This is a genomic window from Palleronia pelagia, assembly GCF_900110115.1.
Lineage (GTDB): Bacteria > Pseudomonadota > Alphaproteobacteria > Rhodobacterales > Rhodobacteraceae > Palleronia > Palleronia pelagia.
Genome location: NZ_FOCM01000005.1, coordinates 166,029 through 223,699 on the forward strand (window position 1 = coordinate 166,029; position 57,671 = coordinate 223,699).

Annotated in this window: 50 protein-coding genes, 1 tRNA gene and 1 pseudogene (2 of these 52 cut by a window edge); 28 read left to right on the forward strand and 24 right to left on the reverse strand. The window is 62.2% G+C overall.

Translation table 11 applies throughout. The annotated features are described in order from the left end of the window. On the forward strand, positions 1-464 hold the 3' portion of the coding sequence (locus BMX96_RS12330; RefSeq protein ID WP_091845773.1) for an alpha-amylase family glycosyl hydrolase. The gene continues 1,102 nt to the left of window position 1, outside the view; 464 of the gene's 1,566 nt are visible here — the last part of the coding sequence; the start codon falls outside the window, past its left edge; it ends in the stop codon at positions 462-464. 97 nt (positions 465-561) lie between these two features. On the opposite strand, the gene BMX96_RS12335 is transcribed toward BMX96_RS12330, so the two are convergent. Continuing rightward, positions 562-1,719 (reverse strand): deoxyguanosinetriphosphate triphosphohydrolase, encoded by a 1,158-nt coding sequence (locus BMX96_RS12335; protein WP_091845774.1) that lies wholly within the window; start codon positions 1,717-1,719, stop codon positions 562-564. Between the two features lie 76 nt (positions 1,720-1,795). Between BMX96_RS12335 and BMX96_RS12340 the strand changes: the two genes are divergently transcribed. From BMX96_RS12340 to BMX96_RS12360, 6 genes are all read left to right on the forward strand, one after another. Then, positions 1,796-2,119 carry a HesB/IscA family protein gene (locus tag BMX96_RS12340; protein ID WP_091845879.1) on the forward strand — a complete coding sequence of 108 codons (324 nt, stop codon included), beginning with the start codon at positions 1,796-1,798 and terminating at the stop codon, positions 2,117-2,119. Positions 2,120-2,559: 440 nt separating this feature from the next. After that, positions 2,560-2,736, forward strand: coding sequence for a hypothetical protein (locus BMX96_RS19640; RefSeq protein ID WP_175481730.1), 177 nt, complete (start codon positions 2,560-2,562; stop codon positions 2,734-2,736). A gap of 26 nt (positions 2,737-2,762) precedes the next feature. Then, positions 2,763-2,990 (forward strand): hypothetical protein, encoded by a 228-nt coding sequence (locus tag BMX96_RS12345; RefSeq protein WP_091845775.1) that lies wholly within the window; start codon positions 2,763-2,765, stop codon positions 2,988-2,990. Between the two features lie 82 nt (positions 2,991-3,072). Beyond that, a complete protein-coding gene (xth, locus tag BMX96_RS12350; protein WP_091845776.1) occupies positions 3,073-3,852 on the forward strand; it encodes an exodeoxyribonuclease III in 780 nt (259 codons plus the stop codon). 36 nt (positions 3,853-3,888) lie between these two features. Further along, a complete protein-coding gene (locus BMX96_RS12355; protein ID WP_091845777.1) occupies positions 3,889-4,221 on the forward strand; it encodes a hypothetical protein in 333 nt (110 codons plus the stop codon). Positions 4,222-4,309: 88 nt separating this feature from the next. After that, positions 4,310-4,720 (forward strand): hypothetical protein, encoded by a 411-nt coding sequence (locus BMX96_RS12360; RefSeq protein ID WP_236737051.1) that lies wholly within the window; start codon positions 4,310-4,312, stop codon positions 4,718-4,720. Positions 4,721-4,738: 18 nt separating this feature from the next. On the opposite strand, the gene uvrA is transcribed toward BMX96_RS12360, so the two are convergent. The 5 genes from uvrA to BMX96_RS12385 all read right to left on the reverse strand — a co-directional run bounded on the left by uvrA (position 4,739) and on the right by BMX96_RS12385 (position 11,088). After that, positions 4,739-7,600 carry an excinuclease ABC subunit UvrA gene (gene uvrA / locus BMX96_RS12365; RefSeq protein ID WP_091845778.1) on the reverse strand — a complete coding sequence of 954 codons (2,862 nt, stop codon included), beginning with the start codon at positions 7,598-7,600 and terminating at the stop codon, positions 4,739-4,741. 78 nt (positions 7,601-7,678) lie between these two features. Continuing rightward, positions 7,679-8,848 (reverse strand): MFS transporter, encoded by a 1,170-nt coding sequence (locus BMX96_RS12370; RefSeq protein WP_091845779.1) that lies wholly within the window; start codon positions 8,846-8,848, stop codon positions 7,679-7,681. Further along, entirely contained in the window at positions 8,848-9,042 is a 195-nt protein-coding gene (locus tag BMX96_RS12375) for a hypothetical protein (RefSeq protein ID WP_073125222.1), read from the reverse strand. The genes BMX96_RS12370 and BMX96_RS12375 overlap by 1 nt, the downstream gene beginning before the upstream one ends. A 93-nt stretch (positions 9,043-9,135) precedes the next feature. After that, positions 9,136-9,711: a DUF924 family protein gene (locus BMX96_RS12380; RefSeq protein ID WP_091845780.1), complete on the reverse strand. Its 576-nt coding sequence runs from the start codon at positions 9,709-9,711 to the stop codon at positions 9,136-9,138. 75 nt (positions 9,712-9,786) lie between these two features. Beyond that, complete coding sequence (locus BMX96_RS12385; RefSeq protein WP_091845781.1) at positions 9,787-11,088, reverse strand: MFS transporter; 1,302 nt, start codon at positions 11,086-11,088, stop codon at positions 9,787-9,789. Between the two features lie 702 nt (positions 11,089-11,790). Here BMX96_RS12385 and BMX96_RS12390 point away from each other — a divergent pair. Then, a tRNA-Cys gene (locus tag BMX96_RS12390) sits at positions 11,791-11,864 on the forward strand. Positions 11,865-11,926: 62 nt separating this feature from the next. Here the strand turns inward: BMX96_RS12390 and BMX96_RS12395 are convergent. The 3 genes from BMX96_RS12395 to BMX96_RS12405 all read right to left on the reverse strand — a co-directional run bounded on the left by BMX96_RS12395 (position 11,927) and on the right by BMX96_RS12405 (position 14,963). Continuing rightward, a complete protein-coding gene (locus BMX96_RS12395) occupies positions 11,927-12,952 on the reverse strand; it encodes a tyrosine-type recombinase/integrase (RefSeq protein ID WP_236737052.1) in 1,026 nt (341 codons plus the stop codon). 198 nt (positions 12,953-13,150) lie between these two features. After that, positions 13,151-13,459 (reverse strand): hypothetical protein, encoded by a 309-nt coding sequence (locus tag BMX96_RS12400; protein ID WP_091845782.1) that lies wholly within the window; start codon positions 13,457-13,459, stop codon positions 13,151-13,153. A 625-nt stretch (positions 13,460-14,084) separates the two neighbouring features. After that, complete coding sequence (locus tag BMX96_RS12405; RefSeq protein WP_091845783.1) at positions 14,085-14,963, reverse strand: ArdC family protein; 879 nt, start codon at positions 14,961-14,963, stop codon at positions 14,085-14,087. A 570-nt stretch (positions 14,964-15,533) separates the two neighbouring features. On the opposite strand from BMX96_RS12405, the gene BMX96_RS12410 reads away from it, so the two are divergent. From BMX96_RS12410 to BMX96_RS12445, 8 genes are read left to right on the forward strand one after another with little or no spacing between them, the layout of a single operon-like run. Further along, complete coding sequence (locus BMX96_RS12410; protein ID WP_091845784.1) at positions 15,534-16,406, forward strand: BrxR family transcriptional regulator; 873 nt, start codon at positions 15,534-15,536, stop codon at positions 16,404-16,406. A 26-nt stretch (positions 16,407-16,432) separates the two neighbouring features. Next, positions 16,433-17,017 carry a DUF1819 family protein gene (locus BMX96_RS12415; protein ID WP_236737053.1) on the forward strand — a complete coding sequence of 195 codons (585 nt, stop codon included), beginning with the start codon at positions 16,433-16,435 and terminating at the stop codon, positions 17,015-17,017. Between the two features lies 1 nt (position 17,018). Beyond that, a complete protein-coding gene (locus tag BMX96_RS12420; RefSeq protein WP_091845785.1) occupies positions 17,019-17,621 on the forward strand; it encodes a DUF1788 domain-containing protein in 603 nt (200 codons plus the stop codon). A gap of 4 nt (positions 17,622-17,625) precedes the next feature. Continuing rightward, positions 17,626-21,144, forward strand: coding sequence for a BREX system P-loop protein BrxC (gene brxC, locus BMX96_RS12425; protein ID WP_091845786.1), 3,519 nt, complete (start codon positions 17,626-17,628; stop codon positions 21,142-21,144). Then, the gene (gene pglX / locus BMX96_RS12430; protein WP_091845787.1) at positions 21,144-24,638 is read left to right on the forward strand and encodes a BREX-1 system adenine-specific DNA-methyltransferase PglX; all 3,495 of its coding nucleotides are present in this window, start codon (positions 21,144-21,146) and stop codon (positions 24,636-24,638) included. The genes brxC and pglX overlap by 1 nt, the downstream gene beginning before the upstream one ends. Then, positions 24,635-27,130, forward strand: a complete 2,496-nt coding sequence (pglZ, locus tag BMX96_RS12435; protein ID WP_091845788.1) for a BREX-1 system phosphatase PglZ type A — start codon at positions 24,635-24,637, stop codon at positions 27,128-27,130. Before pglX ends, pglZ begins: the two co-directional genes overlap by 4 nt. Positions 27,131-27,139: 9 nt before the next feature. Continuing rightward, a complete protein-coding gene (gene brxL / locus BMX96_RS12440; protein WP_091845789.1) occupies positions 27,140-29,215 on the forward strand; it encodes a BREX system Lon protease-like protein BrxL in 2,076 nt (691 codons plus the stop codon). A 39-nt stretch (positions 29,216-29,254) separates the two neighbouring features. Continuing rightward, positions 29,255-30,391 carry a DUF4268 domain-containing protein gene (locus BMX96_RS12445; protein WP_091845790.1) on the forward strand — a complete coding sequence of 379 codons (1,137 nt, stop codon included), beginning with the start codon at positions 29,255-29,257 and terminating at the stop codon, positions 30,389-30,391. 186 nt (positions 30,392-30,577) lie between these two features. Here BMX96_RS12445 and BMX96_RS12450 read toward each other — a convergent pair whose 3' ends face one another. From BMX96_RS12450 to BMX96_RS12485, 10 genes and pseudogenes are all read right to left on the reverse strand, one after another. After that, positions 30,578-31,108 carry a uracil-DNA glycosylase family protein gene (locus BMX96_RS12450; RefSeq protein ID WP_091845791.1) on the reverse strand — a complete coding sequence of 177 codons (531 nt, stop codon included), beginning with the start codon at positions 31,106-31,108 and terminating at the stop codon, positions 30,578-30,580. A gap of 206 nt (positions 31,109-31,314) precedes the next feature. Continuing rightward, positions 31,315-31,512: a hypothetical protein gene (locus tag BMX96_RS12455; protein ID WP_091845792.1), complete on the reverse strand. Its 198-nt coding sequence runs from the start codon at positions 31,510-31,512 to the stop codon at positions 31,315-31,317. Positions 31,513-31,763: 251 nt separating this feature from the next. Beyond that, positions 31,764-32,837 carry a hypothetical protein gene (locus tag BMX96_RS19340; RefSeq protein ID WP_139210086.1) on the reverse strand — a complete coding sequence of 358 codons (1,074 nt, stop codon included), beginning with the start codon at positions 32,835-32,837 and terminating at the stop codon, positions 31,764-31,766. An 87-nt stretch (positions 32,838-32,924) separates the two neighbouring features. Next, positions 32,925-34,145, reverse strand: a complete 1,221-nt coding sequence (locus tag BMX96_RS12460) for a type II toxin-antitoxin system HipA family toxin (RefSeq protein ID WP_091845793.1) — start codon at positions 34,143-34,145, stop codon at positions 32,925-32,927. After that, entirely contained in the window at positions 34,138-34,440 is a 303-nt protein-coding gene (locus BMX96_RS12465; RefSeq protein WP_058260762.1) for a helix-turn-helix domain-containing protein, read from the reverse strand. The genes BMX96_RS12460 and BMX96_RS12465 overlap by 8 nt, the downstream gene beginning before the upstream one ends. A 235-nt stretch (positions 34,441-34,675) precedes the next feature. After that, positions 34,676-35,539 carry a hypothetical protein gene (locus BMX96_RS12470; RefSeq protein WP_091845794.1) on the reverse strand — a complete coding sequence of 288 codons (864 nt, stop codon included), beginning with the start codon at positions 35,537-35,539 and terminating at the stop codon, positions 34,676-34,678. A gap of 630 nt (positions 35,540-36,169) precedes the next feature. Further along, entirely contained in the window at positions 36,170-36,523 is a 354-nt protein-coding gene (locus BMX96_RS12475; protein ID WP_214606847.1) for a response regulator, read from the reverse strand. After that, a complete protein-coding gene (locus tag BMX96_RS12480) occupies positions 36,523-38,928 on the reverse strand; it encodes a PAS domain-containing protein (RefSeq protein ID WP_330220643.1) in 2,406 nt (801 codons plus the stop codon). Before BMX96_RS12480 ends, BMX96_RS12475 begins: the two co-directional genes overlap by 1 nt. 90 nt (positions 38,929-39,018) lie before the next feature. Beyond that, positions 39,019-39,474 (reverse strand): annotated as a pseudogene (locus BMX96_RS20135) (CheR family methyltransferase); the annotation flags it as partial. A gap of 15 nt (positions 39,475-39,489) precedes the next feature. Next, positions 39,490-40,398 (reverse strand): chemotaxis protein CheB, encoded by a 909-nt coding sequence (locus tag BMX96_RS12485; RefSeq protein WP_091845797.1) that lies wholly within the window; start codon positions 40,396-40,398, stop codon positions 39,490-39,492. A gap of 554 nt (positions 40,399-40,952) precedes the next feature. Here BMX96_RS12485 and BMX96_RS12490 point away from each other — a divergent pair. The 3 genes from BMX96_RS12490 (at position 40,953) to BMX96_RS19645 (ending at position 43,756) form a co-directional block, all read left to right on the forward strand. After that, entirely contained in the window at positions 40,953-41,255 is a 303-nt protein-coding gene (locus BMX96_RS12490) for a hypothetical protein (protein WP_091845798.1), read from the forward strand. A gap of 31 nt (positions 41,256-41,286) precedes the next feature. After that, complete coding sequence (locus BMX96_RS12495) at positions 41,287-43,167, forward strand: methyl-accepting chemotaxis protein (protein ID WP_091845799.1); 1,881 nt, start codon at positions 41,287-41,289, stop codon at positions 43,165-43,167. 433 nt (positions 43,168-43,600) lie between these two features. Continuing rightward, positions 43,601-43,756 (forward strand): hypothetical protein, encoded by a 156-nt coding sequence (locus BMX96_RS19645; RefSeq protein WP_175481732.1) that lies wholly within the window; start codon positions 43,601-43,603, stop codon positions 43,754-43,756. A gap of 18 nt (positions 43,757-43,774) precedes the next feature. On the opposite strand, the gene BMX96_RS12500 is transcribed toward BMX96_RS19645, so the two are convergent. Continuing rightward, on the reverse strand, positions 43,775-44,893 hold the full coding sequence (locus BMX96_RS12500) for an acetoin utilization protein AcuC (RefSeq protein WP_091845800.1): 1,119 nt from the start codon (positions 44,891-44,893) through the stop codon (positions 43,775-43,777). After that, complete coding sequence (locus BMX96_RS12505; protein ID WP_091845801.1) at positions 44,890-45,417, reverse strand: glutathione peroxidase; 528 nt, start codon at positions 45,415-45,417, stop codon at positions 44,890-44,892. The genes BMX96_RS12500 and BMX96_RS12505 overlap by 4 nt, the downstream gene beginning before the upstream one ends. Before the next feature lie 154 nt (positions 45,418-45,571). Between BMX96_RS12505 and BMX96_RS12510 the strand changes: the two genes are divergently transcribed. The 3 genes from BMX96_RS12510 (at position 45,572) to BMX96_RS12520 (ending at position 47,188) form a co-directional block, all read left to right on the forward strand. Continuing rightward, on the forward strand, positions 45,572-46,045 hold the full coding sequence (locus BMX96_RS12510; protein ID WP_091845802.1) for an NUDIX hydrolase: 474 nt from the start codon (positions 45,572-45,574) through the stop codon (positions 46,043-46,045). Positions 46,046-46,112: 67 nt separating this feature from the next. Next, the gene (locus tag BMX96_RS12515) at positions 46,113-46,538 is read left to right on the forward strand and encodes a DUF1178 family protein (RefSeq protein WP_091845882.1); all 426 of its coding nucleotides are present in this window, start codon (positions 46,113-46,115) and stop codon (positions 46,536-46,538) included. Between the two features lie 8 nt (positions 46,539-46,546). Beyond that, a complete protein-coding gene (locus tag BMX96_RS12520) occupies positions 46,547-47,188 on the forward strand; it encodes an SDR family oxidoreductase (RefSeq protein ID WP_091845803.1) in 642 nt (213 codons plus the stop codon). Positions 47,189-47,226: 38 nt separating this feature from the next. Here the strand turns inward: BMX96_RS12520 and BMX96_RS12525 are convergent, their stop codons facing one another. After that, on the reverse strand, positions 47,227-47,742 hold the full coding sequence (locus BMX96_RS12525) for a tetratricopeptide repeat protein (RefSeq protein WP_091845883.1): 516 nt from the start codon (positions 47,740-47,742) through the stop codon (positions 47,227-47,229). On the opposite strand from BMX96_RS12525, the gene BMX96_RS12530 reads away from it, so the two are divergent. The 6 genes from BMX96_RS12530 (at position 47,698) to selD (ending at position 55,940) form a co-directional block, all read left to right on the forward strand. After that, complete coding sequence (locus tag BMX96_RS12530) at positions 47,698-49,008, forward strand: cytochrome-c peroxidase (RefSeq protein ID WP_091845804.1); 1,311 nt, start codon at positions 47,698-47,700, stop codon at positions 49,006-49,008. The genes BMX96_RS12525 and BMX96_RS12530 overlap by 45 nt on opposite strands. Before the next feature lie 69 nt (positions 49,009-49,077). Continuing rightward, on the forward strand, positions 49,078-49,734 hold the full coding sequence (locus BMX96_RS12535; protein ID WP_091845805.1) for an ABC transporter ATP-binding protein: 657 nt from the start codon (positions 49,078-49,080) through the stop codon (positions 49,732-49,734). After that, complete coding sequence (locus BMX96_RS12540) at positions 49,731-52,142, forward strand: FtsX-like permease family protein (RefSeq protein WP_091845806.1); 2,412 nt, start codon at positions 49,731-49,733, stop codon at positions 52,140-52,142. The genes BMX96_RS12535 and BMX96_RS12540 overlap by 4 nt, the downstream gene beginning before the upstream one ends. Beyond that, a complete protein-coding gene (locus BMX96_RS12545; RefSeq protein ID WP_091845807.1) occupies positions 52,132-53,187 on the forward strand; it encodes a lipocalin-like domain-containing protein in 1,056 nt (351 codons plus the stop codon). Before BMX96_RS12540 ends, BMX96_RS12545 begins: the two co-directional genes overlap by 11 nt. Then, a complete protein-coding gene (locus BMX96_RS12550; protein ID WP_091845808.1) occupies positions 53,180-53,731 on the forward strand; it encodes a pyridoxamine 5'-phosphate oxidase family protein in 552 nt (183 codons plus the stop codon). The genes BMX96_RS12545 and BMX96_RS12550 overlap by 8 nt, the downstream gene beginning before the upstream one ends. A 43-nt stretch (positions 53,732-53,774) precedes the next feature. Next, positions 53,775-55,940, forward strand: coding sequence for a selenide, water dikinase SelD (gene selD / locus BMX96_RS12555; protein WP_091845809.1), 2,166 nt, complete (start codon positions 53,775-53,777; stop codon positions 55,938-55,940). Here selD and mnmH read toward each other — a convergent pair. Together mnmH and BMX96_RS19755 are read right to left on the reverse strand one after the other, a co-directional pair. Then, positions 55,923-56,990 (reverse strand): tRNA 2-selenouridine(34) synthase MnmH, encoded by a 1,068-nt coding sequence (gene mnmH / locus BMX96_RS12560; RefSeq protein ID WP_091845810.1) that lies wholly within the window; start codon positions 56,988-56,990, stop codon positions 55,923-55,925. The genes selD and mnmH overlap by 18 nt on opposite strands. Then, positions 56,987-57,671, reverse strand: the 3' portion of a protein-coding gene (locus BMX96_RS19755) for an NAD(P)/FAD-dependent oxidoreductase (RefSeq protein WP_091845811.1). The gene runs 188 nt beyond the window's last position; 685 of the gene's 873 nt are visible here — the last part of the coding sequence; its start codon lies off the right edge, out of view; the stop codon is at positions 56,987-56,989. The genes mnmH and BMX96_RS19755 overlap by 4 nt, the downstream gene beginning before the upstream one ends.

Consider the following 57,671-nt stretch of genomic DNA (forward strand, 5'->3'; position numbering starts at 1 on the left):
ACGAAGCGGTCCCCGATCACATGATCCAGGATCCCTGGGCCATCAACAACCCGGGCACCGGGCTGGGCCGCGACCCCGTACGCATCCCGATGCCATGGGACGATAGCGCCGGGCGCGGCTTCACCCGGGGCGAGCCCTGGCTGCCATTGTCAACCGTGCCGGCGGCCAGAGCTCAGGAAGACGACCCCCAGTCGATGCTGGTGCTCTACCGCCACCTGATCTGGCTGCGCCGCCAGCACGCCGCGCTGCGGCTGGGCGAGTATCGCCGGCTGCACGCGGATGCCGAGACGCTGGCCTATGCCCGCGGCCACGGGGACGAGGTGCTGCACGTGGCGATCAACTTCACCGACCGGAAGCAGCCCCTGCCCTTTGGCGGCACGCCTTTGTTCTCGACCGTGCCCGACCGCGACCTCGCGGAAATCTCAAAGCTTGCACCGCACGAGGGTCTGCTGCTGCGCGCCTAGGAAAGCACGCTCACAAGATGGCTAAGATCACGCTCCGGGCCTACCCGGGGCGCGACCACAGTCTGAACGCACGTAAAAATTCAGTGTCGATAGACCCTCAGATCGCCGCCGCCAGCCCCCCGCCGACCAGTCGTTCGTGCTCCTGAATGGCGAAACGGTCGGTCATGCCGGCAATGTAATCGAGAACAATCCGAGCGAGCGCCGTCTCATTTGTCGCATCCTCGACATCCTTGCGCCACTGCTTGGGCAGAAGTTCGGTTCGACGCAGGAATAAGGCGAAAAGATCGTCCACCACCTGCGACACCTTCTGGCGCATGACCACCACCTCTTCGGCGCGGTACATGCGGTGGAAGAGAAAATCGCGCAGGACCTGCAGCTCCTCCCAGATACGGGGGGAGAACCGGATGATGGGATGCCCCGCCATGCGCACATCCTGCGCGCTTTGCGGGTCGAGCTGCGCCAGGGCACCCCGCGCTTCCTCCAACACATCTTCGACCAGGACACCGAAGAAACGGCGCAGGGCCTCGTGGCGACGGCGGTAATAGTTGAGACCGGGATAAAGCGTGTCGACCCTGGCAAAGCAGTCGCGCAGGATCGGCAGCTCGGCCAACTCGTCCGTGGAGAACAACTCGGCCCTGAGCCCGTCATGCAGGTCGTGGTGATTGTAGGCGATGTCGTCGGACAGCGCCGCCACCTGAGCCTCGGCGCTGGCGTGTGTGTGCAGCTCGAGATCATGGCGCGCGTTGTAATCGGCCAGTGCATAGGGATACGGCGCCTCGACGGGGCCATTGTGCTTCGCGATGCCCTCGAGCGTCTCCCAGGTCAGGTTCAGACCGTCGAACTCGGCGTAGTGGCGTTCCAGCGACGTGACGATGCGGATGGCCTGGGCGTTGTGGTCGAAGCCGCCATAGGGCGTCATGAGCCGTTCCAGCGCGTCCTCGCCCGTATGTCCGAAGGGCGGATGGCCCAGGTCATGGGCCAAAGCGACCGCTTCGGTCAGTTCGGAGTTCAGCCCCAGAACTCCGGCGATGGTGCGGGCCACCTGCGCCACCTCGATCGAATGGGTCAGTCGGGTGCGGAAATAATCGCCCTCGTGCTCGACGAAGACCTGGGTCTTGTGCTTGAGCCGGCGGAACGCGCTGGCGTGAATGATCCGGTCGCGGTCGCGCTGGAAGCACGAGCGATGGGCCGATCCCTCCTCGGGGTACAGTCGCCCGCGGCTTTCGTCGGGCCGGGCGGCAAAGATCGCCTGCATTGCTTGTGCCATTCTTGTTGTCCTCGCTCGCGGGGCTTATATCGAGGGCAGCCAAGCAATGCAGGGCGAACGGACCATGAATCTTCCTCCCAAAGTCACCGACAGGGCCTTTGCCCGCCTTTCCGAGATCGGGGCGGCCGACCAGGGCCAGGCTCTCCGCGTCGCCGTCGAAGGCGGCGGATGCTCGGGGTTTCAGTACGAGATCAAGCTGGACGCGCCGGGCGACGACGACCTGGTGCTGGAGAAGGATGGCGAGCGGGTGCTGGTCGACAGCGTGTCCCTGCCCTTCCTCGCTGGCGCTGTCATCGACTTCTCGGAAGAGCTGATCGGCGCGCGGTTCGTCATCGACAACCCGAATGCCACCTCCAGTTGTGGCTGCGGAACTTCCTTTTCGATCTGAGTGCGTAAAGATCAGATCAAAGCGTCCCCGTGGGACGCTTTTTCTGTGTCCAATTGCATACAGCGGCCCGGAACAGTGATTCGCGCAGCGGTCTGATATGCAACCGGTTCTGCCGCATCGATGCCGGATTCGGCCCGAAATGCCGAATCAGCGACATTCTTAAGAGATGGTTAAAAACCTGTCTAAAAGGTCAGGTCGGGTTTTTGATTAATTTTTGTGCAAATCCGGTCGGCACAAAATCCGTGACGTGGCAGCATAAGGCGGAAAAAAGGCAGATCCTCCCCAAAAACCTAACCGAAAAGATCGGATTGTGTCTGCAATGTGTCGGATTGTTTCGATATCCGGGACGCGTCGTTGCGCAGCCCATGCTTCCCTTTCGTCGCGTCACACCCTCAACCTGAGAGTGTAAAGACAGCCACCCAGCAAAAAGGGAAACCAAAATGAACTACATCGCCATCGCCCGTGAGAACCGCCAGAAAGCCCTCTCGACCCTGGGCATGAACCAGCGCAACCTGTTCATCGCCCCCTGCCACCCCATCCGCGCCCGCCGCGACGGCCTGTTCCGCAGCGCTGCCTCGCGGATGAGCCCGAACGCCGCGGTGGTCGCGGCCACGTGATCTCGCATCTTAAAGGAACGACTGTGATGAGTATGCACGCCCGCGCAATCGACGAACGGCTCGCCCGCCGGGTCGACACGCCAGCCAGTGAACAACGGCTGCGCGGACATCGCCTGTTCGGAAGCGTTTCCGACATTGAATGCATGCTGTTCTCGCAGATCAGCAGCAGCAACGCGGCCAACACTGCAGAACGCCGGCCCCGTATGCACAAGACTGACAGCGCAGAAGGCGCAAAGGGCAAGAACCGGACCTGAGGTTCGACCGTCAGAGCCGGCGCGATGGACGCGCCCTGCCCCTTTGATATACCGGTCGCCAAGCCAACGGGACCGGATCACCATGAAAATAGCCAGCTTCAACATCAACGGCGTCAAGGCTCGTCTTGACGGTCTTTGCGAGTGGCTGAAGGACAGCGCGCCCGACGTGGCCGTGCTGCAAGAGATCAAGTCGGTGGACGAGGCTTTCCCGGCCGCCGCCATCGAGGACCTGGGCTACACCGTCGAAACCCACGGTCAGAAGGGCTTCAACGGGGTCGCGATCCTGTCGAAGCTGCCGCTCGAGGACGTGTCGCGCGGGCTGCCGGGCGACGAAAGCGACGAACAGGCGCGATATATCGAGGCGACCGTCATGGGCGACCGGCCCGTTCGGGTCTGCGGCCTGTACCTGCCCAACGGAAATCCGGCGCCTGGACCGAAATACGACTACAAGCTCGCCTGGATGGAACGGCTGCACGACCGCATGGCCGAAACCCTCGTGCTGGAAGAGCCCGCGGTATTCTGCGGCGATTACAATGTCATACCGCAGGACGAGGATGCTCAGAACCCCGAGGCCTGGCGTGACGACGCGCTGGCGATGCCCGACAGCCGCGCGTCCTTCCGGCGCCTTCTGGCCCTGGGCATGACCGAAGCGTTCCGCGTCTGCCACCAGGCCGGCGGGCATTACAGCTTCTGGGATTACCAGGCCAACGCGTGGGAGCGGAACCACGGCATCCGCATCGACCACCACCTGCTGACCCCGCAGGCAGCGGATCTGCTGAACGATTGCTGGATCGAGAAGGATCTGCGCGCCCGCGCAAAACCCAGCGATCACGTTCCCGTCTGGATCGACCTCGCCGCCTGACGGGAACCCGAGGGGCCGGCGCGGGGTTCGATCTCCATGCGCTGCACGCTCGCAACCCTTCTGCTCGCCTTGTCCGCCGGCCCGGCGCTGGCCTGCACGACCGCCGGAACCGGCGCGAAATGCGTGACCGTGGACGAAGGCCTGCGCGGCGGCGGCGCTGGGCACTGGCAGCGCGCGCCAATCATCACGACGCCCCCGCCCCTTGCGGTGGGCGTCCGGCTGGACGGCCGTGACTTCAATGCCTTGGTCGGCACGGCATACCTGGGCCTGCCGCCCGCCCGCGACGGTTGGGTCTACGTGCGGCTGGACGACCGCATCTATCGGGTCGATTTCCGCACCCGCGAGGTTCTGGCGCTGGTCCGCGATTGAGCGGCGCCTTGCCTATCGCGGTGCAGCGCCGGACCCCGACCCATAGTTACACGTTTTGCAGCGAACCGAATGAGTGAACGAGGTCACCATGAATCGCCTGATCGCAACCGCACTTGTCGCGGCCTGTGCCCTTGCAGGCCCGGCCTTGGCCGGCAGTCACAGCAACGGGAAAGGCAAGGGGAATGGCAAAGCCGTTGGGCAAGCCGCCGCCGGCTGCCCGCCCGGCCTTGCCAAGAAAAATCCGCCCTGCGTGCCGCCGGGACAGGCCAAGCAGGCCGCTCGGTCTGAATACGACGGCGTGCCCGATTACACGGTGGGCGACATCGTGGACGAGATCATCCTGCGTGATCGGCTGCGCCGCATATCGGATTACGATCGCTATAACCTGCGCGATGTGGACGGTGTGCGCTATTACCGCGACGACCGGCAGATCTATCGCGTAGATCCGACCACGCGCGCGATTCTCGACATCATCGCACTGGCCGAGGTGTTGAACTGAGGCCCGCGAGGCGGCGGATCACTCCGCCGCCACCTTCCGCGCCTGGAGCATGGGCTTGAGGTATCGGCCCGTGTGGCTTTCGGCGATCTCGGCCACGTCCTCGGGCGTGCCGGTCGCCACCACGGTGCCGCCGCCATCGCCACCTTCCGGGCCGATATCGATCAGCCAGTCGGCGGTCTTGATGACGTCAAGGTTGTGCTCGATCACCACGACCGAGTTGCCCTGGTCCACCAGCTCGTGCAGCACCTCGAGCAGCTTGCGCACATCTTCGAAGTGTAGACCGGTCGTCGGCTCGTCCAGGATATACAATGTGCGACCGGTCGACCGCTTGGCCAGTTCCTTCGACAGTTTCACCCGTTGCGCTTCGCCGCCCGACAGGGTCGTCGCCTGCTGGCCGACCTTGATGTAGCCGAGACCGACACGCACCAAGGCGTCCATCTTCTCGCGGATCGACGGGACGGCCTTGAAGAACTCCTGCGCATCTTCAACCGTCATATCAAGAACGTCGGCTATGCTTTTGCCCTTGAACTGAATTTCCAGAGTCTCGCGGTTGTAGCGCGCGCCCTTGCAGGTCTCGCATTCCACGTAGACATCCGGCAGGAAGTGCATTTCGATCTTGATCACGCCGTCGCCTTGGCAGGCCTCGCAGCGGCCGCCCTTGACGTTGAAGCTGAACCGCCCGGGCTTGTAACCGCGCGCCTTGGCCTCGGGCAGACCGGCGAACCAGTCGCGGATCGGCGTGAAGGCCCCGGTGTAAGTCGCTGGATTCGAACGAGGAGTTCGGCCGATGGGCCGCTGGTCGATATCGATCACCTTGTCCAGGTGCTCCAGCCCCTTGATCGTCTCGCAGGGCGCGGGCGTCTGTCGCGCGCCGTTCAGGCGCATGGAGGCTGACTTGAACAGCGTCTCGATCGTCAGGGTCGATTTGCCGCCGCCCGACACGCCGGTCACACAGACGAACTTGCCCAGCGGGTAATCCACGGTCACGTCCCGCAGGTTGTTGCCGCTGGCTTTCACGACGCGGATGGACTTGTTCTTCTTGCCCTTCCGGCGCTCGGCGGGCACCGCGATCTCGCGCCGCCCCGCCAGATAGTCGCCTGTCACGCTCTGCGGTTGCTCGACGATCTGCGCCGGCGTGCCATGGGCCACGACCTGTCCGCCGTGGACGCCAGCACCGGGGCCGATGTCGAAGACATAGTCGGCCTCGCGGATGGCTTCCTCGTCGTGCTCGACCACGATCACCGTGTTGCCCTGGTCGCGCAGGTTCTTCAGCGTCGTCAGCAAGCGGTCGTTGTCGCGCTGGTGCAGGCCGATCGAGGGTTCGTCCAGAACGTAGAGCACGCCCGTCAGGCCAGAGCCGATCTGGCTGGCCAAGCGGATGCGCTGCGACTCGCCGCCCGACAGGGTGCCCGCGTTGCGCGACAGGGTCAGGTATTCCAATCCCACGTTGTTCAGGAAGCCCAGACGCTCGCGGATTTCCTTGAGGATGGCACGCGCGATCTCGTTCTTCTGCTTGCTCAGCGACGCGGGCACGTTCTCGCACCACTCATACGCCTCGCGGATGGATTTCTGGACGACCTCGCCCACGTGCAGGCCCGCGATCTTCACCGCCAGCGCCTCGGGGCGCAGCCGGTGGCCGTGGCAGGTGCCGCAGGGACGGTTGTTCTGGTAGCGCTCGAACTCCTCGCGGATCCAGCTGCTGTCGGTCTCGCGATAGCGGCGCTCCATGTTGGGGATGACCCCCTCGAAGGGGCGCGTGACCTCGTAGACGCGGCCGCCCTCGTCGTAGCGGAACTTGATCTGCGTCTCGCCCGAGCCGAACAGGAAGACGTTCTTCACCTCGTCGGGCAGGTCAACCCACTTGTCCGATTGCTTGAACTTGTAGTGCTTGGCGATGGCCTCGATCGTCTGGAGGAAATACGGGGATTTCCCCTTGCGCCACGGGGCCAGCGCACCGTCCGAGATCTTCAGGTTCTGGTCCGGCACGACGAGCCGCTCGTCGAAGAACAGCTCAACCCCAAGGCCGTCGCAATCCGGGCAGGCCCCGAAGGGCGCGTTGAACGAGAAGAGGCGCGGCTCGATCTCGGGGATGGTGAAGCCCGAGACCGGACAGGCGAATTTCTCGCTGAAAGTGAAGCGTTCCGGCTCGCCCTCTTTCGGGGCGGTCTCGAGCACCGCGATGCCGTCCGCCAGGTCCAGCGCGGTGCGGAAACTGTCGGCCAGCCGCGTCTCCAGCCCCTCGCGCACCACGATGCGGTCCACCACCACGTCGATGTCGTGGCGAAACTTCTTGTCCAGCGTGGGCGGGTTGTCGAGATCGTGGAATTCGCCATCGACCTTCACGCGCTGGAAGCCCTGCTTGCGCAGCTCGAGAAACTCCTTGCGATACTCGCCCTTGCGGTCGCGGATGATGGGCGCCAGCAGGTAGCCGCGCGTGCCCTCTTCCATCTCCATCACGCGGTCGACCATGTCCTGCACCTGCTGTGCCTCGATGGGCAGGCCGGTGGCCGGCGAATAGGGCGTGCCGACCCGGGCGAACAGCAACCGCATGTAGTCGTAGATCTCGGTGACCGTGCCGACGGTCGAGCGCGGGTTCTTCGACGTGGTCTTCTGCTCGATGCTGATGGCAGGCGACAGGCCGCTTATGTGATCGACATCGGGCTTCTGCATCATGTCGAGGAACTGGCGCGCATAGGCCGACAGCGACTCGACATAGCGGCGCTGCCCCTCGGCATAGATCGTGTCGAAGGCAAGCGACGACTTGCCCGACCCCGACAGGCCGGTGATGACCACCAGCTGGTCCCGGGGAATGTCGACATCGATGGATTTGAGGTTGTGCTCGCGCGCGCCGCGCACCTCGATATTCTTCAGCTCGGCCATGAAAACCTCTTCCGTTGCTCTGCCAGATAGGCGCGGGCACCGTGAACGCAATCACCAAATTGGAACGTTAGGGGAACATTAAGACATTTGCGGCAGGGATGCACGGACAATCCGTCGCATCAGCAGCGTCACGCCCAATCCGGCGGCACAGGCGGCAAGCAGCGCGGCCATCATCCCGGGCAGCCCGGCCACGGCGTAGGCGGCGGCGAAGACCGGCGTGCCCAGCGTCGTGCCCACGTTGCCCATCTGCGCGATGCAACCCGTGGCGCGCGCCCGGTCTGGCAGCGTGTCGTTCAGATCGGGGATCATGGCGAAGCTCGCCGCCGGGACCAGCCCCATCACCAGAAACAAAGGCAGCGCCGCGCCGTCCCACCCGGCCAGTAGCAGGATCGCGGTCGCGGCCGTCAGGACGAAGCCAAGGGCCGCGACCACGTCCGGGGCCATGCGCCGCATGAGCGGCCCGGCCCCGAAAGTGCCCAGAAGCGCGATCAGCGGCAGGCTGACCGCCATCTGCGGCCGGCCAAGCGCAGCGGGCAGCAGCGTGACCAGCGCCACGAAGGCGAGCGTGTAGAACACGAAGCCGAGCCCCGGCGCCATGAGACGCGGGGACGTGTAGATCTCCACATGCGCCGCCAACGGATCCAGCCGAAGCGGCGCGCGCGTCGATCGCTCCAGCCGGGCCGCGAGAACCAGCGCGATGCCAGCCATGCCCATGGCGTGCGCCGCGGTCAGGGCCGCCATCCCGCCCGTGGCGAGGATCGGCGGCGCGGCGACGGCGAACAGCGCGAAGGACACGCCGAAGAACGATGCCCAGATCGCCATGGCCAGCGGACGGTCCCGGTCGGTCGCCGCGGCGGCCATGAGCGGGGGCGCCGCGACCACGATCCCCAGATGCGAGACCCCCTCGATCACCCGCAGGCCGACGTAGACGGGAAAAGGCAAAGGTATGGCCTGCGAGGCCGACAGCGCCGCACCCAGCCACAGGCAGGTCAGCAGCACCCGGCGCGCGCCGAAGGCGGCTACCACCCCGCCGGCCATGACGCCGCCGAAAATGCCGACGACCCCCAGCACCGAAACGAGGAACGCCACAGCGGTCAGCGGGCGGTCGAAGGTCTGCGCCAGCACGGGAAGCCCCATGGCCACCTTGGCGAATTGCCCGGCGGCCAGAAGGCCCGCAACGAATAGCGCGGCGGCCAGAGTCCAGTCTGTGGCGGTGCGCGCGCCCGGCGCGACACTGGCGTGCTGCATCAACGTCGCTTTCGGATCACCCGGATCAACATGAGAACACCCACGGCCAGAACGGCATAGCCCGACAGATGCAGCCAGTTCGGCACCACCGTCACTTCAAGATCATCGGTGCCGTCAGAACGAAACATGAGCGGCAGCACGATCAGCACGAAGCCGATCACGATCGCCGCCGCCGTGGCCCAACCAAATCGCATGACATATATCCTTCCCGCCCGGGCGCGATCATGCGCGCCGGGCGTATTTCTTCGATTTCACGTGCCAGCTAGCTCCGGCGCGGGGCCGATCAATCAGGCGGCGGCCTGCAGGCGACGGACCGTCGCACCGTATCCGCCCTCGTCCAGGAAGGACTTTTCCCTGGGTCCGGAATTGCGGCCGAGCGCGGCGTTTCGGTGCGGGAAACGGCCGAAGTCGCGGATCACCTCGCGGTGGGCCCGGGCGTGCAGCAGGTTCGCCGTGGCCTCGGGCATCCGCTCGGCGAACAGGCGCACGCAGCGGTCCTGGTCGCTCAGGTTCTCGGAGTGCATCAGCGGCAGGTAGAAGAACTGCCGCGCCGGCGGGTCGATCTTCAGATCCCATCCCCGCGCGATGGACACCTTGGCGGCGGCGCGCGCGAAGCGGTCCATGTCGTAGGCGCGGCTGTCCTCGCGGAACATGTTGCGCGGGAACTGGTCCGTGACGACCAGGTAGGCCAGCGTGCCCGACGGATAGGTCAGCCAAAGCGACAGCCCCCCCTCCGTCGCCTGCTCGTAGACGGGGGTGAACCGGCTGCGGATCGTGTCGTCCAGCCCGTCGTCGGACTTGTACCAGCCCTCGGGGCCGACTTCATCCAGCCAAAAGGCCAGGACCTCTTCGGGTGTCGTCATTCCACTGCCCTTATCCCGTCGTCGCACTCAAAACCTGCCGCAAGGGAAACGTCTTATCAAGGCGCGAGCGGGCGGCTAGCCCGCCGCGCGCGTGTCGGTGTCGTCGGTGCCATCCGCGGTCGCGGATTGCTGCTCTTCTTCCTCGGCCTGCTCCTGCAGCCACTCCTGCGCGGCATCCAGCGTGACCGCGTGGGTGGTCGGCGTGATCGGGATGTACTGACCGTACTCGTCCCGGTCGGGCGAGGCGCGGCGCGTCATCCGGTAACCGGCATAGGCCGCCAGCGCCAGCATCAGCACGCCAAGGAACACCCAGAACCCCATGGGCCCGAGCCACCCGATCAGCACACCGATGGCCAGCGGGCCGGCGATGGCCCCGAGCCCGAAGATGAAGATCAGCCCGCCCGAGGCGGCCGACATATCCTCGTAATCGAGGTAGTCGTTGGTATAGGCGATGAGCAGCGGGTAGAGCGGGTTCGCCATGCCCCCCAGCACGAAGGCCGCCACGCACAGCAGCGCCAGGCTGGGATCGGGCAACAGGCCGAGAATGCAGACCACGCCACCCAGCGCGGCAGCCCCGAGGATCATCAGCCGGCGGTCCAGCCGGTCCGACAGCCAGCCGATCGGAAACTGCAGGATCAGCCCGCCCAGGTAGATGGCGCCCACGAAGATGGCGACCTCCCGAACGGAGAAACCGATCTGCGAGGCGTAGACCGACGCCATGCCGAACTGCGCCGAGTAGACGCCGCCCACCAGGAAGATGCCGACGCATCCCAGGGGCGACGACTGGTAGAGCCGCAGCAGGCTCATGGGCTTGGTGGTCTCGAAAGCGGGCGTCGGCGTGGCCGACAGCAGGATCGGCGCGAAGGACATGGACACCAGGACCGACGGGATGATGAACAGTACGAAGCCGGACGGATCCCCGGTGACCAGCAGCGCCTGCGCCGCAAGCACGCCGGACATCTGGACGATCATGTAAAGCGACAGCGCCTGTCCCCGCCGCTCGTTCGTGACCGAGTTGTTCAGCCACGACTCGGCCGTCACGTACACGCCCGAGAAGCAGAACCCGATCAGCACCCGCAAGAGCACCCACGCCCAGGGCTGGGTGATCGCCGGGTAGAGAATCAGGATCGCCGAGATGAACGACGCCAGCGCCGCGAAGACCCGCACGTGGCCCACGCGCCGGATCATCTCGGGCGCCAGCTTCGATCCGCCCAGGAAGCCCGCGAAATAGGCCGACATGACGAAGGACATCTCGAGGGTCGAGAACCCTTCGATCTCGCCACGGACACCGAGAAGCGTGCCCTGCATGCCGTTGCCGACCATGAGCAGGGCCATCCCGAGGAAAAGGGCCCAGGCGGCGGCCAGAACATTGAACATATCGCGTCCCTCTGCTTTCGATCCGCGCGGGACCCCCTACGTGCGGCCCGGCGAACGGTGCTCTTCCGGCGTGCCGATCCTTCACAGTCCGGTCGGCCGCGTCGAATCTGCCCGTAGCAGCCGCTGCCGCCCCCCGATAGAGCAAAATCACTTCCAGCGTCGGGCACCCCATCCGGTCGCGGGAACATGACAGACCCCGCTGTCGCCCGCCCGGATACAGCATGCGGGGCAGTGTCCGGTCACCTGCTTTCGAATTCGCGTCTAAAGCGGAGGGCCTGGTGCGGCCCGGGCGCTCCCGCGTCGCATTCGTTGCCAATGCCAAGGAGAGTGCAGCCGCCATCCGACGCGAGCTTGCCAGCGGTTGGTGAACGTCCCGTTACCGGCGCAGCGCAATCGATTGCCCAATGACAACCTCGAGCCGTATGTCGATTCCTCTGCATCTCTGATGTCCCAGGTTCCGTCATCAGAAAGGCTGGCAGATGCCGAAGAGGCGTGCCGAGAACAGACCAGATGCCACGTCTGTGCCAGCGAGCTCCGCGCGCCGGCGCTTCTCCCGCCAAGGACGTTCGAGCGCACCCGAAGGGACCCCCTCCCTTTCCAGCTGCCATCGAGTCGGTTCCAAGCACCCGCTCCGGCCTCATCCCGCGTAACGCCGCTTGCGATGCCTGGCGCTTCGGAGTATGCCCGCGTCACACCACCGGCGGCGAGTTGGCGGAGTGGTGACGCAGCGGATTGCAAATCCGTGTACACCGGTTCGATTCCGGTACTCGCCTCCATTTAAAATCAATCACTTACATCACTCCTTGCCGTGTTTGAGGCCCCGCGTTTACAGGGGCGTTTACATTTTTGTGTCTTGAGACAGTGATTTTGCTCGATTGAGCTTGCGCAGAACCGCATCGCTTTCGTCCGGGCTTACCTGCGCATAATGCTCGATTACCTGCGCCGCGTAGCGAACCGACCAGCCCATCAGAACTGCGATTTGGCGCAAAGACAGATCGGCATTCAGCAATCTTGTCGCCGCTGTCCCGCGCGTATCGGACAAAGTCTTCTCGCGCCCATCGATCCACGGTGGGATCTCCGCTTCGCGCCGCCACTTGGTGATCTGGTTCGATGCCCAACGGGCCGTCAAAGGCCTGCCAAGCTCTGACACCAGCAGCACATCTTGGCCCTCCGGCGTCTCTGCGATCAGTTTCTCAAGGGCTGAAGTGGCCGGGATATATGCGATCTGGCCGCGCTTACTGGTCCTGAAACGAAGGCGCTTGCCGTGCGGCGTGTCTTCGAATTGGTCCATTTTGACCTGAACCAGATCAGCTGCCCGCAAACCGGTTTCGCATCCTGCGGTAAGGATCCTCTGCACCCATTTCGGCGCGTGCTTATTGAACTGCGCTATGTCGCCACTCGTCCAAATGATCTCAGTCCGGTTCGATTGGTAGAGCTTCTTAAGCTTGTGACAGTGATGCTCTTTCAGCTTCCCCTCTTCCACCGCCCAATTCAGAACGCGTGTCGCATGGGTACCCGCCATGTCGTGCTGCTTGGGGGAATGAAGCCACTTCTTGCGCCAATTGTTAACCTCGCCCCGCGAGGCGCGCTCTTCGAACATCGCGACAGGATCGGCTCCGAACTCCTCGCGAAACAGCTCCAGCCACTTGCGGATATCCGCCTTTGAACGCTCAGCTTTAGGCAGGGACGCGCTGGACAGAAAATCGTCGACTAAGTGAGTCGTCAGATATTCAGCCGGGCTCGCGGGCGTACCGCACTGTGAAAACGCATGGAAGAATTCGGGCTCTTTGGGGTTCGGGTCCGTCCCTTCCCAAAATTTGGGGCCACCCCGCCAAGCATAGAAATGGTAGCGAACACCGGACACGACCTTGCGCCGGACACGGTGGACGCCCTTGGGAAGGTTACTTCTGGGCACGGCGCGCTCTCCGCTGTGCAACGAGGCTCGGTTGGGAAGTGGCCTCGCGTTCTGCTGCGCTGATGCCCTGAACAGCATCCAATCGCGCGCGGATGACGGTATCTTCCAGACGCGCTGTCGCAAAATCATCACTGTGATAGTCAGGGATCATTGGATTTCTCCCGCCTTGTGCTTCCAACGCGGAGCGATGTCTTTGAACGGCACCGTGAAGGGCGGCAGCGCGTCAAAGCCGTTCGAGCTTTTGACCACCTTCACCTTGGCGCAATCATCCTCGACGCTGAGGATCTTGACGCAGAACACGCCGCCCAAACCCGACGGAACAACGATTTCCTTCAGCTCGTGCCGATGCTTCCCGCAATAGACGCAGGTGCTATAAAGCCCGTCGATGATGTGACCGCCGGTCTCGCGATCACAGTCGCAGGTCCAGAATTTAGGGGGCTGATATTTGTGAGCCATTTGTGGCCTCCTCTTGGGTGCTGCGGTTGGGGCTTGCGCCCCCTTCCGCCGATGGGCTGCACACCGGCCAATCTGATCTGACCGAATACGCATGTATTCGGCGGAACAGAGTGGGTGGGGGCACAGCCCGACCCACGGCCCAGGAGCGGCCAGTCAATGGGTCAAAGCCAGCAACTGGTGCGGCCCGCAGCGCGCCTTCGCGCGAGGACACGGGTTGCAGGCTTTGACGACGCGCCCGCGCGGCGCTTGCCCATTGACGGGACGTGACAGGGATGTTGGGCGGACCAATCAAATTGAAAGAAGCCTGAAGGAGGTGAGCGGGCTGAAAGCCAGTCGATCCTCCGCACAGTCCGTTTCTCAGAGCGGCCCGTGCGCAGCAGCACGGGCCACAATTTATCATCCCGATCAAAAATGCCTGCGCCCCGCCACGTGAAGCGGGCCGCAGGTGCTCAAAGCTCAACACCGGCTTTCAAGTTGCCGTCCGGATCCAGCCATGAACGGGCCTCGGCGCAATCTAGGCAAATGCACGAACAACTGCCTTTCACGATGACCGGCGCGAGAAAGATCACTGGGTTTGACGCGCCGCATTTGCGGCACGTCATTGGGGGTAAGATTGCGGGGCCGCTCATGCTGCGGCCGCTTTCGACTGACCTGCGGCTGCTAAGACAAAATCGGCTGCCTTCTGTGCCTCGGACGCCGCGCGAAAAATCGCCCGCTTGTCCTCTTTGAGAGCTTTCAACCACCCTTCAACATAAGCGGCGCTTTGGTCAAATTCCGGCGGGACACCAATCTGGGCACCAAGGAAACAAGCGCCGATTTCTGCGACCAGCTCTTCAAAGGCATAGGCTTCGCGGTTCGCAAATTTCTTGATCCGCTCAAGCCGCTTTTCGCTACCGGTCCAGTGGATTGTTTCATGGGCAAGGGTCGCAAAATACCCTTTTGTACTAAGAAAGGTCGCTACGGGCGGCATATGGATGTGATCCTTGGCCGGGCTGTAATAGGCTCGCGGCTCATCGGTGGTCACGATCTCCGCACCCGTGCGAGCAAAAAACGCCTCAAGCTCGGGATCGGCCTCAGTGCCAAGATCGCGCGGGGCCTCGGGCCGGATGTAGTAATCCTCCGGCAAACCTTCGATCTGATCCGCATTGAACACACGATAGGCGCGCGCATAGGGAAGCTCTTCCTCAATGCCCAATTCGTTCTCTTTGGTGAACGTCCCGTATTTGACCACGGTGGACGACGTTTCGCCTTTGCGGACTTGGCCGCCCAGCTCCTGCGCCTGTTTGTAGGTCATCCAGCGGCTGGACACATAGCCATGCTCGGCCGCCATGACCCAGAGCATCAGGATGTTGATCCCGCGATACTCCTCGCCGTTGTGCCGTGTCGGCAGGGCAATGCCGGACGCACTCCCGGTCCACGGCTTGCGCCATGGCGGCGTGCCCGCCTCGATCTCTGCAATAATTGTGTCGGTGACATGGGCATAAACATCAAACTTCGGTGCCATTTGTGGCCTCCTCGATCAAAGTGACGCGGGTGAGGCTTCGCGCCCCCTTCCGCAGATGGGCTGCGCCTCGGCCACCTGATCTGACCGAATACGCATGTATTCGGCGGAACAGAGTGGGAGAGGGCAAAGCCCGACCCACGGCCCTGAACGGGGCTGTCAATCGGCCACATTTGCGAAGAAAATGTCTGCGCCGAAATCAGACGCCAATTTGCCCCGCAAGGAATGGCTCGCCCGCGAGACAGGGGAAATTGGTGGCTGATTTTGGGGATGGACTAAGGTTGACCGCCACGGTCAGGGATGTTGGGCGGACCAAACAAAATTGATGATGTCTGGATCGGGGTGAGCGGGCCAACGGCCCGTTGAGCCTCGGTGCAGTCTACTGGGAGATGTTGCCCGCGCGCTTAAGCGCGGGTTCTTCTGAAACCATGCGATACTTCCCAGGCCGCGCGCGATACAAAGCCAAAGCAGTCCCACAACCCGCTGACAGAATTACAAGATATCGCAGACGGTCCGCTGAGTATATGGTTCTTAAATGTAGACCCATCCTCTAGGTTGAACTAGACTTAAGCTATGACAAGCGAATCGAATAGTCTTTCACGATGGCAGCAGGATCGCCGTGCATTCATTGAGCACAGGGTCTTTTGGCGTGGACGTGTCGGCCTTGCGGATCTGATGGACGTTATGGGCCTTAGTCGAGCTCAAGCTTCGAAAGACCTCAATAGCTACATCAATGATCATCCCGAACACATCATCTACGATAAAACGGCCAAGACCTACGTTCTGGGCCCGAAGTTCGAAGAACACTACACTGCGCTTGATCCGTCAGAGTATCTTGATGATCTCCTATCGATCTCACGGGGCGGTTCAGTCCCCACTGCAGACTGGATTGTCTATCAGCCGGACATTCTGGCAACCACTGTGCCTGGGCGCGGACTTAGCGCGCTAACGCTTCGCAACGTCTTATTAGCCTGTGAACAGGGCAAAGAGCTGCAAATAAGCTATCAGTCGATGTCGTCCCCCGATCCAGAAGCTCGCGTTATCATTCCTCATGCCCTCGCACATGACGGATTTCGTTGGCATGCGAGAGCGCTATGCTCAAAAGACCAGGTCTTCAAAGACTTTGTTCTCGGACGCATACTGAAAAGCGCATTGGGGGAACAATCAGATGTCGACGCCGGTACAGATGAAGACTGGCACCAAACAATAACGCTCAAAATCGCACCGCACCCTGGCCTGTCTGAAAACCAACGCAGGATTGTCGAGCTCGACTATGCAATGTATGACGGGGCGGCAGAACTTTCAGTGCGAAAGTGCCTGTTGTTCTACAATCTAAAGCGGCTTGGCCTTGACGTTGATCCTAGTATCCGCGCCCCACAGGATCAGCACATAGTTTTGATTAATGACGGAGAAGTCCGCGCTGCTCTCGAAAGGGGGCGGCGATGAGTGCTTTCGCGAGACAAGACTACAAGATGTCATTCAGCACCGGCGGGCTCTTCCTGAACGAAAGCCTGGAAGTCGCGCGCTTGCATGAAGACGGTGAAGCCTGGGAAGACACAATTCTCAGAGCCATGGAGGAAGGCACAACCAGCCTACCGAAATCAGCATCGAACCGTCGATCGTTGCGCGAAATTTCTAACCGCCTGCTTACTCTTACAGATGAGGAACGCGCTTACCTTGTGGAAGAGGCTGACCGTTCCGAACAGCAGGCGATGTTGTGGATCGCCACATGCCGCGCATATCGGTTCGTTCGTGAATTTGCGGTGGAAGTGGTGAGAGAGCGATACCTATCTTACCAACTCGATTTACCGCTCGAAAGCTTTGACATTCTTTTTGAGGCAAAAGCTGAATGGGATGAAGGACTGGCCGGATTAAGTCGGTCGACCCGCCTGAAACTTCGTCAAATCATGTTTCGCATGATGCGTGAAGCCGGGATCATTTCAGAAGATGATCGCATTCAAACCGCGATTATTTCCACACGTTTGAAACACATGATTGAAGACCACAACCCCGGCGAGCTGGCCATTTTTCCCAGCGTTCCGGTTGAGGGAGCTTAATTTGAAACGAGAACTGAACCGGAAAGAGCGGGCCGAGCACCTTTACCGCGTGATCACTAGTGAACGCTTCCTGACCAAACAAGGCCTAGGGAATGAAGTGCCATTTTTCATCTATCCCTTTCCCGCCGAGGAAGGGCTCACCATGGTTGAGGATCGTGAAGATCTTGTGACCCGAATTCAGCACTCCGGTACTCGAGTGTTGGACCTGAACCTCTACGATCTCGCGCTCGAGATACTTTCAGAGCGCGGGATCTTAGAGCAGGTTCTTGAAATTGAGGCCGACAGTAGCAAGGGTGAGATCAAGGAACTTCTACAGGGCGTCTTGGACCCACAGGCTCATCTGATCCCGCATATTGGCCAGGCGATCCGAGCGACCCCACATGACGTCATTTTCTTGTCAGGCGTTGGTGAGGTATACCCTTTCATCCGCTCTCACAACGTGCTGAACAACCTACAAAGCACTGCGAAAGAAGCACCAACCGTTCTCTTCTTCCCAGGAAGCTACACCCATGCTTTGGCGACTGGCGCGTCATTGGATCTCTTTGGTCAGCTTCATGACGACAAGTATTACCGCGCCTTCAACATTCTGAATTACGAGGTCTAAGACCATGGCCCAGCTGCTAAAAGACATTTTTGAGAAACCCGTTGATCGCGCCATTGACGGCGTCATTAAGGCCGATGACGAGGCAAGCCTTCGCGTCGAACTCGACGAGTACGTCATCACGGGGGAGATCGGCCAACGGCTGGAACAGTTCCTCGAGGCCTACAACAATTATGACACTTCAAATGGCGTCTGGATCTCTGGCTTCTTTGGCTCTGGTAAGTCGCACTTGCTGAAGATGCTGGCTCTACTGCTTGAAAATCGTGAAGTCGACGGCAAAACCGCTCACGAGATCTTCGCTGAGAAGCTCAAAGGCGAACCAATGCTGGCAGGCGCACTCAACAAGGCCGTTTCCATCCCGTCGAAATCGATCTTGTTCAATATCGACCAGAAGGCAGATGTGATCTCGAAAACGGATGTAGATGCGCTTCTATCTGTCTTCCAAAAGGTCTTTGACGAAGCCTGCGGGTTCTATGGCAAACAGCCTCATATCGCGCAATTCGAACGCGATTTGCAGGGGCGTGGGCAATTCGAGGCATTCAAAGAAGCTTTTCGAAGCGCTGCCGGGAAAGACTGGGAGCGCGGTCGGGAACAGGCGCTACTCGAAGCCAAGAACATTGCGACAGCGTTTGCAGAAGCAACCGGTGGTGATCCTTCAGATGCAAAAGACATCCTGAGCCAATACCGGAAGGACACACGCGTCTCGATTGAGGACTTCGCTGGAACAATCAAAGCTTGGATCGATGACCAGCCCAAGGGCTTCCGGCTAAACTTCTTTGTTGACGAAGTCGGCCAGTATATTGCGGACAATGTTAAGCTAATGACCAACCTGCAAACCATCGCAGAGAGCCTTAACACCAAATGCAAAGGGCAGGCTTGGATCATAGTAACTGCGCAGCAAGATATGGCGTCGGTTATCGGCGACATGACGCAACAGCAAGAGAATGACTTCTCCAAAATCCAGGCCCGCTTCAGCAACCGCATGCCGCTGAACTCGGCCGACGTCGCCGAAGTGATCCAGCGCCGCCTCCTCGCCAAAACGTCGGAAGGGCAAGTAACGCTTGGCAACCTTCATGACCGCGAAGAAAACAACCTCAAGACCCTGTTCGATTTTGCTGACGGCTCGATGAAGCTCAAAAACTACCGGGATCGCGAGCACTTCATCTCAAGCTATCCTTTCCCTCCCTATCAGTATGACCTCTTCCAAATGGCGATCACGTCTTTGTCGGAGCACAACGCATTTGAAGGCAAACACAGCTCGGTCGGTGAGCGTTCGATGTTGGGCGTTTTCCAAGAGGTCTCTAAGAAGCTGAAAGACAAAGAAGTCGGAGGGCTGGCCACTTTCGATCTCATGTTCGAAGGAATCCGCACCGCACTGAAATCTTCGGTTCAACAGAGTATTCAGATTGCCGAAAAAAACCTGGACGATCCTTTTGCCGTTCGGGTTTTGAAATCCTTGTTCCTCGTCAAATACGTCAAAGGCTTCAAACCGTCGGTTCGAAACATCGGAATTCTGCTGCTGTCAGAGTTTGAGGCGGACCAGACGGGCCAACGCCGCAAGATCGAGGAAGCATTGAGCCGTCTGGAAAGGGAAACCTATATCCAGCGGAACGGCGAGGTCTACGAGTTCCTGACGAACGAAGAAAAGGATGTCGAAGCTGAAATCAAAGCCCTCGAAATAGACCCTTCTGAGCTCTCAAAAGAACTCGAAACCCTCGCATTCGATACCATTCTGCGTCATCGCAAGATCAAGCATCTCGCAACTAACAGCGAATATTCCTTTACCCGGAAGCTTGATGATCACGCGGTTGGTCGCGAGTACGAACTGGCAATCAATCTCGTTTCGCCCCTCAGCGACGAGGTTGAAAGCCCCGATGGCATTCGAATGAAAACCATGTCTCGGGAAGAGCTCGCGGTTGCCATGAAGCCAGATGCCAACTTCGTCCGCGACCTGATCCTGTTTAAGCAAACGGACAAGTTCATCCGGCAGTCCCGCAGCGGTTCTCCGCAGCCGGGCCGCGACCGTATCGTCGCAGAAAAAGGCGAACAAAACGGCCGCCGCGCAAAAGACCTTGAAATGCGGCTTCGCAAATTGATGGGAAGCGCCCGACTCTTCGTCAGGGGTGACGAATTGGAGATCGGTGGAGAGGATGCTCAAGAGCGCATAAGCAAGGCATTCCAGTCCCTGGTCGACAAAGTCTACACCAATCTCCCGATGCTGCGCGGCGTCTGCTATACTGAGGCCGATATCAACAAAGCGGTACAATCGGAAAGCGGGCTCTTCGGTTCTGACGGTACGGGTATCAACGAAGCCGAACAGGACGTCCTCAGCTTCATCAACGCGCAGGCACGCAACGGGGTGAAGGTCTCCGTCAAATATCTGGCTGATCGGTTCACATCCAAACCCTACGGCTGGCCAGTTACCGCAGTCCTTTGCCTTGCGGGCAGCTTGGTTGCCAAAGGTAAGATCGAAGCGCGCGTCGACAGCGCCATCAAGGAAGGCTTGGACCTTGCCAAGGCGTTGAACAACAGTCACGCGCTTCCGAACATACTATTGACCCCTCAGACAGAATTCTCCGCTGCAGAAATTCGTCGAGCGAAGGAACTTTATCAGGAGCTCTTTGCGCAGCCCTCATCGGGAACAGACGCGCGTGGTTTGGGTGCGGAATGGGCTACAAGCATTGATACGCTCGAAGCCGAGGTAGACGGTCTTATTCGCCTGTCACACCGCTACCCTTTCCTGACCGCGCTCGAGCCGTTCCATGAACTGCTGCGGGGCATGAAGGGCAAGCCAGCGAACTGGTATATTTCCGACGCGCCCAAGCGCGAGGATGACCTTCTGAACGCGAAGGAGGATATCCTGGACAAGGTGAAGTCCTTCATGGGGCGCGCACAAAAGGGTATCTACGACGATGCCCGCGATATGCTCACCAGCCAATCTGCCAACATCGACTATGTCGATCCTGATGCTGGGGCGAAGCTGCGCGCTGCATTGGAGGATCCGGCCTGTTTTAAAGGGTCGTCGATCCAGAACCTCAAATCCGACCTGTTTGATCTGAAAAACAAGGTCGAACTCAAGGTGCTTGAGGAACGCAAAGCCGTCATGGCAGAGGTCGAAGACGTCTATGCTAAGATCGCACAAATGCCGGACTTCCAGGCGCTCGACCCGGACAAACAGGCCCGCATCACCACGCGGATCGAGAGCCATAAGGCAGGTCTCGACACGGTCACGCTAATCCCCGTGCTGCGCGACCGTGCCAATGGCGCGCGCACCAACTTGCTTTCGGACGTTGTCACCGAACTCGACCGCCTCGCGCGCCCGGCACCTGCACCCGAGTCGCAGCCCGGCATGTCGGACCGGCCAGCACCCGCACCGCAGCCCCCCACAACGGTCCTCGCCTCGCAGCTGAAGGTCACAGCCCCCAAAACGCTGCTGACCGATGAGGCCGACGTCGACCAGTACCTTGAAGAAATGAAAAAGACCCTGCTGGCCGAAATCCGCGCGGGTAAGAAAGTTATTGTGTAATGGATACCAACGCGCTCAAGAAATTTGCCCAGGCCGCCCGCAACCTGTTGATCGATCAAGTCACCTCAAAGCTCGACGTCGTGTTGGCCGAGGGCAGCGCCGCGCGGCGCGAGGCCCCAAAGGCGGTCAAAGACCTCGAAAACGCCATCAACAAAGCCGACAAACAGCAGGTCATCGAACAGGTCGCCTACACCTGGTTCAACCGCTTCACCGCCCTGCGCTTCATGGATGCGGGCGGCTACACGCAGGTCCGCACTGTCTCCCCCGCCGACGGAGCCACACGACCAGAGCTGTTGTCAGAAGCGATGGCGGGCAACCTGCCGGACGGTGCCCCCACGACGATCCAATCCCTCCTCGACGGGCGCACGCCGTCGCATGACCCGCAGGCCGAGGCATACCGCCTCCTGCTGGTCCATACCTGCAACCAGTGGCACGGCCCCATGCCGTTCCTGTTCGAACAGATCGACGACTACACCGAACTGCTGATGCCCGAGGATCTGCTGTCACAGACCTCCATCCTCGCCGAACTGCGCAAGGTCATGACCGAGGACGCCTGCCAGGATGTCGAGATCATCGGCTGGCTCTACCAGTTCTACATCTCGGAGAAGAAAGACCAGGTCTTCGCGGGTCTCAAGAAGAACCAGAAAATCACGGCCGAGAACATCCCCGCCGCGACGCAGCTGTTCACCCCGCACTGGATCGTCCGCTATCTGGTCGAGAACTCGCTGGGGCGGCTCTGGCTGCTGAACCATCCGCACAGCGGGTTGGCGGCCAAGATGGACTATTACATCGCGCCGGAAGAGCCCGAGACGGATTTCCTGAAAATCACCAAGCCAGAAGATATCCGCATCTGCGATCCTGCCGCAGGCTCGGGGCACATGCTGACCTATGCCTTTGACCTGCTCTACGCCATTTACGAGGAAGAGGGATATGACGCGACCGAGATCCCCGCGCTGATCCTGACGCACAACCTGACCGGGGTAGAGATTGACGACCGCGCGGGCGCACTGGCTGCCTTTGCGCTGGCGATGAAGGCGGCGGCAAAGCTGGGGCGGCGGCGGTTCCTGCGGATGGAGGCGAAACCCGACATCTGCGTGTTGCAGAACGTGGCCTTTACCGACGCCGAGATGCAGGACGTGGTCGCTGTGGTGGGCAAGGATCTGTTCACCGATGAGCTGCGCGAGACGCTGGGGCAGTTCGAGCAGGCCAAGAACTTCGGCTCGCTGATCGTGCCGAAGCTGCGCGACCCGGCCGAGACACTGCGGGTGGTCGAGGCGCGGGATTTTGGCGGCGACCTGCTGCTGAAGGACGTGCAGGCGCGCGTCGTGGCCGTGCTGCGCATGGCCGAGGCCCTGTCGCCGAAGTATCACGTGGTGGTAGCTAACCCGCCGTATATGGGCGGAAAAGGGATGAATGACGTCCTTAGTGAAAAGCTAAAGGCTGAATATTCAAACTCGAAGTACGATCTGTTTGCCGCCTTCATTGAGCGGTGCCAAGCACTCAACATGGGAAAGGCATTCAGCGCGTTGGTTACAATGGAAAGCTGGATGTTTATCTCACGGTATGAGAAATTTAGAACCAGCTTTTTCGATCGATCAGCGATCCAATCGATGGTTCACATGCCTTACCTTGGCAAAGGTGGAACCAGCATGGGAATCAATTTCGGGACCACTGCGTTTGTTGCAGAGAAAGCTCGGAAAGAGAATTATCCCGGGAACTACCAGTGCATACGCTACTATGAATGCGACGAGAGAGGTGTCCCGAATTCATTTCCACTGGAGAATGAAAGGACCTCAGTTACCACAACGGCAGATTTTGAAAGTCTACCGGGAACTCCCGTCGTGTATTGGTGCTCTGGTCAGGTAAAAGCACTCTTTACAGAAACCCCCGCGGTCTCCGAGTTTTCTGAAACCAGAGAGGGCTTAACAACAGGTAGCAATGATCTTTTCCTTCGTGAATGGCAAGAAGTATCTTTTGGCAAAGCAGGTATAGGGATCACCTCGACGGAAGAGGCTTCTGCCACAGATTATCGTTGGTTCCCGTATGTAAAAGGCGGGGAGTATCGGCGTTGGTCCGGAAACTTTGAGCACTTCGTAAATTGGTATGATGATGGACAGGAACTTAGGAAGTTTGCTGATCCTAAGACTGGGCGAATTCGGTCACACAATTACAATGGTGACTATGGTTTTCGCGGCGGGTTCACTTGGTCTGGGATGTCGAGTGGTAGTTTCTCCGTAAGACATGTCCCTGAAGGATTTATGTTTGATGCAAAGGGGCCAATGGGCTTCCCGACTGGAACATCCACAACTGCTGACCTTACAGCTTTTCTGAATAGCCGTGTCGCGGATCATCTTCTTAAAATGCTCGCTCCTACGATGGATTTTAAGCTTGGGCACGTCCTAAACCTACCCCTTGTGTCAGATCTTGGCCCCAGTGTTTCTCAAACTGCAGATCAATTGGCAGATTGGGTGAAATCCGACTGGGACGCCTACGAAACCTCTTGGGATTTCACCACGCTCCCGCTGCTCTCCGAGGATCATCGCGGCGAGACGCTGGCGGAGAGCTATGCCACGCTGCGCGCCCACTGGCAGTCCATGACGGACGAGATGCAGCGCCTTGAGGAAGAGAACAACCGCATCTTCATCGACGCCTATGGTCTGCAAGACGAGCTGACCCCCGAGGTGCCGATCGAAGAAATCACCCTCACCTGCAACCCCGCCTATCGCTATGGCGTGAAGGGCAGCGAGGACGACCGTGAAACCCGCCTGCGCGCCGACACCATGGCCGAGTTCCTCAGCTATGCCGTGGGCTGCATGTTCGGGCGCTACAGCCTCGACGCGCCGGGCCTGATCCTCGCCAATCAGGGTGAGCGGCTGGAGGACTACCTCGCCCGCATCCCCGAACCGCGCTTCATGCCGGACGAAGACAACGTCATCCCTGTGCTCGATGGCGATTGGTTCGCCGACGACATCACCGAACGCTTCCGCCTGTTCCTGCGCGTGACCTTCGGCGAGGCGCATTTCCGCGAGAACCTGCGCTACATCGAGGACTCTCTGGGCAAGGACACCCGAAAGTATTTCACCAAGGATTTCTACGCCGACCACGTGAAGCGCTACAAGAAACGCCCGATCTACTGGATGGTCTCCAGCCCCAAGGGGACGTTCAATGCCCTGATCTACATGCATCGCTATCGCGGCGACACAGTGTCGGTGCTGCTCAACGACTACCTGCGCGAGTTCATCACCAAGCTGGAGGGCGAACGCGCCCGGCTGGAAAAGCTGGCCGATGATCCGACCGCGACGCAAGGCCAGAAGACCAAGGCGCTGAAGGATGTGGCCAAGGTTGCCAAGCAGATCGACGAGTTGAACGAATGGGAACGCGACGTGATCTTCCCGCTGGCACAGCAGAAGATCGAGATCGATCTGGATGACGGGGTGAAGGCCAACTATCCGAAGTTCGGCACGGCCCTGAAGAAGATCGCGGGGCTGTCATGACGGAAAAGATCAAGGCGGGCCTAGAGCGGCTGTTTATCGATCAGCGGATTGTCTTCTGGTACGACGCCGCGCGCGACATGCGGGCCGAATATGACGCCGTGGACCTGCCGGATGTGGAAAAGGTCGAGATCGCCAATAACGAGTTCGGCCTGAAGTACCGGATGCTGCGGCAAGAACCGAAACAGAAGTTTCTGGTCTTCCACGACGGCCCCGCGCCCGAGATGGCCGACAACTGGCTGCTGGATCTCTATTTCGCCTGCGGTGTCTTCAAGGCCGATCAGGCGGCGATCTGGCTAGCTGAACTGGGTTTGCCGCTGCAGTTCGAAGACGCGGTGCGCGACCACATGGAGTTCTACCGCGCCAAGAGCCGCATCGAGGCGCTGAAGCAGATGCTCACGCCATCGGACACCAAGACCGATGTGCTACGCCGCATGCTGGCCGTCTGCGCCGGGGCTGAAGGTGCCTTGGACACGGTCATCGAGGAGCTGCTGGCAGAGCTGGCGGACGAGCGCGACGATGCGATGCGCCTGATGGAGCGGTCCGGTCTGACAGAGTTCTTCTGGAAGCAGGTTGAGAATGCCTACGGCTATGTCAGCGATGCGCCTGACTTTGAGGATTTCGCGATCACATTGTTCCAGTCCTGCTATGCCCGCGCCCTGGGCGAAGATGGCAAGCTGAACGGCGAGGCACTTCTTGTCTTCCGCCGCTGGAAGAACAATCGGCTGGGGGCGCAGGCGTTTGAAACGCTGAGTGGGAAGTACCAGGAAATCTTGCGGATCCCAGAAGACGTGCAAGAGCGCGACATCAAGGCCTTGCGTGCCATCGACCATTTTGAAGAGATCGACCGGCAGATCATCCGCTCTCTGGTGCGTGAGATGGCAAGCCAAACGGTCTCATCAGCCGAGGTGCTGAAGACCGTGCGAGAGAGGCGGCAAAGCCATTGGTACCCGACCTATGAGGATATTTATCAAGCCATCGGCTATGCCACAGAATTCCAGCAGGCGTTGGCTGAGGCGAACCTGACCATGACCTCCCCCGCTGAGGGGGTGAAGCGCTATGTTTCGCATTGGTACAAGATCGACCAACTCTACCGCAAATTCATCTATCATATGCAAAAGAGCGGTCAGTCCTCTCTGCTTAGCGCGTTGTTCGAAAGCGTAGAGAACCGCTACACGACCAACTTCCTGTCTGCCGTCAATGACGCCTGGCAAGATCAGATCGCTGGACTGAGCGATTGGAAGATATCGGGATTTGCGCATCAGACCGATTTCTATATGGACCAGGCCGCCGAATTCCGCCGCCGCGATCAGAAGGTGGTGGTAATCATCTCTGACGCGTTGCGCTATGAGGTTGCAGAAGAAGCCCTGCGCGAGATCCGTAAACTGAACCGGTTCGACGCCGATCTAAAGCCGATGATTTCTGCTTTGCCCAGCTACACGCAACTCGGCATGGCTGCGCTCTTACCGAACAAGGATCTGGAGCTGTCGGAGGACGGCAACGTGTCTTCGTTTGGCTTGCCTACTCAGGGAACCGCTAACCGCGAAAAGGTTCTGGGCATGGGGCGTGCCGGAGACCGTGTCAAAGCCATGAAGGCCGATGATTTCATGAGCTTGAAGGCGGACGACGGAAAAGAGATTTTCCGCGATCATGACATTCTCTACCTCTACCACAACAGGATCGACATCGTTGGCGACAAGCTCGCCACTGAGGAACGCGTGACAGAGGCTGCAGAAGTCGCTGTCGAGGATCTGACCAAACTGGTCCGCAAGCTTACGACGGCCAACTTTTCCAACATCCTTGTGACGGCGGATCATGGCTTCATCTATCAGCACCGGGCATTGGATGAGACTGACTTTTCGGTAGCGGCTCCCGCTGGTGCGGAAATCCTTGTTAAAAATCGTCGATTTATCATCGGGCGAGACCTGGATGCGACATCTGGAATGAAGAAGTTTTCATCCTCAAATCTGGGTCTATCAGGCAACTTGGACGTTCTGTTGCCCAATTCGATCAATCGTATGCGCGTCAAGGGAGCGGGAAGCCGGTTCGTACATGGCGGGGCCACGCTTCAAGAGGTCATTGTTCCCGTACTCCGTGTCGGCAAACGACGCGAAGCCGATGTTGAAAAAGTTGAAGTGCAGATCATCGTCACTGGAAAAAGCTTGATCTCTTCCGGCCAAACGGCCGTCACTCTCTATCAAACTCAGCCAGTTTCAGAGAAGCAGCAACAGCGTAATGTTCTTGCTGGGATTTACGCTTCGGACGGCACGCTCATCTCAGATGAGCACCCGCTGACCTTTGACTACACCTCGCAAAATGCGCGCGAACGGGAGCTGCCCATCAAGTTCCTGCTTTCTCGCGATGCTGATCGGTTCAACGACCAGGACGTCTTCCTCAAGCTTCGCGAACGTATCGGCAAAACGAGCCACTTCGAAGATTACACAAGCCACCGTTTCCAACTGCGTCGTGGCATATCGACAGATTTCGACTTTTAAGGACCTATCATGAGCGCACTCGACGAAAAGATTAACGAGCATTTCGCGGGCTACGTGGTCCGCAAAGACCTTGTTAAAGCGGTCAAAGGCAACGCAATCGTTCCAACATATGTCCTCGAATACCTGCTTGGGCAGTACTGTGCGACTGACGACGAAGCATCGATCGAGAGCGGCATCGAAACCGTCAAAGAAATCCTTAGAAAGCACTACGTTCACAGAAGCGAAGCGGGACTGATCCAATCCACGATCAAGGAAAAGGGTCGCTACAAGGTCATCGATCAGATCAGCGTCTCACTGAACGAAAAAACAGACAGTTACGAAGCCACGTTCGACAACCTGGGCATCAAAAAGGTTGCGGTGGATAGCGGAACGGTCAAAGCGCACCCAAAGCTGCTTGTGACCGGCGTATGGTGTATTGCCGATGTCCAATACGAGTTTTCAGAGGACGCAAGAACATCTCCGTGGGTGCTCGAGACCATCAAACCCATTCAGATCGCAAAGGTCGATTACGAGGGGTACAAGGAGGCGCGCGCGCAATTTTCCAAAGAAGAGTGGATCGATCTCCTGATGCAGTCGATCGGCTTCAATCCTGAAGCCTTCGGCCGCCGAAGCAAGCTCCTGCAGCTGATGCGCCTGATCCCCTTCGTCGAGCGAAATTACAACATCATCGAACTTGGCCCAAAGGGTACGGGTAAATCGCATATCTACTCTGAGTTTTCGCCACACGGCCAGCTGATCTCTGGCGGCGAAGTGACCATCCCGAAGCTGTTTGTAAACAACTCGAATGGGCGGATCGGACTGGTCGGCTACTGGGATGTCGTGGCCTTTGATGAATTTGCGGGACGCGAGAAAACCGCGAACAAAGCCTTGGTCGATATCATGAAAAACTACATGGCAAACAAGACCTTCTCGCGCGGGGTTAACCCCATGGGGGCAGAAGCGAGCTTCGCGTTTGTCGGCAACACAGACCACAATGTGCCATTCATGCTCAAGAACAGCGACTTGTTCGAAGCCCTGCCGCCCCAGTTCCATGACTCTGCATTCATTGACCGCCTCCACGCTTATCTGCCTGGCTGGGAGATCGACGTGATCCGAGGCGAGATGTTCACCACTGGCTACGGGTTCATTGTCGACTACCTCGCCGAGATCCTTCGCCATTTGCGCCAAGAAGACTTCTCCAACCGGCCGGACCTGCATTTCAAAGTCAGCGAGAAGATTTCAACCCGTGATCGGGACGCCGTCTACAAGACCATGTCGGGCTTCCTGAAGGTGATTTTCCCTGCCGGAGATGAAACAGCCGATGACGTTGAAGAGCTCTTGCAGCTCGCACTTGAAAGTCGAAAGCGCGTAAAGGACCAACTGTTTCGGATCGATGCGACCTATCCAGATGTCGACTTCTTCTACACTGGCTCTGACGGGGAAAAGCGGCGCGTCCAAACCGTCGAAGAGCAAGAGTTCCCCCAATTCTACTATCTGAAACCTGCCTTAGACCCAAAGCAGCAGGACCAATCCACTGATGCAGTCGATGATGACGTCATCGAAGTCGAACATGTGCCGCGCGAAACATCGGAGACCTCAGCGCCCGCCAAGCCGCGCACCGAAGAGGGGCACCACGTATTCGCCGAAAACCGAAAGGGCGTCAGCTACGATAAACTGTTTGGGCCCTATCTGGACGGTGCATCTCGGATCGTGGTGACAGACCCCTACATTCGCTATTTTTACCAGATCAAGAACATGATGGAATTCGTCGAAATGGTCATTCAACGCAAGGCGTTGGAAGATCAAGTGGCCATCCATCTTGTCACCGGGCCTGATGACGGAAACGTGCAAAAGCAACGCGAATTGCTGGAGAGCATTACCGAGGCATGCATTGGTTCGGGCGTTGATTTCACCTGGGCATTTGATGGTTCAGGGACCGCGCACTCGAGAGATATCGTCACCGATACCGGCTGGAAAATCGTACTTGATCGCGGTCTAGATATTTTCCAAGCGCCTATGCGACGTGACGGGTTCAGCCTAGGTGACCGCCTGCAGGAGCACCGCATGCTGAAGAACTTCTATGTGACCTATGTGCGGCAAGACTAACGGTGAAACTGAGTAGATATTTCATAAAAGAGCCAAGCCATGTTCCGCGTTGATTTGAACCAAAACCGTTTGTCCCGCCTATCCCAAAAGCGCTTTTCTGAGTTGAACCTGCGCGAGCGCGACCATCTGCAGGAGTGGCTGGCGAACCAGCCTGACGCCCTCGGTGAAGAATTGCTGATCATTCAGAAGGAGTTCGACGGGTTTGATGAAACCCGCGAACGCCTGGATCTCTTGGCGCTCGACAAGGACGGCAACCTCGTTGTGATCGAGAACAAGCTTGATGACAGCGGCAGGGATGTCACCTGGCAGGCGCTGAAATACACCGCATATGTCTCGGGCCTGACAAAGACGCAGATCGTCGACATCTATCAGCAATACCTCGACCGCTATGCGGGCGGTGGCAATGCGGCCGTGCGGATCTGTGAGTTCATGGAGGTCGAGGAGTTGGAAGAGACCGTCCTGAACCCCGGTAATGACCAAAGGATGATCTTCATCGCAGCCAATTTTCGGCGCGAGGTCACGGCAACGGTGCTGTGGCTCCTTAGCCGCGGAATTCGCGCACAATGCTTCAAAGTGACCCCATATTCGTTTGGCGACGAGCTGATGGTCGACATTCAGCAGATCATACCTACGCCTGAGGCGGCAGACTTCATGATCGGAATGTCTAGCAAAGAAAACGAAGAGAAAGCCATTCAGGACACACAGAAGAAGCGGCATAAACTGCGCTTGGACTTCTGGGAAGCGGCCCTTGAACAGCTGCGTGTCGACGGCGTTACACTTTACCAGAATATCAGCCCTACCAAGGATCATTGGCTCAGCGCAGGATCTGGGACCCGGTCTTGCCCCTATCAGATGATCTTCTCGAGAGATGAAGCGCGGGTCGAGATAAGCTTGCAGCGGTCAGAAACCGCAGAGAACAAATGGCTGTTCGATCAATTATATGGACAGAAAGATACGATCGAGGCGGCGTTCGGTGCTGAGCTTGATTGGCGACGCATGGATGACAAGAAGGCAAGCCGCATCGTCTACGCTCAACCCTTTGACGGTTTCAACCGGGAAGCATGGCCCGAGATGATTGGTTGGCTTGCGGCTCATATCCAAAAACTGGAAGCGGCTTTCAGCGAACCGCTTTCGCGACTAAACCCGCAGGTCCGCTCTCAAGACGAAGCTACCTAGCTGGCAACCTTTTTTTCAGCGATGAAGGCCAGGACGGGAAACCCGCCCTGGCGCTCAGGTCACTCGGTGACCGGATCTTCGTCCCGGCGCGGAAAGGGGACCATTTCGACGTCGGGGATCCTATCGGGATTTCGACCTCAGAACAGAGGCAGCCCAATTTCGCACGCTTTGGGCCGTCCGCCGGCTTCACTCAACTGCAGCGAATTGGTCTTCAGCCCAGTGGCGAATTTTTTCTTCTCGCGGCATGCCTCGATATTGGCGCGGAGTATTCCAGGCTTGGGTTGATGGGTGCCCTGTTCGGTAGGCTCTTATGTCAGGAATATGCTCTTCAAACACTTCGTGGGCGAACTGTGCCGCCTTTCCCAGATAAACGATGATTTCGGGCTGAACGCGTTGCAAACGGGCAATGAGCCTAGCCCGGTTCTCGGGTGCCAGAACGTCCTGTCTGCGTGGCTGCGTGCTCCCATCATATCCCTCGCGCTCGGGATATCTTGGCAGTGAATGTGCATTGACTAAGCTGTAGGCATCTAGTTGCGGCGATGGAAAAACCAGCGGATGCAGGACCTGCAAGCGTCGCAGCATGATTTCAAGATTTTGTCCGGACTGCCCTGCGAAAGGCCGTCCGTCCCGTTCTTCTTCACGTCCAGGACAGGCCCCGACCAGCAGTACTCTTGGATGTACATCGACAAATCTGAAATCAGCGGCGTTCCTACACATCTCGAAAACCTAGCTGACCATGATCGGGAACCCAAGGGCACCGGCGACGTGGTGCGAATACGTCCTTACAGTCCAGCCGATAGCGAAGTGAATACGGCAGAAATCAATCGGCCATGCCCACGAAATTTCACCTGAAAGCCGAACTACAGATTAGTTCTGTCGCCCCAGAAGAAAGCCAGGGCGGGAAACCCGCCCTGGCGCTAAGGTCACTCGTTGACCGGTTCTTCATCGCGGCGTGGGAAGGCGACCATTTCGACATCGGGGAACATGCTGTGTTTGACGTTGATCGAGGTGATGTTGCCGCTGTCGTCGGTGTTGACGAAGAGGACGCCGCAGCGGTCCCAGAAGTTCTTGCCGTCTTTTTCGCCGGATTTGACGTTCAGTTTCAGAGTTTGAGTAGCCATTTTTCGATCCTCACTTTGAATGTTTCGATGAACATGACCAAAGCTGGCACCAAGGGGCTGTCAGCGAGAAAATTGCCTCGCGAGGAATGCGCTGGCGCAGGGGAATTTTCTGATTGAAGTGGGGACTGCCCCGCGTCTGACACGGCTGCCCGCTTATGTTCAGCAATCGGAAACACGACAGTGAGAACGAAGAATTGGCATCCCCAAAATACTGCTGCGTAACTTACAAAAGCCTCAAAAAAGAACCAGAACTAGAGACCACGGCCTGGCCAACTGAAACCAAAATGAAGGACGTAGTATTTATCATGCATGTACTTCAGATCGTCTTCCCAATCCGAAATCGCATCCTCGTAGCCACGTGACTGCATTTTCTTGAAGTTTTTCGCTAGACCGGCAATGTGATAAGCGATTTTTCTAAGCCTCAAAGCAGACTTTGGTTCGCCCCACATACGAAGCGCCGAAATCCCTTCGACTGGTGGAAGATGCCCCGAGAAGCAGCGGTCCAGGATCAACTGCCGTGTTGATGCTGGCAAGCCATTTGTTTTCCCGACGGTATATCCGAGCACTTTCAGAAAGCTTTCCTCAGCCCTCTCGAAATCGCCACCACCATGACCGCTTCCCACATCTGTGGTTGGCCATTTGAACGCTTCCACCTCGGGCAGATCTCGGACCCTTCGCCTCCACTCCTTTTCGACAGCGGAAACAATCAAAAGGTGTTCGTTTTTCTTTTGGCCTGTCGAATTGGCTGCACGTGATGTGTTTGCCTTCCACAGGTTTAAGAGTTGCTCATTGTTTGACTTGGACAGGGAAGAGCGAATTCTTTTTCCGCTTTCGACGAGTGATGACATTTCTCGCTTCTGACGAGCTTTTGCTTGTCGCTTCACCTCTTCTTTTCTGCGAGCTTCTTTTGATTTCGCCTTTTCCTGCATCTTTTGGACTTTTTGCTCTTTGGCTGCCCGCTGTTGATCGAGATGCCGCCGCTTTCTAGCAGCTGCTTCGATAGTCTTTGCCCATGAATGAAAGTGTCGCTTGTAGATCAAGTCTATTTCCGCCTCGTGGCGGATGACGGTTTGCCCTTTGAAAGTCAGGCCGACCGTGAATTTCGGTCCTTCTTGCGGAGACCCGACCCACATTTCGTCTCTCATCACAGTGAAGAGGCGCACGAAAACCTGGTTGAAGATCGGATCGTCGCCAAAGCCGTGCAGTTCCTGATAAGCCTTACCGACAGCAACCCACTCTTTTGGCTGATCCGCCAAGCTGTTCAAAACAAAAAGCGCCAATTTTCGAACAGTATCGAGATTAAGTTCAAATTTGGATCTGCTCATTAGCATCCGCTTTCAAAGTATTTTAATTCGAGGCCAATGGATTTGCGTCCTCATCTCAAGAACCCCAGGCTGGCCGATCACCATAATTCACGCTCGCGCCAAATCCGCTTCCTCGTGCTCGAAGGCTGTCGCCATCTCCTTGATTTCCCTCTCAGGAGCCCCCAAAGCCCGAGCAACGTCACGCCAAGCCATAGTTGCTTCGGCTACCTCTGCAATGATGCGGTCTGCCTCGCCGCGTTCGAGAAGGTAGGATTCATGTTGCGCACGGTGCAGGGCGATACTGGCATCCGGATTATCGTCATCAACGTAGCTTTTGAGCACGCGCGGTTGGTTCGGCACAGGATTGATGTCGTAGGCCGGTGAAAGGTGCCAGCCGCCACGCCCACGCAGAAATCCATGATTACGCATATGGTCATCAAGGTTCGTCACGAGAATGGAAAAGGCCACCCGCCGGTAGAGTTCCTCGCGGTCTTGGTCGGGCGTTACGCTTTCTGAGGTGATGATATCTGCCAGGTCCAAATAGCTGTAGCTTTCGCCATCCTTGCCGCCCAGCATCGCCATAGCTGAAATGAACGGGATCCTGCCGTCCTCGTTCCGGTCAAACCGATGGGACAGGAAAACAGGCTTGTCGCCAGCCATCTCAAGCGTGTGATCCGAGACCGTAATTCCAGCGCGCCTTGCCAGCTCCAGCGCTATGGCCTCCCAGCGTTCCACGCAATAGGTGTCGGTCTCTTTCGGGAACTTGGCGACAGACAGGCGGCCGTGCTGGTCAAGGATGCTGGCCTTTGGCCGAGCGCCGCCCAGAGAACTTCCCGGTGCAAACAGCATTTTGAGGTCCTCAGCGGTCTCCTCCCCGCGCAGAACGCGCTCAGACGCATGAAGCAAATCCCCGAGGCTCACGAGCGCAGGCACGCCGATGCCTTCGCGTGCTTGAAAGTCGCCATCAACCCTGAAGCGCAGCGCACCCAAACGGGTCTCATCATTCACCCCAAGCAGGTAGTCGGTTTCTTGCAGCACTCTCGGACGTCGCCCCTCGGCCTCTGCCATGCGCCCCTCATAGCGCCGCATCACAGTTCTGCCCCAAGTGTCGGGGGCAGAATCTCCAAGCGGTGCAAGCATGTCCTGCCCTGCCTCAGGCACGAATTGCCCTCTGACGAGAGGCATGTCCGGCGAAAGCCCAAAGGCATTTTCGTCGGCAAGCCAGCCGTCATGATAGGTAAAGGACACCCGCTCTCGGCCGCGCCCCGCTGTGCGGTGGAGCGTGCCAACCCGTTTCAGCCCCTTCCAGTCGATCCAGACCTCAACCATTTTTCAATCTCGCACGCTGCGGGAGGTCATCCAGGGCCATCTGCTCGCCAACCGGATCGTCGATATCCCCCCAACCTTTCAGAAGGCCGAGCGCCTGCAACACGGCCACGTAAGTGCCGATCTTCACTGCGGGGTTGCCGCTTTCGATCTTGGCGATGGTCTGCCGCGTTGTGCCAGCACGCTGCGCAACAATCTCAGCGGTCAGTTTGCGGCGCAGTCGTGCAACACGAATGTTTTCCCCAAGTGCCACGAGCTCCTTACGCGCCGCCCTGGGCATTTTGATCGGAACAGCCATAATGATATCTCCAAGCGACACTAAGCATCAATATGTTACGCTGAGAAAACATTAATGTCAAATTTCATCGCTTAGCTCCATAACCCAACGCCGCTACACCAGCCGCATCTTATGTTAACTTAATATAACACTGGGGGCGTTAAAGTTACCATTACGCCACACAATCCGGTTACCTAACCGCACTCATCCAACGCGTCTGCTCGAACGAAACGATTGCGTTGCCTTCCCTCGAAAGTCACGCCTGCAGCCCCGCAGCCCGCACCTGCTCAGGCGTCACCATCTTGGATGCGATCAAATCCTCGATCTGCCGGTTGGTGATGTGGCGGCACAAGGGATGGCGCTCGTGGATCCACTCGGCGAGGCTGGCGCGCCCCTTGGCTTCGGCCTCTCGCGCTTTCTTGCGGTCGGCCTGGATCTGGGCCAGCCCCTTCTCCCAACGCCGCATCTTGAACCAGTTGTCCGAGAAACAAACCTTGCTGCGGGTGTAGCCCTCGCTTTCCTTCGCATAGGCTTTGACCGCCTGAAGCAGGTCTTCGGGCTTCACACCGGCCTTCAGGGCCGCAGCGATTAGGCGCAGACTGGTTCGCCGGTCTCGGATCCTGTCTTCGGGATAGGCCGCCAAGATCTTCTCAGCTTCAAGATCTTCAACCTCCGCCGCCGCCTCGCGCCTGCGCGTAGGTGGTTTATGGATGGTTTTAGGGTGGTTTGGGGTCCACCGTGAACCCCGTACCCCGTCCACCGTGGACCCCGTACCGGGTTCAGGCTGGACGGGGTTCACAGAGACCCCCGTCTCAATCTCGGGCTCTGCCGTGGGTTCGAGCGCGGCCACGCGCTCCAGAACGATGCGGTAAATGACGGTGTAGCCATTCTTGCAGTGCCGCCGTCCCGTCTCAATCAGAATGCCTTCGCGTAGGAAGTCGATGATGGTGCGCTTGACCGTGCTCTCGCTGAGCTCTGTGTGGCGCTGGATGGTCCCCTTCGAACACCAGATACCAGAGCCATCGTCGCTCGCTTTGTCGGCTAGGAACATGATGATCTGCTTGCGCGCGGCGCTGCCAAAGCGGCGCTCGGCGCATTCATTTGCAATGCGCCAGCTCATGGTCTCACCGCCAATTGGGTTGAGGTTAGACCGGAAATGCCGTAACCATTGGGACGGAAATATTCTTCTATGCCGTTGAGGTGGGTGGCCGCCCCCTCAGCGGTTTTTCTTTGCCCTTTCGCCAGAGCGGGAGAGTGTGAAAAACCGTTTACTTGGGCCTCGTAACCTATTGAAAATTGACCCTGAACGAAACAAGTCCGTTTACAATTTTTCCCTTTGATATCAAAGAAGTTTTCCGGATTGCAAATCCGTGTACACCGGTTCGATTCCGGTACTCGCCTCCATTCAAAATCATTGGCTTAGCGGATTCATGAGCAGACGCGCGGTGCGCGGCTCAGGATGCGTCCGAACATTTCATCGTGGTGCGTGACGGTGCTCGGGGATACGCCGGGTTGCAACAAATGTCGGCGGTCCCGAGCTCGGTCGTTGCAAAGGCGTGATCCGGCAGCGAATGGGCCTAGCGCAGGAGACGCCCCGCGTCCCGTATGCGCGCCGAACCGGTCAATTCGCATCGTCGTCCAGTTCCGTGACCCGGTTCTGGACACCGCCTACGGCCGTGCGACGGGAATGGACAGAAAGCTTGCAGCCTTGGATGATTCCTCCGCCAAAGCCCACTGATGACATCGCCCCTCAGCTTCGGGGTGCGAGCTCCGACAAGGCACGCACCATCGCGTCCAGGTCGATGGGCTTCGGAAGGACGAGGCAACCGGAGAGTTCGTCCGGGATCACGCCGGGCGCGTAGCCGGTGAGGAACATGACGGCCACTCCGTCGTCGCGCAACTGTCTCGCCAGGTCCAGCGAGCGTTCGCCCCCGAGATTGACGTCGAGCACGGCGGCAGCCGGCCGTTCGACCTTCAGCAATTCCGCGGCCCGCTCGAGCGTGCCGGCGGGGCCCAGCACGCGCCAGCCGGCGTCCTTGATCTCGGCAGCGATGTCCATCGCCACCACCGCCTCGTCTTCCAGCACGAGAACCGGTTGATCCATCATTCTTCCCCTGCCCGCAGAACGCATTCGATGATAGCCACGATACCGTCAGGATTGTAATCGATTTCTGTATGCCCGCCGATGCTGTGCGACAGGGTCTCTTCCATCAGCACCGATCCGAAACCTGTGGTTTCCGGCGGGTGCACGGGGGGGCCACCGATCTCGCGCCAGACGATCCGCACCGCCGGCGTATTCTCCCGGGTCATTGCTTCCCACTTGATTTCGACCCGGCCGGCGTCGCTTGACAGCGCGCCGTATTTCGAGGCATTCGTGGCCAGCTCGTGCAGCACCAGGCCAAGGGCGTGTGCGACGCTTGGCCCCAGCAGGATGCGCGGGCCCCGGGTCTCGACCTTGTCGTCGGCGCGCGACGCGTAGGGTTCGACCTGGGTCGCCACCATGTCGGCAACCGTCACCTCGGTGGTTTCCCCGTTGATCAGAAGGTCATGCGCCCGCGAGATCGCGCGAACGCGGCCCAGGAAGCTTTTCTTGAACGTCGCCATGTCGGGCGCGTGGCGGATGGTCTGCGACGCGATGGACTGGATCGTGGCGAGCGAGTTCTTGACGCGGTGGTTCAGCTCGTTCGTCAGCAGATCGCGCCGTGCTTCCTTCTCGACGTCCTCGGTCACGTCGTAGTTGATGCCGACCATGCTGACCGGCTTGCCCGAGCGATCGTAGATGGCCCGCCCCTTGGCCATCAGCACACGCTCTTCCCCGTCGCCGCGACGGATCTGGAACTGGGTGTCGAACAGCTCGCCGCTTTCGACGGCGGCCTCGAGTTCGCCCATGACCCGGTCGCGATCGTCGTCCAGGATGAACTCCGAGAACATCGCCAGCGACGGCTTCGCATCGCGTTGTGCCCCGAGAATGTCGAACATGTTGGGGGTCCACTCCGAGACATCCCCTTCCATGTGCCACTCCCAGGCGCCGATGCCCGTGACCTCGTAGGTCAGCTCGAGCCGGGCGGCGTATTCCTGCATCCGCTGCTCGGCCTCGTGCCGCTCGGTCACATCCCGGACGGTGCCCACCAAGCGGTCGGGCGCGCCTTCCTGGCGCCGCACGCTGCCATCGGCGCGCACCCATTTCGGTGGGCCGTCCGGTTGCAGGACCCTGTACTCGGCCACGTATTTACCGTCCCCGTCCGGATCAAACGCTGCATCCACGGCCTTCTGCGTCGTCCCCCGGTCCTCTGGGTGTATCCGGTCGACAAACAGGTCGTAATCGATCTCGCGGTCCTCGGCGACGTTCCAAATTTCGCGCATCCGGTCATCCCAGATCAGCGTGCCGGTCTCGGGATAGTACACGTGCACGCCCAGTTCACCGGCCTCCAGCGCGGCCGCCAACCGTTCGCGGCTTTCGCGCAGTTCGAGCTCGGCCCGCTTGCGCCGCGTGACGTCGAAGAAGGTGATGATGCAGCCGTCCAGCCGGTCGTCGATACTGCGGTAGGGCCGGACCCGGACCTGGTAGTATTCGTCGGTCGCGGAATTGGTGATTTCACGGTCGACCACCTGGAGCGTCTCTTCGACCTGGCGCACATCGTCGGCAAGCTCGGGATAGTCGATGCGCCACTTGAGGTCGGTGACCTTCCGTCCGACATCCCGGTCGTCGATATGGAGCAGGTCACGGGCGCTGCGGGTGAAGCGCCGCACGATCAGGCCCTGGGCCAGGATCAGCTTGGGGATATCGGTGCTGTCGAGGACGTTCTTCAGGTCGGAATTGGCCTCGTTCAGCTGCGCGTTGTTCTCCGACAGTTCGGCGTTGATCGTCTCGAGCTCTTCGTTGATGGACTGCAATTCCTCGCGCGAGGTTTCGAGCTCTTCGTTCGAGCTCTGCAATTCCTCGTTCATCGACAGGAGTTCTTCGTTGGCGCTGCGCAGCTCCTGCTCGGACGCGGCGTGTCCGGCCTCGGCGCTGTGCAGGCGCCGGCGCAGCGATGACAGCTCTTCTTCGGCGGCCCGCATCGGGTCGGTCCGGCTTTGTGTCTGTGCGGGTTGCGCCTCGCTGACGCGCTCGACCTGCTGAAGCACGATCATCGCGTCGCCATCCGAGAACGGCAGGCGGTCGACGGTGACTCGCAGCCATTGCGACCGCTCGTCCACCGTGATCACCGCGATCTCGGTCTTCGGTCCGCCCTCGTCGCGCACCTGCGCCACCAGGGGTCGCACCACGGACCGCAGCTCCGGCAGCAAAAGATCCTCGACCCTCGCCGACAGCGCTCCTTTCGCCGGACGCACGTAAGGGCCCAGCGTTCCCGAAAGATAGCTCACCTCATCCGAGGCATTGACGACGAAAAAGGGCGGCGCGTGCCGCTCGAGAAACATCTGGTCGATCCTGGATTCATAATCCAGGCTCTTGGGCGGATGGCCGAAGGACATCGGTTCGGTCGTGTCGATATGGCGTTGGGGCATCACCGATTGCGGCGGACGCCGGCCGGTCAAAGCGGAAAAGCCCACCGACGCCGAGTCGTTGCGCCGGTAGATCCTGTGTTCGCGCGACACGGCCGAGAAATAGGTGCCCCGGCCATCGGCGGATTCCGAGGGCCCGAGGAACAGGAAACCGGAATTCCGCAGCGCGTAGTGGAACCGTGGCATTACCGAATTCTGACCGTCCGCATTGAGATAGATCAGCAGGTTCCGGCACGAAATGAGATCGATGCGCGAGAATGGCGGATCGCGCAGCAGGTTGTGCGGCGCAAAGGCAACCCGTTCGCGCAGCCGATGACCGACCTGGTGGTAGCCCTCCTGCGCGGTGAAATACCGCTCGATCAATGCGTCGGGCATCCCCTCGAGCGCGGCGTCCGAATACATCGCCGCCCGGGCATGGCGCAGGCTGTTGAGGTCGATATCGGTGCCGAAGATCTGCAATTCACGGCGGTCGTCGGCCTTGCGCAACGCTTCGGAAAACAGGATGCCGATGGTGTAGGCTTCCTCTCCGGTGGAACAGCCGGGCACCCAGACGCGGAACTTGTCCTAGTCACGATCCAGCAAAGGCGCGATGACCTGCCCCGTCAGGGCATTGAAGGCCTTCGGATCACGGAAGAAGCGCGTCACGCCGATCAGGAAATCCTGAAGCAGGCGGGTCCGCTCGTCCGGGTCGGCCCGGAGATGCTCCACGTAATCATCGATGTCGTGCTTCATCCGCAGCATCATGCGCCGCTCGATCCGTCGCACCAGGGTGCCCGGCTTGTAGCTCGAAAAATCCTGGCCGTCCTCGGCCGCCAGCAGCTCCAGGATCTGGTCCAGCCGGGCCTCGATCGTCGTGAACACGGCGTCGCCGCGGTGCCCGTTGCGCACTTCGTCGCGGTGATTGAGCAGCGAAATGAGGTTGGCCGGCACGTCACCGGCCGGCAGGCGCGCATCGACGACCCCCGTGGCAGCCGCGCTGTCCGGCATCCCGGGGAATCGGGCCGATGCCGCCTCCTGAACGATGGCGACGCCGCCGCCGGCCTTGATCGCCTTGAGACCAAGGGTTCCGTCCGTCCCGGTGCCCGACAGGATGACGCAGCACGCATCTTCGCCATAGGCCTCGGACAGCGACGTCAGGAAAACGTCTATCGGTGTCCGGATGCCCTTGCGGTCGTCGCGCGGCAGAAGGTGGAACCGTCCGTCGACGACTTCCAGCGCGGGCCCGGACGGGATGACGAAGATCTGGTCGGGCGAGATCTCCATGCCGTCTTCTATCTTCCACACCGGCAGGGCCGTGTGCGACGACAGCAATTCGTCCATGATCGACGGATGATCGGGCGACAGGTGCTGAACCACCACGAAGGCCAGCCCGCTGCCCTCGGGAATCGCGGCGACAAGCTCGTTGAGAGCCTCCAGCCCTCCGGCAGAGGCCCCGACGCCGACGACGCCTCTCAGTCTAGTGCTGCTCGTCACATCGGCTCCCTGTTACACGATGACGGGCGACCCTCGCACGAGGGTAATGAGAACGAAACCCTTGATCGGCTTTTGCGAACGAATCTAAGCAAATCATGCACACTTCTGCAATTCTTTGAACAACCCGTTCATTTCCCCGAACGCGGGGTAACGCAGCGTCCGCGCATGGCTCTCGGACTCGCTGATGCCGTCCGCTCGGCGCAAACGCACTTTGGAATGTTCTCCATCAATGAATATTGGCCGCACCCGCAGTTGGGATTCGCGGAAAGCGTTTGAGGTACAGCGTCGGCGCGACACCAGACAGCCGCTAGGTCCACAGATTATTCGTGGACTTTAGTACGGCTTTCGCCGACCGGCGAGAACACCGCGCTGGCACCGGTACTCCGGTCCGACCCTACGTCAGGCAATCGGGACATGAAGATCGTTCGGTATTGGATGATCTACCCATTCCATCCGCCCGATGGGACCCGAGGACCAATGGTTGGATCTCGGAAAGCAAACGGCTTTGCCGAGTTTAAGCATCTTTCAATATTTCGGTGCGATCAGTTCCCGCGATGCAAAACTCGGTCTGGATCATCGGTGCCTTCGTGCTGGCTCTTTGGGCCGGTCCCGTCGCCTCCGTTTCGGCGAAGGCGGGAGTACCGGACCCTGCGGGCATTTACCTCGTTGTGGGGCGCGGTACCGGCAGTGATGCGTCCGCCGGGCTGATGTCGCACGGGGTGCGTGAACTCGGGCTCAGCCGGGCGCCGTTCGGCCGGCTCGTCGTCGCATCGCCAGATCAGCACAGGCTGTTGAACCAGAATGGTTACCTTGTGCTCCCCGCCAGCTTCCTGGCTGAAATCTGCGGGCTCCAATGACCGCGAACCTGACAGTCTTTGAGGATCGAGCATGATCATGCGCATCTTTACGTCCCCTGTCCTTCTCATCTTCTCGCTGGCGATGGCCCTGGTCCCGAGCATCCTGCTGGCCGTGACCTTCGCCGGCGGCCCGACCCTCTCGACCGGAACGATCGCGCTGGTCTTCATCCTGTTCGGGGCGGCCATGTCCCTGTTGCGGCCCGCTCTGGCGCCTGTCGGCGCCGCGACAGCGCTGATCGGACAGGCCATCGCGCTGACCACCGGACTTCAGGGCCACGCGTGGCAAATCGACAGCCACATGCTGTTTTTCGCGCTGCTGGCCTGCCTCATAAGTTTGCGAAGCGTCAGCGCGGTGATGGTGGCAACGGTGATCATCGCCATCCACCACCTGTCCCTGTCACTCCTGATGCCAAGTCTTGTCTTCCCCTCGGGCTCGGTCGCGCAAAGCGTCTCGCGCACGCTTCTTCACGCGGTGGTGGTCCTGATCGAGGCCGCCGCGCTGACTTGGACCGTCCTGCACCTTCAGCGCAGCGACAGGCGCATGCAGGAAAAGACGACCGAGTTGGAAACCAGCCTGCAAGCATCGCAGGATGCCATCGCCGAAGCGAAAGAGGCACGTGCGCAGGCGGAAAGCTCGAAAGATGCGGCCAATACGGCTCAGCGCGAGGCCGAGGCCGCCCTGTCGAAAGCAAGGGAAGCGCAGGCCGCAGACCAGCGCGCCCGCGAAGCCCGCGAACGGATGATGCAAGAGCTCGATACCGAGTTCGGCGGCCTCGTCCACAGTGCGATCAACGGCAATTTCTCGTCGCGGGTCACCAAGGATTTCGATGACAATACACTCGATGGCCTGAAGGAGAAGCTGAACGACCTGCTCGAGTCGGTGGAAAGCGGGTTGCGAGAGACCGGGCGCGTCCTCGATCAGGTGGCCTCGGGCGACCTGCGGACCGAGATGGTAGGCGATTTCCGCGGCGACTTCGGGACGTTGCAGACCAACGTGAACGACATGATCGCGTCGCTCAAGCAGCTCATCGGCGAGATCTCGGGCAGCGCCGCCCACATGTCGTCTTCCTCCAACGAATTGCGCGACACCTCGGACGCGCTGTCCCGCCAGGCCGCCCAGAATGCGGCATCGCTCGAGGAGACCTCGGCCGCCATTGAGGAACTGACGGCCAGCATCAAGCAGGTCAGCGAAAACGCGGTGGATGCAAACAAGAACGCAAGCTCGGCCAAGGACATGGCGCATTCCGGCAGTGCTGTCGCAGCAGACGCCGCCGCCGCCATGGGGCGCATTTCGGATGCATCGAAGGAAATCGCCAAAGTCGTCACCGTGATCAACGAAATTTCTTTCCAGATCAACCTTCTGGCCCTGAATGCCGGGGTCGAGGCCGCCCGCGCGGGCGAAGCCGGCCGTGGTTTTTCGGTCGTCGCGTCCGAGGTCCGTCAACTGGCCCAACGCGCGGGCGACGCGGCCCGCGAGATCGACGAAGTCATCGCGCGCAGCGACCAGGCCGTCGCAGAAGGCGTCGACAGGGTGAACAACTCGCAGGACTCGCTTACGAAGATCTCGAAGAGCGTCGCCGAGGTCTCGCAGCGGATCGATCAGATCGCGGTCGCCATGTCCGAGCAGGTGAATGGGATCGGCGAGATCAACAGCGCTGTGTCGCGGATCGACACGAACACGCAGAGGCAAGCCGCCGCATTCGAAGAGGTGCGCGAAACCGGTGCCCTGCTCTCCACGGAAGCCGACGGGCTGAAAGGCTCGACCGCACGGTTCCAGGTAAGCAACGAGGTGATCACATTGTCCGAGCCCGCTTCGGCCGGCACCAGGTCGATTGCCCGGCAACAGGCCGTCAAACTGCCGGTGTCGACCGGAAACCTTGCCGCGCATCTCGACGGCTGGGATGCCTTCTAGGCTGCGGCCAGGTTCGGATGAGGTCAGAACTCATGGGCTGTGCGCTTCCACCCTGACGAAAAAGACCCAAGCGTCGCCGAAACACCTTAGCCCAGGGCACCGGCCAAAACCGGACATCCGGCCGTCGGCTTGCCGGCGAAGAACGCGTCTGACGACAGATCCCCGGCCGGTCGCGAAATGTGCCGTCTCCCGATGCCCAGAGCCCCACGCCGCCCTCACAGCACAACCTGCCGACGTAATCGGCCAAGCCAAACAGAGAAGGGGCGTGCCAAGATCGCTCTGTGCGAAGCGTGGCCAGGTGCTACCGAAGTGCGCCCCTCGCACTCATGTCATTGCGATGTGATCATCTGTGCGGAAACGCGCGAAACTTCCTCGGCGTGGGCTGCGTATATGGTCCATTAGAACGCAAACACGCCGATCGAGGAGCGCGAAGATGAATACCCGTCTCAATACCGCCGTTCTCGGCGCAGTGCTGGGCTTGAGCCTTGCGGCCACCGCCGCCCTTGCCTTCACGAGCACCGAGATTCCCGTTGCCGACCGTCACCACGCGACGCTCGAGATGCAGGAAAGGTTTCCCGACCTGTTCTGACCGGGACCCTGCCCGCGCCTAGACCCAGGCGCGGGCCCTGTCCCCCAACTGGCGCAAGCGCGCCGCGACAACCTCTGAAACCGGCCCGTCGCGCGGCGCATCCCGCAGGGTCGTGAACCAGTGATCCGGCGGGTTCTTCCCCAGCCGGTGGCCGGTGAACTCCAGCCCGCGCAGGACGTTCTCGACCGCCTCGGGCAGGCGCCTCGGGATCTCCTGGCGCGACAGGGTGGCCCAGACACCTGTCCACAACCTGCCCACCGACCAGGGGTTGTAGCCCCCGCCCCCCAGCACGAGCAGGCGCGGCGCCAGGTCGCGCAACGCCGCGACGATGGCCCAATGCGCGTTGTTCGACAGCGCCAGCCGCGACAGCGGATCCTCGGCCACCGCGTCGGCCCCGCATTGCAGGATCACCGCGTCGGCGCGGAACCCCTCGACCAGCGGCAGGATCAATTTGTCCCGCGCCGCCGCCATGTCACCATCATGCGCCCCGCGCGGCAACGGCAGGTTCCACACGTTGCCCGCGCCGCGATCCTCGACCGCGCCCGTGAACGGCCAGCGCCGTTCCTCGTGGGTCGAGACGATCAGCACATCCGGATCGTCGCCGAAGCCGTGCACAACCCCGTCGCAATGGTGCGCGTCGATATCCACGTAGGCGATGCGGCGATATCCCCAGCGCCGGAATGCGACGATGGCAAGGCAGGGGTCGTTCAGGTAGCAAAACCCGTTGGCCCGGTCGGGCAACCCGTGGTGGGTTCCGCCGCCGGGGTTGTACACCACGCCGCCGTCGCGCAGCAGACCGGTCGCCATGATCGAACCGCCCGCCGCCGTGGCCGGGCGGCGGAAAACCTCGGGATAGATGGGGTTCGACAGGGTCCCGAGGGCATGGCGCGCGCGCTCGGCCTCGGTGACGTGGCCGTGCCGCTCGGCCCGCTGCAATACCTCGAGATAGTCGGGGTCGTGCCATGTCGCGAGGGAGGCGGGCTTGGCGCGCGGCGACGGGATGTAGACATCGCGCGGCAGCCAGCCCATCGCGCGGGACAGGTCGATCACGGTCGATACGCGCGGCACCCGCAGGGGGTGGTTCGGACCGTAGCTCGACCCCCGGTAGATCTCGGAGCCGATGAAGCGCAGTGTCACGGCAGCGCGGCGTCGATGGCGCGCGTGATCGCCCGGCTGTCCGGCCGCACCGAAGAGGGCCAGTGTCCGATCAGTTCGCCGTCGCGCACCAGGTACTTGGTGAAATTCCAGCGCGGCGCGGCGCCTTCGTCGCGGGCCATGTCGGCGAAGAACGGATGCGCCGCGGGCCCGCGGACGGGCGTGATCGTGGCGATCGGCAGGGTGAGGTCGAAGTTGACCGAGCAGAATTCCTTCACCTCCTTGTCGGAGGCCAGCTCCTGCCGGAAATCGTCAGAGGGGACGGCAAGAACCAGAAGGCCCTTGGCGCCGTAACGATCGTGCAGCGCTTGAAGGCCCTCGTATTGCGGTGTGAACGCGCAGAGCGACGCGGTGTTGACCACCAGTACCGGTCCCTCGCGATCGGCCAGCGAGATGGTGTCGCCCTCCAACAGCTGAAACCGCCACCCGTCGGGCGCCGCACCAGCCGGCACACCGATCCACACGACGGAAACCAGCAGGATTAACCAGGCGTTTATCTTTTCCATGCGAGACAGATACCTTGTGCGGACGGCAATTCAATCACATGGCCCGAATTGTCGCATACCCCGCGGCGCAGGCGATTTGACGCGCGGTGAAAAGGTAATTTATGTTATAGGATCAACAACAAGGGGTAAGAACGCCCGCTTCCGGAGGCCCGATATGGATCTGAGCGACCCTGTGGCACGCCCAATGAGATTGTCGCCCGCAGGCAAACGCGATGTGCGCACGCAATTCGGCGCGCTGCCTTACCGCGTGCGCAATGGCAAGCTGCAGATCCTTCTGATCACGACCCGTCGGACCCGCCGCTGGGTCATCCCGAAGGGTTGGCCACAGGACGGCGCCACCCCGTCCGACTCCGCCGGTACCGAAGCCTTCGAGGAAGCCGGCGTCGAAGGTGTGGCGAGCCCCCAGTGCCTGGGAATCTTCACCTATATCAAGGAGATGGATGGCGACGACCTGCCCTGCGTCGTGGCCGTGTTCCCGCTGAAGGTGAAGAAGGTGCTGAAGGACTGGCCTGAGAAAGCCGCGCGAAGCCGCCGGTGGGAAAGCCCCAAGAAGGCCGCCCGCCTGGTGCAGGAACCCGAGCTCGCCCGCATGCTGGCAACCTTCGACCCGAAGGCCCTGAAGATTTGACGATCAACCGCATTGGCGGGAAGCCGCGCAGCGCCTACCTAACAGCGTGTAGCTTTTGGGTTTCAATATGATACGCTTTTCGCTTTCCTGCGCCGACGGACACGATTTCGAAAGCTGGTTCGCGTCGAACGTGGCCTTCGACCGGCTGGCGCAATCGGGGCGCGTGACCTGCCCCGACTGCGGCAGTGCCCATGTGAAAAAGGCGCTCATGGCGCCCCGCGTGCGGTCTGGGGGCGCGCCGGTCGCGGCCGACGCACCGCCGCCGAAGGCCACGGACGACACCCATCCGCTGGCCCGCCTGCGCCGCAAGATCGAGTCCGAGGCGAAAGACGTGGGCCGCGATTTCGCCCGCCAGGCCCGCGCCATGCACGAGGGCGCGGCGCCGCATCAGCCCATCTATGGCCAGGCCGAGCTGAAAGAAGCGCGCGCGCTGGTCGAGGACGGCGTGCCCATCGCGCCCCTGCCCTTCATCCCGAAATCCAAGACCAACTGAGGTCCGCCATGCATGTCCTAATCAGCGGCGCGAACCGCGGCATCGGTGCCGCCATGGCCGACCGGATGACCGCCCGCGGCGATGACGTGACGCGCACGGCGCGCGCGGCAGAGGGCCATATCCCGCTCGACGTGTCCGACCCCGCCTCGGTCGGGCGGCTTGCGTCCGAACTGGGCGATCGGCCGATCGACCTGCTGGTGTGCAACGCCGGCGTGTTCGAGGACCGGGGCGGGACGCTCGGCGACGGGTTCCCGCCCGACATGTGGGCGCGGATGTTCGCCATCAACGTGACCGGCGCCTTCCTTTGCGTGCAGGCGCTGCTTCCCAACCTGCGCGCGGCGAAGGGCAAGATCGCGCTGATCTCCAGCCAGCTGGGCAGCTCGGAAAACGCGTCCGGCGGCAACTATATCTATCGCTCCAGCAAGGCGGCGATGATAAATCTGGGCCGCAACCTTGCCATGGACCTGAAATCCGACGGCATCGCCGTGGGCATCTATCATCCCGGCTGGGTGCAGACCGACATGGGCGGGTCGGGCGCGGCCATCTCGCCCGAGACCTCGGCCAAGGGGCTGATCGACCGCTTCGATGCGCTGTCGGTCGCGACGACGGGCCGGTTCGAGACCTATGATGGCCGTGCGCATCCGTTCTGAAACGGTGTCGTGCGATTTCCAGAAGCTGAATCAGGCACCTAGCGGAACGGGTACATCCAGACCTTGTAGTCCTCGACCAGTTCCAGCGCGGCGTCGATCTGCGCCTGGTCCATCTTCTTCACCACCTCTTCCAGCGAGATCGCCGCGTCCGGATCGCCGCCGATGGCCGACAGCGTGTACCACATGTAGGCGCGCACCAGGTCCGGCGCGGGCATGCCCCGGCCGACCTCGTAGTACCAGCCGATGCCCGACTGCGCGCCCGGGTGGCCCTTCATGGCGCTGCGCAGGTACCACTCGAAGGCGCGTCGGTCGTCCCGCTCCACCCCCAGCCCCATGGCGTAGAGGATGCCGATCAGCTCTTCCGCGTCGGCATTGCCCGAGCGCGCGGGCCCGCGCAGCAGCTCCATCGCGTCGGTGAAATCCCCGGCCTCCATGGCGTCGCGGGCATTTTCCACCGGGTTCGCCGCGACGGGACTTGGCAGCGCCAGCACAAGTGCCAGAATGGCGGCATGTACCGTTTTGCCGCCCCCTTCTTGATCGCGCTGCCGCTTCATGCCGGCCCCCTGCCCCCGCCGCTGTCCGACGCCGATTTCCGCGCGGTGGACGAGGATCAGGCGCGGATCGGTCAGCTTCTTTTCCACGACAAGATCCTGTCGGGCAACCGCAACATCTCGTGCGCGACGTGTCACGCGCTGGACCACGCGACGGGCGACGGGCTGAGCCTGGGTATCGGCGAGGGCGGCACCGGCGTGGGGCCGGAGCGGACCCCGGGCGAAGGATCGGACCGCATCGCCAAGCGCATCCCGCGCAACGCGCCCGCGCTGTGGAACCTGGGCGCGCGTGACATCCGCCTGCTGTTCCACGACGGGCGGCTGAAGACTTCGCCGATCTACGGCAACGGCTTCGACACCCCGGCCGAGGAATGGCTGCCGCAGGGCCTTGCCACGCCGCTGGCCGCGCAGGCGCTGTTTCCCATGACCGCGCAGTTCGAGATGGCCGGCAACCCGTCCGAGAACGAGATCGCGGGCGCGGTCCACGACCGGATCGACGCGGCGTGGCCGATCCTGGCCAAGCGCGTGCGCACCATCCCGGACTACGGCGAGATGTTCGTGCAGGCCTTCGACCATATCGACCGGCCCGAGCAGGTCAGCATCGTCGAGATCGGCAACGCGCTAGGCGCCTACATCGACCTGGAGTTCCGCCGCTTCGACACCCCGTTCGACCTTTACCTGGCGGGCGAGCCGAACGCGCTCGGCCCCCAGCAGCGGCGCGGGATGGAGCTCTTCTATGGCGAGGCCGGCTGCGATGCCTGCCACGCCGGCCCGCTGATGAGCGATCAGGACTTCCACGCGCTGGCCCTGCCGCAGATCGGTCCGGGCCGCACCCGTCGCTTCGACCCCTATCCGCGCGACGTGGGACGGATGGGCAAGTCCGACCGGCTTGAGGACGCCTATCGCTTCCGCACGCCCATGCTGCGCAACGTGGCCCTTACCGCGCCCTACGGGCATAACGGCGCCTACCCGACCCTGCGCGGCATCCTGCGGCATCACGCCGATCCGCTGGGCGCGCTGGACGCCTGGACACGCGACATGGCCCGCCTGCCGCACGCGCCGTGGCTGGCCGCGGGCGACTTCGCCGCCAGCGCCGACCGGCTCGAGGCCGCGCGCCACCGGGCCCGGGTGGACCTCGCGCCGCTGCCGCTGGGCGCTCTCGACCTCGCCGATCTCGAGGCGTTCCTGCACGCCCTGACCAGCCCCACGGCCGAGACGTTCCGCTTCGGCAAGCCCGAAACCGTGCCTTCGGGCCTGCCGGTGGATTGACGCACCCACTGGTCGCGCGGAACCCGGCCCCTACGTGCGTGACCGAGCAGCCAAGCACGGGATAATCCGTTGTTAATCGTCAAAGACCTGCACAAGTCCTTCGACGGCGCCGACGGCCCGGTCGCCGTCCTGCGCGGCGTGGACCTGCGGCTGGAGGCCGGGCAGACCATGGCGCTGACGGGTGACAGCGGCTCGGGCAAATCCACGCTTCTGCACCTGATCGGCGGGCTGGACCATGCCGACAGCGGGACGATCACGCTGGATGGCTCCGACATCACCGCGCTGGACGATGCGGGCCGCGCGGCCCTGCGCCGGGACCGGATCGGCGTGGTGTTCCAGCAGTTCAACCTGATCCCGTCGCTGGACGTGGCCGCCAACATCGCGTTCCAGGCGCGGCTTGCGGGCAAGCACGACCGCGACTGGACGGACCGGCTGGCCACGCGGCTGGGACTGACCGATCACCTGAAGAAATATCCCGAACAGCTGTCGGGTGGCCAGCAGCAGCGCGTCGCCATCGGCCGAACCCTGGCCGCCAAGCCGTCGCTGGTGTTGGCGGACGAGCCCACCGGCAACCTGGACGAGGACAGCGGCGCCCGCGTGCTCGAGCTGATGCTGGCGCTGGTCGAGGAAACCGGCGCGTCCCTGCTGACCGTGACCCACTCGCAGTCGCTGGCGGGCCATATGCAGCGCCAGTTGCACCTGCGGCACGGGCGGATCGACGGATGATCCGCGCCGGGCTGACCGCGCTGCTGTCGCACTGGGTCCGGCGACCCTTTCAGCTGGTGACGCTGATGCTTGGCCTTGCGACGGCCACGGCGCTCTGGTCAGGGGTGCAGGCCATCAACGCCGAGGCGCGCGCGAGCTATGACCAGGCCGCGCGCACGCTGGCCGGGCCCGACCGCGACACGCTGGTCGCCCGCGACGGCGGGGCCATTGACCAGGCGCTCTTCGTCACGTTGCGACGCGCGGGCTGGCAGGTCTCACCCCTGATCGAGGGGCGCGTGCCCTCGCCCGCGGGACCGTTGCGCGTCATCGGCATCGACGGCTTCACCCTGCCGTCGGGCGACCTGCCGGTAACGGATGCGAGCGAACCGGGCGACGTGAACATGGCGTTCCTGACGCCGCCCGGGCTGCTTCTGGTCGCGCCGGGCACGCAGGAGCGTCTGTCGAACGCCGACGACCTGCCGCAGCGGCAGACGGCCGAAGGTATCCCGCCCGGCGTCGCCTATGCCGATATCGGCATCGCGCAGACGCTCCTGGGCCGCGAGGGGCAGATCGACAGGCTGGTCGTGACCGGGCCGCCGTCGTTGACCGCGCCTCCGCTGGACGAGGTCGCACCCGCGCTCGCGCGGCGCAGCGCGGGCGGCGGCAATGACATCGCGCGGCTCACGGACTCGTTTCACCTGAACCTCACCGCGTTCGGGCTGCTGAGCTTCGCCGTGGGTCTATTCATCGTGCGCGGCGCCATCGGCCTGGCCTTCGAGCAGCGGCGCGGGGTCTTTCGCACCCTGCGCGCGCTGGGGATGCCCGCGCGGACGCTGCTGGCGCTGCTGACCGCCGAGCTTCTGGTGCTCGCGCTGGTCGCGGGACTGATCGGGGTGGCGCTGGGCTACCTCGTGGCGTCCCTGCTGCTGCCCGACGTGGCCGCAACGCTGCGCGGGCTCTACGGCGCCAGCGTCGACGGAACGCTGAGCCTGCGCCCCGTCTGGTGGCTGAGCGGACTGGCCATCGCCACGCTGGGCACGGCCGTTGCCGCCGCCGGGTCGCTGTGGAAGGTGGCGCATCTGCCGCTGCTGGCCCCGGCGCAGCCCCGCGCCTGGGCGCGCGCGTCGGACCGGGCCATGCGCCTGCAGGCGGTGGCGGCGGTCGTACTGCTGGCTCTCGCCGCGCTGCTCGGCGTGACCGGTGGCGGACTGGTGGTGGGCTTCACGCTGCTGGGCGCGCTTCTGGTGGGCGCGGCGCTGGTACTGCCCATCATCCTGCATTCTGTTCTGGGCTTCTTCGGGCGCGGCGCGGCGGGGCCTCTGTCGGAGTGGTTCTGGGCCGACACGCGCCAGCAGCTTCCCGGCCTGTCGCTGGCGCTGATGGCGCTGCTGCTGGCGTTGGCGGCGAATATCGGCGTGGGCACAATGGTCAGCAGCTTCCGCACGACCTTCACCGGCTGGCTGGATCAGCGCCTGGCGTCCGAGCTGTACCTGACCGCCGAGAGCGAGGCGCAAGCCGAAGACCTGCGCGCCTGGCTGGCCACGCGCGCTGACGCGGTGCTGCCGATCCGCAGCAGCGAGGCCCAGCTGGCCGGCGCGCCCGGCGAAGTCTTCGGCGTGGCCGATCACGCGACCTATCGCGACAACTGGCCCCTGATCGAGGCGGACGCAGCCGTCTGGGACCGCGTCGCCGCCGGCGAGGCCGTGCTGGTGAACGAACAGCTGGCTCGGCGCGAAGGTCTCTGGCCCGGCGCGACGCTGGACCTGCCCGGCTGGCCCGACGCGCCGGTGGCCGGCGTCTACAGCGATTACGGCAACCCGCTGGGGCAGGCCATGGTCGGACTAGACCGCTTCGACGCGCTGTTCCCCGAGGCGCCGCGCCTGCGTTTCGGCCTGCGCACGGACCGGCCCGAGGCGCTGCGCACCGCGCTGATCGATGAATTCGGCCTCTCCGGCGGCAATGTCACCGACCAGGCGTCGATCAAGCAATTCTCGCTCGACGTCTTCGAACGCACCTTCACCGTGACCGCCGCGCTCAACGTGCTCACCCTGTCGGTGGCGGCGCTGGCGATTTTGACGTCCTTGCTGACGCTCGCCACCATGCGCCAGCCGCAGCTTGCCCCGGTCTGGGCGCTGGGCCTCACACGCCGCCGCCTCGCCCGGCTCGAGCTGTGGCGCGCCTTACTGCTGGCCGCGCTTACCTTCGTGGTCGCGGTCCCGGTGGGGCTTGTGCTGGCCTGGGTGCTGCTGTCCGTCATCAATGTCGAGGCGTTCGGCTGGCGACTGCCCATGGAGCTTTTCCCGCGTGACTGGGTCTGGCTGGGGGTGCTATCGCTGCTGGCCGCCGGGCTGGCGAGCCTGTTGCCGGCGATAAAGCTGGCCCGGACGCCCCCCAACGAGCTGCTGAAGGTCTTCGCCCATGAACGCTAGGACGACCCGACGCGCCCTGTTGGGCACCACGCTGTCGGCCTTCGCCACGAGGGCCATGGCCCAGGGCTTCGCAGGACTTGGCACCGCCTCCGACGGCTTCGCGCGGCCCACGCCCGGCAAGACCTTCCGCTTTCCCGAGGATCACGGACCGCACCCCGACTACCGCATCGAGTGGTGGTACATCACCGCCAACCTCGAAGGCCCCGTCGGCACCCCCTACGGCGTGCAGTGGACGCTGTTTCGATCCGCCCTCGCACCGTCGGGCGGCGATGGTGGCTGGGACAGCCGGCAGGCCTGGATGGGCCATGCGGGCCTGACCACGCCCGACGCGCATTTCGCGGCCGAGCGGCTGGGTCGTGGGGGCACCGGGCAGGCGGGCGTCAGCGTCGAACCGTTCGAGGCATTCATCGACGACTGGTCGCTTGCTGGCCCCACCCTGGGCGAAGTCACCATGCGGGCGGCGGGCGCCGATTTCGCCTACGACCTGCAACTCGACGCCGATGGCCCGTTCGTCTTCCAGGGCGACGACGGCTACTCGGTGAAATCCGCCGCGGGACAGGCGAGCTATTACTATTCGCAGCCCTTCTACCGCGTGTCGGGCCGACTGATGCTGCCCGGTGGCGAGGTCGAGGTGACGGGCCGCGCCTGGCTCGACCGCGAATGGTCCTCGCAACCCCTGTCCGAGGACCAGAGCGGGTGGGACTGGTTCTCGCTCCATTTCGACAGCGGCGACAAGATGATGGGTTTCCGGCTGCGCGGGGCCGAGGATTTCACCGCCGCCACCTGGATTACCGCCGACGGACAAACCATGCCCTTCCCCGACGGCGCGTTCGCGGCCGAGCCGCTCGAGACCAGCGATGTCGCGGGCCGCGAGGTGCCCACCCGCTGGGCCGTGCGCCTGCCGGGTCGCGGCGTGGACATCACCGTGGCGGCGATCAATCCGGACGCCTTCATGGACCTGGGCTTCGGCTACTGGGAGGGGCCGGTCACCGTCACCGGCAGCCACGGCGGGATCGGCTACCTGGAGATGACCGGATATGGATGACTGGGCCAACGACTTGGAAAAGCTTTGGGATTTTGCGTGGCAGAAGCTGCATCGGGGCGCGGCGGATGCGAAATCACCGCTGCACCGGCCCGCCTTCGCCACGGCGGGGCGCGAGGGCGGCGCCGAAGCGCGGATCGTGGTCCTGCGCTCGGCCAGCCCGTCACGACACACGCTTGAGGTCCACACCGACTCGGCCTCGGCCAAGGTGGCGGAACTGGTCGCCGATCCACGCGCCACGCTTCTGTTCTGGGATCCGAAATCCAACCTGCAACTGCGTGCGCGCGTCCGGGTCGAAATGGTCGCCGGCGATGCCGAGGCGTGGGAGCAACTGGGCGAAGGCGCCCGGATGAACTACGGCGGAACGCCCTCGACCGGCACGAGCATCGGCGCGCCGGACGCCTACGACAAGACCCCGGCGCGCGAGCGGCACACGCAGCTGATCGGGCATCTGCAATCGCTCGACGCCGTCTACCTGGGCCCGGAGCATCGCCGCGCGCTCTACTCCCGCGACGACGGCTTCGCCGGAACGTGGCTGGCCCCCTGACACGGCCCTTGCTAGGAAACCGCGACCCCAACGGAGCGACCCGATGCACCCCCAATGGCCCGCCACCCGCGACCTCGTCCTGATCGGCGGCGGGCACGCCCATGCGCTGGTCTTACGGAAATGGGGAATGGACCCGCTGCCGGGCGCGCGGCTCACGCTGATCAATCCCGGTCCCACCGCGCCCTACACAGGGATGCTGCCGGGCTTCGTCGCCGGGCACTACGACCGCGACACGCTCGAGATCGACCTGGTCCGGCTGGCACGGTTCGCGGGCGCACGGCTGATCCTCGGGCACGCCACCGGCATCGACCGGGGCCTGGGCGAGATCGCCGTCGACGACGCGATCCTGGGCCCCCGGCGCGTCGGCTACGACGTGGCCTCGGTCGATATCGGCATCCATTCCGACATGCCCGCCCTGCCCGGCTTCGAGATGCACGGGGTGGCGGCCAAGCCGCTCGGCAGCTTCGCCGCGCGATGGGCGGCCCACCGCGACGGGCCGAACCGCACCGCGCCAAAGGCCGTGATCGGCGGCGGCGTCGGCGGGGTGGAGCTGGCCATGGCCATGTCCTTCGGCTGCGGCGGCGCGGCCGTCACCGTGATCGACCGGGGCAAGGCGCTGGACGGTATCGGCGAAGGGGCCCGGCGTGCGCTGCTGGACGCCATGGCCGCGCGCAACGTGACCCTGATCGAACAGGCCGAGGCGGCGCAGGTCACGGCCGAGGGCGTGGTAATGGAGGACGGTCGCGAGATCCCGGCGCGGTTCGTGACCGGCGCGGCCGGGGCGCAACCCTATGACTGGCTGCGCGGCACCGGGCTGGAGCTGACGGACGGGTTCATCGCCGTCGACGCCCGTCTGCGCAGCGTGACCGACCCGGCGATCTTCGCGGCGGGTGACTGCGCCCACATGACCCACGCGCCCCGCCCCAAGGCAGGGGTCTTCGCCGTGCGGCAGGCGCCGGTGCTGACGCAGAACCTGCGCGCGGCGCTCGGAGCCGGGACGACACATCGCTACGATCCGCAGCGCGATTACCTCAAGCTGATCTCGACCGGCGGCAAGGCGGCGGTGGCCGACAAGGCGGGGCTGCGGCTGAGTGGTCGCTGGCTCTGGCGCTGGAAGGACCACATCGACCGTAAGTTCATGGGCAAGCTGTCGGAACTGCCCGAAATGACGCCACCGCGCCCGCCGAAGGAGGCCGCCACCGGCTTGCGCGCCCTGACGGAACAAGCGCCCTGCGGCGGCTGCGCGGCTAAGGTCGCGCAATCGACCCTGTCGCACGCGCTGGCCCAGCTTCCGGTGCACGCCCGCGACGATGTCGAGACCGGCGCGGGCGACGATGCCGCGATCCTGCGCATGGGCGAGACGCGGCAGGCGATCACCGTGGACCAGCTGCGCAGCGTGACGGACGACCCGGCCCTGATGGCCCATATCGCCGCCCACCACGCGCTGGGCGATTGCCTGGCCATGGGCGCGGCGCCGCAGACCGCCCTGCCGATCCTGACCCTGCCGCGGGCGACGCCGACACTCGAGGCGCGGACATTGCGCGAGGTCATGGCCCCGGCGCAGGCCGTCTTCGCCGCCGCCGGGGCCAGCATCGTCGGCGGGCATTCGGCCACGGGGGCGGAACTCGCCATCGGATTCGCGGTGACGGGCCTGCTGGACGCGGCCCCCTTGACCTTGGCGGGCGCACGGCCCGGCGACAGGCTGATCCTGACCAAACCGCTGGGCACGGGCGTCGTTATGGCAGCGGCCATGACCGGTGACGCGCCGGGACCGGTAGTGGCCGACACGCTGCGCGCAATGGCGGCCCCGCAGATCGAGGCCGCGCGGCTGCTGCGCGGCGCCAACGCGATGACGGACGTCACGGGCTTCGGGCTGGCCGGGCATCTCATTGGCATGCTGGAGGCCAGCGGCGTGGCCGCCCGTCTGGATCTCGACGCGCTGCCGATCCTGCCCGGCGCGCTGGACTTGGTGCGGTCTGGCACCCGGTCGACCCTGCACGCAGCGAACCGGCAGGTGGCGGATCGGGTCGAGGCCCCGGACGATCCGCGTTGCGAGCTTCTCTACGATCCTCAAACCGCGGGTGGCCTGCTCGCCGCCGTGGCAGTCGCCGACGCACCAGACTTCATGTTGAATCTCAAGGGTGCGGGATATACCGCTAATATCATTGGAAAATTGACGGAAGGCGCGCCCTCAATCCGGGTTGTCTGACGCCAGCATGTCCATGGCTTCGGCGATGCGGTCCGCCAGATCCTCCCGCCCTTGCGCATCCAGCCTGTCCGTCGACAGCGTGAGCGTCGCCTGCGCCCCGGCGGCCTGCTTGGCGTAGCGCGGATCGTAGTGGTGGACCATCAACTCGGTCGCCAGCGCATTGGTCTGACCGTCGACGGCCAGCGCCCGCCACGCGTCGATCCGGTCACGGCCCTGGAGTGGGACGAGGCTTTCCAGGATGTCCTCGACCCTGTCGGCGTCACGCGCAATGTCATCGTAGGCACGTTCGAGATAGGCCGCCCGCGCGGCGACCGGCGCCTCGATCCGGATGCGCGGCGCGTCGTCCTGCATGGCGGCCCAGAGCGCCGGGGGAACGATGATCCGGCCGACCTTGCTGCTTTCGGCCTCGACCAGCACCGGGCGCGCCGGGTCCAGCGTATGCACCTGCGCAGCCAGCGCGGTTTCGAACCCCTTCTGGCTGGGTTGCTCGCCCATGGCGCCGAAGACCGACCCGCGATGGTTGGCCAGCCCCTCGAGATCCAGGATCTGCACGCCGCGCCGCGCGGCAAGGTGCAGAAGCTCGGTCTTGGCCGTGCCGGTGAACCCGTCCAGCAGCACCACGCGCGCCGGGAACGGCTGGTCGTAAAGCCGCGTCTTCACCAGGTTCCGGTACGTGCGGTAGCCCCCGTCCAGAACACGGACGCGCCAGCCGATCTGGGACAGCACCGCGGCGAAACTGTTCGACCGCTGCCCCCCGCGCCAGCAATAGACCAGCGGCTGCCAGCCGCCATCGTGGCCCGCCAATGGCCCCTCGATATGCGCGGCGGCGTTCTTGGCGACCAGCGCGGCGCCGATCTTGCGCGCTAGGAACGGGCTTTGCTGCTTGTAGATGGTGCCCACCCGCGCCCGTTCGTCATCGTCGAGAACCGGCAGGTTGATGGCCCCGGGCACATGGTCCTCGGCGAATTCCGACGGCGAGCGCACGTCGATCACCGTGTCGAATTGCGCCTGGACCAGGTCCGACAGCGCGTCTGGCGCGAAAGGTTTCAAGGCCGGACCTCCGCCGTCAGGGTGGCGGCCATGGCGCGCCCGCTGGCCCAGGCATCGCCCGCCAGCGGCCCCAGAGCCCAGTCCCCGCCCGCCAATACCCGCGGCGAGACGCGCAGGAACGGCTGGCCCAGCGCCCGCTCCACCCGGCCGTAGCGCCAGAGATGCGCCACCGCGTGCGCCGGTGCGTCCCGGCCCAGCGCGGCGGCCAGTTCCTTGCCCAGGACCGGCGCCATGTCGGGTTTGGACGTCTCCAGCCGCTCGGCGGACCAGTCGGACCGTGCGTGGGCCACGACGGCGCCCGCGCGATCCTGCGGCAGGATGGCATCGAACGGGACCGGCGCGGGATCGGGCACCGCCGTCAACGGCGCGTCCCACGCGGCCATGACGGTCCAGACCGGCACCATGCGCACCTCGGACAGCGCATCGCTGCGCAGCAGCTCGGCCGCCTGCGGCGCGGGGATGGCCACCACCACCGCGTCGAACGGCCCCCAGTCGGCGCCGTCGGTGTCGGTCAGCCGCACGCCCTCGGGCCTGTCGTCGAGGCGCGCGATCCGGGTGCCCGCGTGCCGGGTCAAACCCGCGGCCCAGGGCTTCAGAAGACCGCTCATCCCCGGGCGTCCGCGCCAGCCGTCATCCACGGCCATTGCGGCATCGCCAAGGCCGGCCATGGCCTCGTGGAAC

Excerpts from the sequence above, each read along its gene's own strand:
- BMX96_RS12335 (WP_091845774.1), bottom strand. The coding sequence starts at position 1,719 with ATGCAGGCGATCTTTGCCGCCCGGCCCGACGAAAGCCGCGGGCGACTG.
- BMX96_RS12340 (WP_091845879.1), top strand. The coding sequence starts at position 1,796 with ATGAATCTTCCTCCCAAAGTCACCGACAGGGCCTTTGCCCGCCTTTCC.
- BMX96_RS19640 (WP_175481730.1), top strand. The coding sequence starts at position 2,560 with ATGAACTACATCGCCATCGCCCGTGAGAACCGCCAGAAAGCCCTCTCG.
- BMX96_RS12345 (WP_091845775.1), top strand. The coding sequence starts at position 2,763 with ATGAGTATGCACGCCCGCGCAATCGACGAACGGCTCGCCCGCCGGGTC.
- xth (WP_091845776.1), top strand. The coding sequence starts at position 3,073 with ATGAAAATAGCCAGCTTCAACATCAACGGCGTCAAGGCTCGTCTTGAC.
- BMX96_RS12355 (WP_091845777.1), top strand. The coding sequence starts at position 3,889 with ATGCGCTGCACGCTCGCAACCCTTCTGCTCGCCTTGTCCGCCGGCCCG.
- BMX96_RS12360 (WP_236737051.1), top strand. The coding sequence starts at position 4,310 with ATGAATCGCCTGATCGCAACCGCACTTGTCGCGGCCTGTGCCCTTGCA.
- uvrA (WP_091845778.1), bottom strand. The coding sequence starts at position 7,600 with ATGGCCGAGCTGAAGAATATCGAGGTGCGCGGCGCGCGCGAGCACAAC.
- BMX96_RS12370 (WP_091845779.1), bottom strand. The coding sequence starts at position 8,848 with ATGCAGCACGCCAGTGTCGCGCCGGGCGCGCGCACCGCCACAGACTGG.
- BMX96_RS12375 (WP_073125222.1), bottom strand. The coding sequence starts at position 9,042 with ATGCGATTTGGTTGGGCCACGGCGGCGGCGATCGTGATCGGCTTCGTG.
- BMX96_RS12380 (WP_091845780.1), bottom strand. The coding sequence starts at position 9,711 with ATGACGACACCCGAAGAGGTCCTGGCCTTTTGGCTGGATGAAGTCGGC.
- BMX96_RS12385 (WP_091845781.1), bottom strand. The coding sequence starts at position 11,088 with ATGTTCAATGTTCTGGCCGCCGCCTGGGCCCTTTTCCTCGGGATGGCC.
- BMX96_RS12400 (WP_091845782.1), bottom strand. The coding sequence starts at position 13,459 with ATGGCTCACAAATATCAGCCCCCTAAATTCTGGACCTGCGACTGTGAT.
- BMX96_RS12405 (WP_091845783.1), bottom strand. The coding sequence starts at position 14,963 with ATGGCACCGAAGTTTGATGTTTATGCCCATGTCACCGACACAATTATT.
- BMX96_RS12410 (WP_091845784.1), top strand. The coding sequence starts at position 15,534 with ATGACAAGCGAATCGAATAGTCTTTCACGATGGCAGCAGGATCGCCGT.
- BMX96_RS12415 (WP_236737053.1), top strand. The coding sequence starts at position 16,433 with ATGTCATTCAGCACCGGCGGGCTCTTCCTGAACGAAAGCCTGGAAGTC.
- brxC (WP_091845786.1), top strand. The coding sequence starts at position 17,626 with ATGGCCCAGCTGCTAAAAGACATTTTTGAGAAACCCGTTGATCGCGCC.
- pglX (WP_091845787.1), top strand. The coding sequence starts at position 21,144 with ATGGATACCAACGCGCTCAAGAAATTTGCCCAGGCCGCCCGCAACCTG.
- pglZ (WP_091845788.1), top strand. The coding sequence starts at position 24,635 with ATGACGGAAAAGATCAAGGCGGGCCTAGAGCGGCTGTTTATCGATCAG.
- brxL (WP_091845789.1), top strand. The coding sequence starts at position 27,140 with ATGAGCGCACTCGACGAAAAGATTAACGAGCATTTCGCGGGCTACGTG.
- BMX96_RS12445 (WP_091845790.1), top strand. The coding sequence starts at position 29,255 with ATGTTCCGCGTTGATTTGAACCAAAACCGTTTGTCCCGCCTATCCCAA.
- BMX96_RS12450 (WP_091845791.1), bottom strand. The coding sequence starts at position 31,108 with ATGTGTAGGAACGCCGCTGATTTCAGATTTGTCGATGTACATCCAAGA.
- BMX96_RS12455 (WP_091845792.1), bottom strand. The coding sequence starts at position 31,512 with ATGGCTACTCAAACTCTGAAACTGAACGTCAAATCCGGCGAAAAAGAC.
- BMX96_RS19340 (WP_139210086.1), bottom strand. The coding sequence starts at position 32,837 with ATGAGCAGATCCAAATTTGAACTTAATCTCGATACTGTTCGAAAATTG.
- BMX96_RS12460 (WP_091845793.1), bottom strand. The coding sequence starts at position 34,145 with ATGGTTGAGGTCTGGATCGACTGGAAGGGGCTGAAACGGGTTGGCACG.
- BMX96_RS12465 (WP_058260762.1), bottom strand. The coding sequence starts at position 34,440 with ATGGCTGTTCCGATCAAAATGCCCAGGGCGGCGCGTAAGGAGCTCGTG.
- BMX96_RS12470 (WP_091845794.1), bottom strand. The coding sequence starts at position 35,539 with ATGAGCTGGCGCATTGCAAATGAATGCGCCGAGCGCCGCTTTGGCAGC.
- BMX96_RS12475 (WP_214606847.1), bottom strand. The coding sequence starts at position 36,523 with ATGGATCAACCGGTTCTCGTGCTGGAAGACGAGGCGGTGGTGGCGATG.
- BMX96_RS12480 (WP_330220643.1), bottom strand. The coding sequence starts at position 38,928 with ATGCCCCAACGCCATATCGACACGACCGAACCGATGTCCTTCGGCCAT.
- BMX96_RS12490 (WP_091845798.1), top strand. The coding sequence starts at position 40,953 with ATGCAAAACTCGGTCTGGATCATCGGTGCCTTCGTGCTGGCTCTTTGG.
- BMX96_RS12495 (WP_091845799.1), top strand. The coding sequence starts at position 41,287 with ATGATCATGCGCATCTTTACGTCCCCTGTCCTTCTCATCTTCTCGCTG.
- BMX96_RS19645 (WP_175481732.1), top strand. The coding sequence starts at position 43,601 with ATGAATACCCGTCTCAATACCGCCGTTCTCGGCGCAGTGCTGGGCTTG.
- BMX96_RS12505 (WP_091845801.1), bottom strand. The coding sequence starts at position 45,417 with ATGGAAAAGATAAACGCCTGGTTAATCCTGCTGGTTTCCGTCGTGTGG.
- BMX96_RS12510 (WP_091845802.1), top strand. The coding sequence starts at position 45,572 with ATGGATCTGAGCGACCCTGTGGCACGCCCAATGAGATTGTCGCCCGCA.
- BMX96_RS12515 (WP_091845882.1), top strand. The coding sequence starts at position 46,113 with ATGATACGCTTTTCGCTTTCCTGCGCCGACGGACACGATTTCGAAAGC.
- BMX96_RS12520 (WP_091845803.1), top strand. The coding sequence starts at position 46,547 with ATGCATGTCCTAATCAGCGGCGCGAACCGCGGCATCGGTGCCGCCATG.
- BMX96_RS12530 (WP_091845804.1), top strand. The coding sequence starts at position 47,698 with ATGTACCGTTTTGCCGCCCCCTTCTTGATCGCGCTGCCGCTTCATGCC.
- BMX96_RS12525 (WP_091845883.1), bottom strand. The coding sequence starts at position 47,742 with ATGAAGCGGCAGCGCGATCAAGAAGGGGGCGGCAAAACGGTACATGCC.
- BMX96_RS12540 (WP_091845806.1), top strand. The coding sequence starts at position 49,731 with ATGATCCGCGCCGGGCTGACCGCGCTGCTGTCGCACTGGGTCCGGCGA.
- BMX96_RS12545 (WP_091845807.1), top strand. The coding sequence starts at position 52,132 with ATGAACGCTAGGACGACCCGACGCGCCCTGTTGGGCACCACGCTGTCG.
- BMX96_RS12550 (WP_091845808.1), top strand. The coding sequence starts at position 53,180 with ATGGATGACTGGGCCAACGACTTGGAAAAGCTTTGGGATTTTGCGTGG.
- selD (WP_091845809.1), top strand. The coding sequence starts at position 53,775 with ATGCACCCCCAATGGCCCGCCACCCGCGACCTCGTCCTGATCGGCGGC.